The sequence below is a fragment of the Spirillospora sp. NPDC047279 genome, from assembly GCF_040643285.1.
In the GTDB taxonomy this organism is placed as follows: domain Bacteria; phylum Actinomycetota; class Actinomycetes; order Streptosporangiales; family Streptosporangiaceae; genus Spirillospora.
On record NZ_JBEYUA010000007.1, the window covers coordinates 449,827 to 507,497 of the forward strand.

Sequence of the window (57,671 nt, forward strand, 5' to 3'; positions counted from 1 at the left end):
CGCCCCAGCGGTGACAGCGACTCCGGCGAGTGCGGAGCCTCGCGCTTGCCGGTGATGAGCAGCGAACGGTCGCGCCAGTCGATCTCGGCGATGAGCACGGTCTCGCCGGTGGAACGGATGAGCTCCTCGGCGACGCCCTGCGTCAGGTGGGCCAGCGCGGTCGTCGCCGAGACGAGGCTGCCCAGTTCCAGGAGGCGGTTGCCCAGGACGTAGGCCCCGTCCTCCTCCTGCCGGAGGAACCCGCGCTCGACCAGCGTCACCGCGATGCGATGAGTGCTGGTCTTGGGCACCCCCGCGGCGTCGGCCAGCTCGGAGAGCTGCAGGCGCGGATGGGCCGCGCTGAAAGCGCTGAGCACGTCCAGCGCCCGGTCGACGGAGCGGACCCCGCGGCGGCGCGGCCCGTTCTGCGGAGCGGAACCGGAAGGAGGAGGGACGGGAGAGTCGGCCATGGGAACCTCACGAGCAGTAGGGTGGCGCCTTGCTCGCATTCTCCCTGGTCACAAGGGTCTCGGGGACCTTGGCGATCTTCTGGGCGCCGGGCGTGCCGCGCAGCAGGCCGACGACGTTGTCGATGGCCATCTCGCCGACGCTCCGGGGCGTGTTGCTGACCGTGACCGCGAACTCGCCGTTGGTGATCGCCTTGACCCCCGCGGCGCTGCCGCCATTGGTGAGGATCTTGATGTCGTCGCGTCCGGCGGCCTTGAACGCGGCCAGGACGCCGAAGGCCATGTCCTCGTTGTGCACGAAGACGTAGGAGACGCGAGGCCGTGCCTGGAGCATGTTCTCCGCGACGTCCTGGGCCTTGGCGCGCTGCCAGAGCGCGGGCTGGTCGAAGACGACCTTCGCGGAGCCGCCGAGGGCCTGCTTGAAGGCGTCGTTCATCAGGTCGGCCGCCGCGCCGGGGGCGCCGCCGACGATGCCGACCTCGACCGGCTTCCCGCCGCTGTCCTTCAGCAGCCAGCCGCCGAGCTCGCGGCCGACCTTCTGCACGTCGGTGACCACCGCTCCGAGGATCTTGCTCTGGTCGACCGAGGCGACCGAGGTGAGGAAGATCGGGATACGGGCGCGGTTGGCGCGGGTGATGCCGCCCTCCAGCGCGTCGATGTTGACCGTCTGCACGACGATCACGTCGACCCGCTTGACGATCATGTCGTCGATGTTGGACAGCTCCTTGGCCGGGTCCATCGCCGAGTTCGAGGTCAGGAGCGTGACCCCGGCGCCGGCGGCCCGCGCCTGCATGGACCGCTGGAGGCAGGTGTGGAACTCGATCGAGTTGCCGTTGACGAAGCCGACCGTCAGCTTCTTGCCGGACGGGGCGGGCGCGGCGGCCTTCCCTCCCTCGTCGACCGAGCAGCCCGTGAGGGCGAGGCCCGCGGCCAGGGTGAACGTGGTGAGCGCTATGACGCGCCTGCGGGGCGGGGCGTGGTTTGCGCCCGGAGTGGCGACCATGTCGGTCCTCCCGAATCGTTGCGGGGTGGTGGGGTGGGCTGCGGGGGGCGGGAAGGGCCGGTCAGTGGGAGCGGCCGCGCAGGTGGTTGGTGATGGCCGCGACGAGCAGCACCGTGCCGAGCGCCACGTTCTGGTAGTGGGAGTTGATCTGGAGCAGGTTGAGGGAGTTGGCGACCACGCCGAGGAGCACGACGCCCAGGACGGTGCCGGCGAGGGTGCCGCTGCCGCCGTGCAGGGCGGTGCCGCCGATGACGACCGCGGCGACCACGGTGAGCTCGAGGTGCAGGCCGCCGGTGCCGGGGCTGGCCGCGCCGAGCCGGGCCACGAGCATGACCCCGCCGAGCCCGGCGAGCATGCCGCCGAGGGTGTAGAGCAGCAGCTTGGTACGGACGACGGGGATCCCGGCGAGGCGGGCCGCGTCCTCGTTGCCGCCGATCGCGAAGGCGTTGCGGCCGAACGCCGTCCAGCGCAGCACCAGGGCCGCGGCCGCGCAGACGATCACGGCGACGATCACCAGGGCGGGCACGGTCCCCGCGACCTCGCCGAAGCCCAGCGGCATGAGGTGCTCGCCGATCGAGACGCTCTTGCCGTCGATGATGAGCAGGGCCGCCCCGTCGAGGACGGTGGCGGTGGCCAGCGTCGCCACGAACGGCACGACCTTCATGCGCGTCACCACCAGCCCGTTGACCAGGCCGATGGTGGCGCCGAGCGCCAGGGCCAGGACGACCGCCGTCCATTCGTTCAGGCCCGCGACGATGAGCTGGGCGACGACGCCGTGGGTGACGGCCGCGATCGCGCCGAGCGAGAAGTCGATGCCGCCCGCCGTCATGAGGAGGGTCAGGCCCGCGGCGAGGACGGCGATGACCGCGATCTGCTGCGAGACGTTGATCAGGTTCGGCCCGGTCAGGAACACGTCGCTCCTGGCCGCCGTGACGGTGCCGATGACGAGCAGCACCGTCAGCAGCCCGGCATGCCGGGAGACCCCGGCGGGCGGTGCGAACCGGCGTAGTCCTCGCGGCGCGGTGAGTGCGGTCATGTCTGGTCTCCTCCAGCGGTCAGCGTTACGAGGTCGTCCCGGGTCACCTGGTCGATGGGGGAGTCGGCGACGATCCGCCCGGAGCGGACGACGACGACGCGGTCGGCGAGCCGCAGGACCTCGTCCGGATCGCAGGAGCAGAGCAGGACGGCGGTGCCGCGGCCGGCGAGCCCGTCGACGATCCGGTGGATGTCGGCCTTGGCCGCGACGTCCACGCCGTTGGTCGGCTCCTCCAGGAGGCAGGCGGCCGGCTCGCCGTCGAGCCACGCCGACAGCAGCACCTTCTGCTGGTTGCCGCCCGACAGGGTGGAGACGGGCGGGTCGGCGTGGAGGGCGGTGACGCCGAAACGTTCCCGGGCCCGGCGGCCTTCGGCGTGGACGTCGCGCCAGCGCACGAGCCAGGGCCGCGACCGTCCCCTGCGGACGAGGTCGAGGTTCTCGTCGACGCTGAGGCCGGGCACCAGCCCGTAGGACAGCCGGTCGCCGGTCACGCACCGCAGGCCGGCGGCCAGGGCCGCGCGGACGTCGCCGGGCGCCACCCCGGCGCCGTTCACCGTGACGCGGCCGTCCGAGGCCCGGCGGAGGCCGGTGAGCAGGCGGAACAGTTCGGACTGGCCGTCACCGACCGGGCCGAGGACCGCCACGACCTCGCCGGCCCGGACCGTCAGGTCGAAGGCGCGAAGCCGTCCCCCGGCCAGCCCGGTCAGCTCCAGTACCGGTTCGCCCGCGCGGCGGCGCGCGTCCGGGCGTTCGTGCACGACCCGGTCTCCGACCATGGCGCGGATCAGGGCCGGCAGGTCCAGCCCGGCGGAGTGCGCGACGGTGGCGACGTGCCCGTCCCGCAGCACCGTGACGCGGTCGGCGAGGTCGAGGACCTCGTCGAGGTGATGGGAGATGTAGACGATCGCCACGCCGCGGTCGCGGAGCGTGCGGACCAGACGGTGGATCCGCTGGGCGTCCCGGCCGCCCAGCGAGGCCGTCGGCTCGTCCAGGATGAGCACGCGGCCGCCGAGGTGGACCTCGCGGGCGATCTCCACGAGGGTCTGCTCGGCGGGGCCGAGGGTCCCGGCGACCGTGTCCGGCGGCAGGTCGATGCCCAGGCCGGCCAGGGCCCGGGCCGCCTCCTCGCGCACCCGCCGCCACTGGACCCGCCCCGCCCGCGCCGGGAGGCGGCCGAGCAGGAGGTTCTCCGCGACCGTCAGGGTGTTCACCAGGGTGCGCCGCTGGTGCACGATGCTCACACCGGCTCCGTGGACGCGGCGCGGGGTGAGCGTGCCCTGGATCCGCCCGTCGATGAGGATGTCGCCCGCGTCGGGGGCGAACGAGCCGCAGATCAGCTCCACGAGCGTCGACTTGCCCGCGCCGTTCATCCCGACGACGGCGTGCACCTCGCCCGGCAGCAGCGTGAAGTCGACGCCGGCGAGAGCCTGGGCGCCGCCGAAGGCCTTGCGCACGCCGCGCAGTTCCAGCACCGGCGCCTGGGGGCGTTCGTCGAGGGCGGCCATGTCAGGCCCCGTCCGCGGACGGGTACATGTCCCGGTGGGCCACGCCGAGAACGACCATGAGGTTGCGGAGGGCGACGGGGTTCATCCCGTGGGCCAGCAGCCACTCCGCCTTCCTGCCGGTGACCGCGCGCCGTTCCTCGGGACTGAGCGGATAGCGCGCCAGCACCGGCTCGGGCGCGGCCTTGAAGTCCGCGAGCAGGCCGGGGGAGTGCTCCAGCTCCCGCGCGAGGCGGTTGAGGCCGACGATGCTCACGGCGTCACCTCGAAGGCGCTGATGCCGATGCCGACCGTCCAGGCGGGCATCGGCCGGTAGGCGTGCACGCGGGCGGGCCCGCCCGCCGCGCCCGCGGCGACCAGCCAGGTGCGGATCTCCAGCGCGCCGTTGCCGGCCTCGTCCAGGATCCGGTCGTCCTCCCAGGCCACGACGTCCTCCGCCCGGCCCTCCTCGAGGAGGGCGAGCAGCCGGGCGTCGAACTCCTCGTTGATCTCCCCGAAGCGCGGGAGCCCCACCCAGTGGGACAGGCCGCCGGTGCCGATGACGCCGATCCGCGGGCTGCCGGGAAGCGCCCGGACGGTCTCGCGCAGCGCGACGCCGAGATCGAGGCAGCGGCGCAGGGACGGCAGCGGCGCGGTGTTGCAGTTGACGAACAGCGGGACGATCCCGGCGGCCGCGGCCGCCGGCAGCTTGGCCAGCGGCACCATGAAGCTGTGGTCCAGCGCCATGGTGTGCGAGCGGGACAGATCGAACCCGCGGGCGGTGAGGCCGCCGAGCAGCGCCTCGGCCAGGCCGGGACGGCCCGGCACGGAGCCGCCGGGGTTGCCGAACTCCGCCCAGCCGTGGTGCTCGTCGGCGAGGCCGAGGCAGAAGGCCGGGTAGTTCTCCAGCCCGAACGTCTCGTAGTGGTCGGTCGCGACGAGGACGACGGCGTCGAGGCGGGCCTCGGCGATCTCGGCGTCGAGCCGCCGCCAGGCGTCGTGCAGCACCCCGGACACCTCCGGGTCGGCCTGCGCGTTCTTGACGATCGCGCCCACGTGGGACGTCGCCGCGGCCAGGGCGAGGTACCCCATCAGCCCTCCTCTCCGGCGTGCTCCCCGGTGCGGAGCCGGATGTCGTCGGGATGGCCGTCGCCCCGCCGGACGACGTCGGTCGCCTGGAGCCGCCCGCAGGCCGGGCAGGAGTAGCGGCGCAGCTCCAGATCCGGGTCCAGGCGGGTGGCGTGGCCGAACTCGTGCACGTCGTGGCCGGCCTCGACGGCGGCGTACGCCCGCCAGGGCTCGCCGGCCGGGGAGAGCACGCGTCCGCAGGCGCACGCGACCCACCGCCGCCCGTCCGCCTGGACGATCTCCAGGCCGTCGCCCATCGGGTGGATCCTGGTCCGCGGCCCCTCGGGTTCCTCGGGCAGCGGCCGTTCCGCGGGCAGGGCGAGCCGCGCGGCCCGCAGCCGGTCGCGAACGGCGGCGGTGGCTTCGGGATCGACGCGGCCGTCGGCCGACAGGGCCGCGCCGTAGAGGCGCACGGCCGCCTGCGGGGTGATCGCGCCGAAGTCCAGGTCGGCCTGGACCCGCTCGGCGGGCCGGTCCAGGGGGTCGCCCCACCCGCCGCCCGCCTGCGGGACCGTCGCCAGGACGTCGTCGTCGCCCATGGGGTAGAGCCCCTGCCTCCCGCGCATCACCGGCCGTTCCCCCGACAGGTCCTCCACGGCCGGGATGCGCCCGGCGGCCAGCCGCGCCTTGACGTCACTGCCGCGGACGACCGTGCGGGTGTTCTGGGCTCCCGGGTAGCCGCCGAAGATGCCGGTGGAGTTGGGCACCTCCCAGCCGTGCGCCGAGTTCAGCGCGGTGACGTCGCGGCCCCCGTGCACGGTGTAGACCGCGCCCATGCTCATGCCGCCGCGGTGCCGCCCGGCGCCGCCGGAGTCGGCGACCAGGCCCCGCCACAGGTACAGCAGCGGCGAGTCCATCTCGACGGCCTCGACGTTGGAGATGCGCTGCCGTTCGATGTTGTGCTGCCCCTGGGTCCAGGCGCCGTCGCGGTGGGCGTAGGCCGCGCCGCCCGTCGCCAGGCAGTCCATGATCACGTAGGTCTGCCGGGCGCCGTTCTCCCCGGCTCCGGTGAGCACGAACTTGTCCGGCCCGCCCGCCGGGCCCGCCTGCGCCTCGCGCAGCAGATCGTCCGAGCAGGCCGCCAGCTTGGACAGGCATTCCGTGGCCGTCATCTCGACCAGCCAGCCCGCCTCGAGCGCCCCGCCGCTGACCGCCGCGGGACGCGAGGCGTTGCAGATCAGCCCGTCGGGGCACGTCACCTCGACCGGTGTGAACAACCCCTCGTTCCACGGGGCGTCGAACGCGAGGGTGGGCAGCAGCGCGGCCGCGATCCCGGCCATCATCCCCGAGTAGGCGCAGTTGATGTAGCCCTTGGCCTGCGGCGACGAGCCGGAGAAGTCGAAGTGCAGGGTGTCGCCCCGCTTGGTCAGCACCAGGTCGACCTCGTACGTCGCGTTCTCGTCCGACAGGGCCAGGCCGCCGTCGTTGTCGAGGTAGGCGCGCGAGTGCAGCCGCGCGTCCGGCAGGAGGGCGAGCCGGTTGCGCAGGCGCCGCTCCGACAGGTCGATGAGGTTCTCCATCACCGTGCGGACGGTGCCGGCCCCGTACTTCCCGGCCAGCGCGGTCATCGCGCGGATCGCGGTGTTGTTCGCGCCGATGAGGGCGCGCAGGTCCAGGTTGACGGTCGGCGCCATCCGGGTGTGCGCGAGGATCAGGTTCCACACGTCGGTGCGGACCTTGCCGCCGTCGACCAGCTTGGTCGGCGGCATCTGCAGGCCCTCCTGGTAGGAGTCGGTCGCGTCGACGCAGAAGCTGCCGGGCGTCATGCCGCCGACGTCGACCATGTGGCACATGGCGCCGGTCCAGGCGAGGAGCTCGCCGTCGAAGAAGATCGGCGCGATGAGGCCGACGTCCTGGGCGTGGACGGTGCCCTTCCACGGGTCGTTGACGACGAACATGTCGCCGGGGGCGATGCCGGGGTCCTCGGCGCAGTCCTCGATGACCGACCGGGTGATGGCGGCCATGGACGAGGCGTGCGACAGGATCGTGCGGCCCATCGCCGCGACCGAGCCGTCCGGGAGGTAGAGCCCGACGTTGTAGTCGCTGGCCTCCACGACGTGGGTGGAGCCGGAGATCGCCGCCAGGGTGGCGCCCTGCTCGTCGGTGATCGCCAGCAGCCGGTGCCGGATGACCTCGAAGGTGATCGGGTCGATGGTGGCGTTGGTGGTCACGCCTCCCCCTTGCAGTCGATGACGAGGTTGCTGTGCGGGTCGACCAGGAGCGCCTGGGAGGGGCCGACGACCACGGTGGTGCCCGAGAACTCCAAGATCGCCGGACCGCGGAGGGCCGCGCCCGCGCCCAGCCCCTCGCCCCGGTACACGCGGGTGGTGATCCGGCCCGTCTCGGGGAAGTGCACGTCCCGCTCCCCGATGAGCGCCGCGTCGGGGTCGGCCGAGCCCGGGTAAGGGCCCTCCCGGACGTCGGTGACCTTCACCCGGCCTTCCACCCGCAGGGTGTGGATCTCGACGCCGGCGCCCAGCAGCGCCGTTCCGGCGCCGTAGATCCGCTCGTAGGCGTTCCGGAACTCCTGGATCAGCTCGCGCAGGACGCCGGTGGTCACCGGGCCGTCCGGGACGGGGAGCGGGAGTTCGTGGGACTGGCGGCGGAACTTCAGGTAGGCGACGCGGGACAGCCGGGCCCGCGGGTCGCCGTCCAGGTCGGCGCGGCACCGTTCGGCGAGCGCGGTGAACGTCGCGGTGATCTGTCCGGCGTCCAGATGCGCGGCCGGATCCTCGACGCCTGGCGGCGTGCGGTGGACCTCCGTCGTCTGCACCGCCCGGTACCGGTCCGCGGTCACCGTGCCGTAGGCGGAATGCACCGTCGAGGTCGGCGGGACGACGAGCGTCGCGATGCCCGCGGCCTCGGTGTAGGCGTAGGCGTGGGTCGGCCCGGCGCCGCCGTAGGCGTAGACGGCGAAGTCGCGGGGGTCGTGCCCCTGCTCGACCGTCACCTTCCGCAGCAGGTCGGCCATCTGGTTGTCGGCGACCTTGCGGATGCCGGCCGCGGCCTCCTCGACGCTCAGGCCGAGCGGGTCGGCGATGTGCGCCCGGATGGCCTTCTCCGCGAGGGAACGCTCCAACGGCATGCGGCCGCCCAGGAAACGGGCCGGGTCGATGATGCCCAGCACGACGTCGGCGTCGGTCACCGTCGGGCGGTCGCCGCCGCGCCCGTAGCAGGCCGGCCCCGGCACCGAACCGGCGCTCTCGGGCCCGACGACCAGCACGCCGGACTCGTCCACCGACGCCAGGGACCCGCCGCCGGCGCCGATCGCCGTCACCTTGATCCGCGGTAGCGCCAGGTGCAGGTCACCGACCTCGCTGATCCGCTCGACCAGCGGTTCCCCGTCGATGATCAGGCCGACGTCGAAGCTGGTGCCGCCCATGTCGGAGGTGATGACGTTCGGGTGGCCGAGCCGGGCCGCCAGCGCGGTCGAGGCCAGCACGCCGCCCGCCGGGCCCGAGGTGAGCATCGACGACGCGCGGCGCGCGGCGTCCTCGGCCCGCATCACCCCGCCGCCCGAGTCCATGATCGAGAAGTCGCCGGCGAAGCCGGTGGACCGCAGCCGTCCCTCCAGGCCCGCGATGTAGTCGCGGATGACCGGCCCCAGGTAGCTGTTGACGACGGTCGTGGCCGACCGCTCGTACTCCCCGATGACCGGCGCGACCTGGTGGGAGAGGGTCAGGTAGGCCTCGGGCCACTCCTCCTCGATGATCTGGGCGGCCCGTTCCTCGTGCGCGCCGTTGACGAACGACCACAGGAACGACACCGCCAGGGCCCGCACGCCCTCGTCCCGCAGCCGCCGCAGGGCGCCGCGCACCTCCGCCTCGTCCAGCACGACGATCTCGTCGCCCCGGGCGTCGGTGCGTTCGGTGATCTCCACGATGCGCGAGCGCGGCACGATCGGGTCGGGGTTGCGGCGGCGGCTGTAGTGACCGGTCGCCGCTCCCATCCCCACCCACGACGTCATCGACCGCTGGATGAGCATCGTGTCGCTGAAGCCCCGCGTGGTGAGCAGCGCGGTCACGGCGCCCTTGCGCTCGATCAGCGCGTTCGTCGCGGCCGTCGTGCCGTGCGCGAAGTAACCGATCGCGGCGCAGAACTCCGCCAGGTCCGTCCCGTAGGACTCCGCGGCCAGCTTCAGGGCGTCGACCACGCCCTCCGACCGGTCCCGCGGGGTCGTCGGCGACTTGAACAGCCGGGGCGGATGGCCGTCCCGCAGGACGACGAGGTCGGTGAACGTTCCTCCGACGTCGGTCCCCACGAAGAACCGCGGTACCGGATCCGATGTACTTTCCACGCTTTCCTCACCAGAGTTGACGCGAGATCGTCGGCGCGAACGGAGATATGTCACCGATGTGACGACCGTGTTGCGCTTGCGACACTCTGCGCGGCCACTCAGACCACCGGCAATGCCCCGGTCCGCACTGCGGACCGGGGCACCGGCGTCGTCGAAAACCCTTCGGGTGAGGTGGCTAGGCTCGGGTGGCCTCCGGGGTGAGGAAGTCCCGGACCGTCCGGTCGAACTCCTCGCGCTGCTCCCACTGCGGCCAGTGCCCGGCGTCCTCGATGAGCCGGAACTCGCCGCGCGGGATGCGGTCGGCCATCTCGGCCCCCGCGCCCGCCGGGCCGGACGGGTCGTGGCTGGTCCAGATCACCAGCGTGGGCGCCTTGATCCCGGCGAGGACCTCGGGGGTGAGCATGTTGCGGCGCCGGACCTCGGGGTCCTGGAGGCACAGCAGATGCCGCATCGACCGCGCGAAGCCCGGCCGGGCGTAGATCGCCCGGCGGACCTCGACGAGCTCGTCGGTGACCGACGCGGGATCGGCCATGAGCCACTCCAGCCGGGCGCGGATGCGCTCGGGGCTCGGGTCGTCGGCCGCGGCCTGGCTGAGCGTCCTGATGCGGTCCATGACCTGCGGGGTCGCCATGGAGCCGCCGGGCGTGTTCAGGACCATGCGGTCGACGCGTTCCGGGTGGGCCGCCGCGAAGGAGGCCGCGACCCAGCCGCCGAGCGACTCGCCGCTCAGGTGCACGCGGCCGAGGCCGAGCGCGTCGAGCAGCCCGAGGAGGTGCGCCTCGTAGTCGGCGATCTCCAGGTCGCGGGTGGCCGGCGTCGTGCGCCCGTGGCCGGGGAAGTCGTAGGCGATCACCCGGAAACGTTCGGCGAGCGCCGGGACGTTCCGCGCGAACGCCTCCAGGTGGCCGCCGGTCCCGTGCATGAGGACCAGCGGCGTGCCCGTTCCCGCCTCCAGCACGCGCGTCGACCACTCGCCGACCTCCACCGTGCGGACCGTGAAGGAGGTGGCGGCCAGGTCGGTCCAGAGCGTCATCTGCTCTCCCTTCTTCCGGTATGCCGCCTACGACGCCGACTTGACCTGGTACTGGCCGTTCACCTGCGGCGAGGACGGGATGAACGGGAAGTCGTCGGGCGGCGGGATCGGCGTGTGCCGGTCCGGCGTGTAGGTGAACTGCGTCTCGGTCAGCCAGTGCCCTTCGGGCATCTTCAGGTCGTAGAACGCCTTCACCAGCGACCCGGGCGTCTTGTCGAGCGCGCCCGGCCGGGCGCCCGCGGCGGCGAGCAGGCGGAGCTCGTCCCAGGCCAGCGACGGCGTCGACAGGCTGTTGGCGATGGGCTTGCCGCCGGAGTACCGCTTGTAGAAGTCCTTGAACGTCGGCGACTGCGAACTCTCGGGCACCGCCACCTCGACCTTGAACACCAGGATCTCCAGGTTGGTGTTGGCCTCGCGGGAGCCGTACTTGTACGGGCCGCCCGCGGTGAGCGACATGCCGATGCCGGCGGCCGTGGGGATGTTCGTCCCGCCCGCCTGCACGCGGGCCTGCATCAGCCGGACGGCGGCCTCACCGGTCGTGTCGAGGAAGACGAAGCCGGGGTCGGTGGCGAGCATGCGCCGGTACGAGACGGACAGGTCGACGTCGGTCGCCACGAACTCGAAGGCGTTCACCTTGATGTCGGAGCCGGCCATCTGCGCCTTGATCGCCTGGACGACGCCCTTGCCGTACTCGTCCTTGGAGACCAGGACGCCCAGGCTCTTGATCCCCTTCTTCTCCAGGAGCGGGCGCAGCCCGACGAGCTGCGCGGCGCTGCTGGGCGCGGTCTGGAAGTGGTACGGGTACTTCTTCGGGTCGTTGAGGAGCGGGCTGGCGCCGAAGCTCACCGACACGATCTTCTTGCGGGTGAGCAGCGGCACCAGGGCCAGCGCCTCGGCGCTCGACCCGCTCGGGATGACCGCGTCGGGCGGGTTCGACCCGGACAGCGACTCCTGGAGCAGGCTCACCGCGCGGGTGGGGTCGGCCTGCGAGTTCTTGAAGTGGAGCTTGATCCGGCGTCCGTTGACGCCGTTCGCCTCGTTGATCGACTGCGCGGCCGCCTCGAGCGCGCTGGTGGTCGCCTTGACCGTCGCGGCGGTGGGCCCGGTGATGCCGCCGATGAACAGGACGTCGAACTCCTTGTCGTCGCCCTCGGCGGCGGTGCCGCACGCCGAGAGCAGGAGCGCGAGGGAGAGGGCCGCACCGGCGGCCGAGCGGTGTCTGAAGGTGGCGCTGAGTGTCAGCATGGGGTGGGCTTCCTTCTTCCGAACCTGTTCTGGGCCTTTCCGCGGACGCGCGGGGCGCGTCACGAGAGCTCGCTCTCCTCGGCCATGTACGCGCGCTGGATCGCGTCGCGGAGGCCGGGGTCGTCGCTGCGAGCGGAGTAGACGGTGCGTCCCACGTTCAGGACCACGACCCGGTCCGCCGCGGCGAGCGCGAAGTCGACCGCCTGCTCCACCAGGAGCACGGCCAGCCCGTGCGCCCGGAGGTCCTTGATCACGTCGAGCACCTGGCCGACGATCGCGGGAGCCAGGCCCGCTGACGGCTCGTCGAGCATCAGGGCCACGGGGTCGGCGACCAGCGCCTGCGCGATGGCGAGCATCTGCTGCTGCCCGCCGCTGAGCGCCGCCGCGGGCTGCTTCCTGCGCTGGGCGAGCACGGGGAAGCGCTCGTACATCTCGGTGACGAGCGCGCGCCCGCGCGCCTGGTCCCGGCAGGCGTAGGTGCCGAGGGCGAGGTTGTCCTCGACCGTCCTCGACCGGAAGACCCGCTTGCCCTCCTGGACGTAGGCGATGCCCGCGCGGGCCCTGCGGTACGGCGGCATCCGGGAGAGGTCGGCGCCGTCGAGCGTCGCGCTCCCGGCGGTGATCTTGTTCAGGCCGGCGATGGCGCGCAGGGTGGTCGTCTTGCCGGCGCCGTTGCGTCCCAGGAGCGCGGTCACCGACCCGCTGTCCACGCGGAACGTGGCGTCGCCGACGACGCGCAGATCGCCGTAGCCGGTGGCGAGGCCCTCGACCTCCAGAACGGTCATGCCCGGTCCGCCTTCTCAGTGTCGAGCCGATCGGTGCCGGGCCGGTCGCGGTCCGGCGGGTCGCCGTCGAGCCGGTCGGCGAGGACCCGGGTGCCGGCGATGTCGCCGCCCTGGCCCAGATAGGTCTGGACGACCTCGGGATGGGACGCGATCTCGGCGGGGGTCCCGGTGGCGATCACCCGTCCCTCGGCGAGCACGACGATCGTGTCGGCGAGCGCGCGGACGAGCGCGAAGTTGTGCTCCACCAGGAGGATCGTGATGCCGGCGTCGCGCATGCTCGTCAGCACCCGGACCAGCCCGTGGACGTCGTCCTCGTCGAGCCCGGACGCCACCTCGTCGAGGAGGACCAGCGAGCTGCCGCCGGCGATGGCCCTGCCCAGTTCGAGCATGCGGCGGGTGCCGAGGGCGAGGTCGGCGGCCTGCGTGCCGGCCTGGCCCGCCAGCCCGAGGCTCTCCATGATCTGCGCACCGGTGGCGCGCTCGGCCTTCAGCGCCCTCCAGTGGCGCGGGAGGCGCAGGGCGCTCTCGGCGAGGGAGATCCGGTGCCGGGCGAACCGCCCGGTGACGATCGTGTCCATCACCGTGAGCCCCTGCGGGATCAGCGGCGTCTGGAAGGTGCGGCCGACGCCGCGGCGCGCGACCTTGTACGCGGGCAGGCCCGAGATCACCTGGTCGCCGAGCCTGATCGTCCCCCCGTCGAGGGCGTAGTAGCCGGAGACGAGGTTCATCAGCGTCGTCTTGCCGGACCCGTTGGGCCCGACCAGCGCCGTGATCTGGCCCGGCCGGGCCTCGAACGAGACGTCGTCCACGGCGAGGTTGCCGCCGAAGCTCTTGCTCACCCCCGCCACGGTGAGCGCCAGCCCGTCGACGACCGGGAAGCTCACGGCGGCCGCGCCGGCCGGCGCCGCGTCCGAGGGGCCGGCGGCCGGCGCGGGCCCGCGGCGTGACCGCACCGCCGCCTTCGCCTTGCGCCCGAGCCGTTCGGCCACGCCCGTCAGCCCGTTGCGGAGCAGCAGGCCGCCGGCGATCAGGAAGACGCCGTACACGACCATCGCGTACTTGTCGAAGACCGTGATCCGCAGCGGCCCGATCTCCATCAGCGCCGCGCCGACGATCGCGCCGTACACGCTCGTCGCCCCGCCGAGGACGGCGGCCGCCAGGACGACGATCGCCAGCTCCAGCCCGAACGACAGCGGGGACAGGTAGGAGTCCAGGTAGGCCATGAAACAGCCCGCGATCCCCGCCGGGACGGCGCTGAGCGCGTAGACGGTGACCTTGGTCGCGAAGGGGGACGTGCCGATCGCCGTGGCCAGCACCGGGCTCTGCTTGAGGACCAGGAACGAGGCCCCGTGCCGGGAGACGACGATGTTGCGGAAGACGGCGAACCAGGCGGCCGTGACCACGATGACGACGACGTAGAAGGCGTTGTCGTCGAGGTCGGCGCCGAAGAGCGTGGGGACCGGGATCCCGTTCAGCCCCTCGAGCCCGCCGAGCCGGTCGCCGAAGACGCTGATGACCGAGGGGATCAGCAGCACCACGAAGAACGAGGTGATCGCGAGCGTCCAGCCGCCGAGGCGCAGGCCGGGCAGCCCGGTGACCACGCCCAGCAGGAGGGCCACCGCGACCGCCGCGATCAGGCAGGCGAGCAGGTCGTCGATGACGTTGATCGCGAGATAGCCGGTGGTGTAGGCGCCCGCCGCGTACAGCGGCACCTGCCCCAGGGCGAGCTCGCCCGCGTAGCCCAGCGTGAGGTTCAGCCCGCTGACGACGAGGGAGAGGATCGCGATCAGCAGGACCAGGCGGAGCGTCGCGCTGCTCAGGCCCATCCAGGGCAGAGCGGCCACCAGCCCGACGGTGACGGGCCACCCCGCGAGGGCGAGCCTCCGCGCCGTGCTCGTCCCCGCGCCCGTTGCCGTGCCCGTTGCCGTGCTCGTTGTCGCGGCCGTGGTCATACGACCCTCTCCTTCCGGCCGCCCGCCAGCCCCTGCGGGAAGGTCAGGAGGGTCACCGCGAACACCGCGAACACGACGATGTCCCGGTACAGCGGCCCGATGTAGCGAGCGCCCAGCGCTTCGACGATCCCGATCGCGAACGCGGCGAGGAGCACGCCCCGATGGCTCCCGACTCCGCCCAGTACCAGCACGACGAATCCCTTCACGGCGAGGACGAGCGCCAGCGAGGGCGCCGCGAACGTCTTGGCGACCAGCAGCGGCCCCAGCAGGCCGCCGACCGCGGCGGCGAAGGCGAACCCCCACATCGACAGCGCGCTCACGTTGATCCCGCGCAGCTGGGCCGCCTCCCGGTCGTCGATCTGGGCGAGCGCGGCCAGCCCGATCCGGGTGTGCCGGGTGCCCGTGTGCAGCGCGAGCGCGAGCACGACGGCCGCGGCGATGATGATCAGGTCGATCGGCTGCGCCCGGGTGCCGAGCAGGACGAGCGTCTCGTCCGGCCCGAAGAACGGGACGCGCAGCGCGTCGGACCCGTACGTGAGCGAGATGATCCCGGTGATGACGGTCGCGACGCCGACCATGGTCACCAGCTCGGCGCTCCCGCCGGCCTTGCGGAGCGGCTGGATCGCCAGCCGTTCCTCCAGGAGCCCGGCGAGCCCGGCGAGCAGGAAGGCCGCCACGAACACCAGGGGCGTCGCCAGGTTGCCGGTGCTGTGGGCCCAGTAGGCCACGTACATCCCGAGGACCATCAGGTTCGCGTGCGCGAAGTTGAGCACGCCCGAGGCCAGATAGGTCAGGTTGTAGCCGAGCGCGACCATGGCGTAGACCGCCCCGGTCGCGAGCCCGGCGATGATGTCGGTCATGATCGGTCTCCCGGCTGTTCCGCGTCTCCGGCGGCTCCCGTGACGTTCGGGAACCGGCCCGTGGCGACGCCCGCCATGTATCCGCCGTCGACCCAGACCACCTGACCGGTGAGGTAGGAGGCCGCGGCGCTGTTGAGGAAGGCGAGCACCGCCGCCTGCTCGCCCGGCTCGGCCGTCCTGCCGAGCGGTCGCGGGATGGACTCGAGGAAGGCGGTCCCCCTGGACCGGCGGGACGCGTCGAGGATCGGCGTGTCGGTGAGCCCCGGGGCCACGCAGTTCATGCGGACGCCCCGTCCGGCCAGCTCGACCGCGCGCGTCATCGTGTACCAGACCAGGGCGTCCTTCGACACGGCGTAGCCGGTGCCGATCCGGGCCCGGTGCTCGCGGCACCAGCGCGCCGCCGCCGGGCGGTCGGCCGTGGCCAGCAGGCCGGCCACCAGCTCGCGCCGCCGCAGGTAGTGGGAGGCGGCGATCGAGGCGGTGTTCACGACCGCCGCGCCCGCGGGCATACGTTCCAGCAGCCGCTCGGTGAGCTCCCGCGTCCCGACGAAGTTGATCCCGATGATCTCCGCCGGGTCGGCGAGCCCGGAGACCCCCGCGACGTTGAAGAGGGCGTCGATCGGGCCGTCCAGGGCGCCGGCGGTCCGGGCGACGGACCCGGAGTCGGCGAGGTCGACGAGGTGGAAGGCGGCGACCGGTGCCGAGGTGGCCCGGCGGTCCAGGCCGATCACCTCGGCGCCCCGGCGGTGCAGGAGGTGGACGAGGCGCTCGCCGATGCCCGACGCGCATCCGGTGACCACGACCCGCTTGCCGGCGTACTCCTGCCGGTCCTGGCTCGCGGTCATGCGGTCCTCCGCCGTTCCGGGTCCTCCAGGCCGGAGGCGCCGTGGGCGCCGGCGCCGGGCCCGGTGTCCGTGGCGGCGCGGGCGTCGGCGATGTCGTTCGCGGCGACGTACCCGAACGTCATGGCCGGGCCGAGCGTCGCCCCCGCACCCGCGTAACTGCGGCCCATGACCGTCGCGGACGCGTTGCCGGTCGCGTACAGCCCGCCGATGGCCGAGCCGTCGGCCCGGAGCGCGCGAGCCCGCTCGTCGGTGCGGACCCCGCCGTTGGTCCCCAGGTCGGAGAGCACGAGGGCGAAGGCGTAGTACGGGCCCTCGCCCAGCGGCGCCAGGTTCGGGTGGGGCAGCGTGCGGTCGCTGTAGTACCGGTCGTAGACGCTGTCCCCGCGGTGGAAGTCCGGGTCCCGGCCCGTCCTGGCGGCCCGGTCGTACCGGTCGGCGGTGCGCCGCAGCCGGCCGGCCGGGACGCCGATGCGCTCGGCGATCTCGTCGAGCGTCCGCCCGGTGGCGACGGATCCCGACGCCTCCCAGGAGGCGGGCAGTCTCCGCCCGGTCGGGACGGGCGCGAACGGGATCCGGGGCAGCGGCAGGTGCCCGAAGATCACATAACGCCGCCAGCACCACTCGTTGGTGATCAGCCAGACCGGGACGTGCCGGACGCCCGCGGCCTCGCCGGAGATCATCGTGGCGCCGAAGTCCTGGTACGGGGCCGCCTCGTTGATGAAGCGGTCGCCGTCGCCGTTGACGATGAACTGCGCCGGCATCATGCGCTCGTTGAGGCTGAACTGCACCCGCCCGTCGCCCCAGGCCACGGCGGGGTACCACCAGGCGCCGTCCATGAGGGCGACGTCCGCGCCGGCCTCCTGGGCGGCGACGATGCCGTCACCGGTGTTGGACGTCGCGCCGAGGCTCAGCGCCGGGTCGGCGTGCGGCTGGTGGGCCCGGCGCAGCTCGGCGCCGTGGTCGAACCCGCCGGACGCGACGACGACGCCGCCGAGGGCCCGGACGCGCCGGACGGTCCCGCCCCGGCTGATCTCGGCGCCGGTCACCCGCCCCGCCGCATCGGTGATCAACGAGGTCATGGGGGAGTCGAGCCACAACTCCAGCCCGCGTTCGCGGAACGCCAGCATCAGCCGGGTCATGAGCGCCTGGCCCATCGTCACGACGCGCTCGCCGAGCAGCCGCGCCCGCACCATGCGCCACAGCAGCCGGAGGAAGAGGAGCTTGCCCTTCCACGTCTGGCGGAGCCGGTAGAAGTCGACGAGCTCGTTCGGGCCGATCCACAGGCCCGGGGGAGCGACGGCGTGCGGCGGGAGGAGGCGGTCGGCGTCCTCCCCGAGCCGGCGCAGGTCGATCGGCGGGATGTTGATGACGCTGCCCTCGGCGGAACCTCCCGGGACCTCCGGGTAGTAGTCGGGGTAGCCGGGCTTCCACACGAACTCGAGGTGCTCGCTCGCCTCCTCCAGGAAGGCCATCATCTTCGGAACGTGTTCGAGGTAGGCCTTCAGGCGGCCCTCGTCGACCGTCCCCTCCGTGATCTCGCGGAGGTAGCCGAGGACGTCCTCACGTTCCAGGCGCACGCCCGCGCGGACCTGCGGCGGAGCCCCGGGGGCCCAGATCCCGCCGCCGGACAGCGCGCTCGAACCGCCGAAACGGGCGGCCTTCTCCACGACGAGCGTGCTGAGCCCGCGCGCGTCCGCCGCGAGCGCCGCGGTGAGACCGCCCGCGCCGGACCCGATCACCAGGACGTCGACGGTGCGGTCGTGGTCCTGGTCGCTGCGATTGTCGGTCATTCTCCCTCCACCTCTTCCGGGATTGCGGTGGACCGGTTCAGGGCCAGGGCCGAGCCCAGCCGCCGGGACGTCGCCGACGCCCGCTGGGCGATCGAGGCGGCCGCGACGCATCGATCGGGGCGCAGGAAGACGACCGACTCGCGGTGCGCGTCGAACCAGGTCTTCAGCGGGCCGGGATCGCCGACGACGTGCACCTCGGGCGGGAAGGACTGGGCGCCGAGCTGCGCGGCCGGCACGACGGCGACGAGCCGCGCCCCGAGCCGCCGCCAGATCGCCAGCGCGTCGTCATCGAGGATCGCCGTCGGGTCGTTGTTCCAGCACAGGACGGCGAACCAGCCGCCGAGCGCGTCGTCGAGGAGCATCACGCCGTCCTCGGTCCGGACCTTCGGCTGGGGGAACAGCCGGCCGACCGGCGAGTCGGGGCCGGACGGCGGGACGATCGCCCCGGTCCGGTACCGCGGCATCGGCTTGAACCGCATCTCGACGACGTAGCGCTTCAGCGAGGGGAACGCCGAGGCGGCGGAGGCCACCCGGTCGCGCGCCCAGGCGAGCCGGCGGTCCCGGATCGAGATGATCCGCCCGACCGTGGTGGACAGGTCGATCATCGCGCGGGCGTGGTCGCGCCGTTCCTGGTCGTAGGTGGACAGCAGGTCCTCGCCGCTGAGGCCGAGAACGACGGCGGCGAGCTTCCAGCCGAGGTTCGCGGCGTCGCGGATCCCGCTGTTGTACCCCTGCCCCTGCCAGACCGGCATGAGGTGGGCGGCGTCGCCCGCGAGGAGCACACGGCCCTTGCGGAACGTTCCCGCCAGCCGGGAATGATGGGTGTAGACCCGGTGCCGGATGACCTGGACCTGTGCCGGATCCGGTACGAACGGCCGCAGCAGGCGGTGCAGGAACTCCGGTTTCTCCGCCTCGTCGTCCGCCTCGTCCGGCATCATCATGAACTCGAACCGCCGGATCCCGTGCGCGATCGAGATGGAGGCGAACGGCCGTTCCGGGTCCGCTCCGACGTAGCTGTTGGGGGAGCCCAGCGGGTCGTTCTCGATGTCGACGACGAGCCATCGGGTCGATGACGTCGTCCCCTCGAACGCCGTGCCGAGCAGGCGCCGGGTGAGGCTGCGGCCGCCGTCGCAGCCGACCAGGTAGCGCGCCCGGACCTCGCGGACGGAGCCCGTTTCGGAGCCCGTTTCGGAGCCCGCCTCGGAGCCGGCCCCGGAGCCCTCGGCGGAACGGATCCGGACGGTCACCCCGTCGCCGGTGTCGCGGAAGGTCTCCACCGGAGTCCGCCAGGCCACCTCGACCGAGGGATGCCGCGACAGTCCCGCCAGGAGTTCGGCGTCGACGAGCGGCTGCACGAATCCGTTGCGCTTGGGCCAGCCGTAGTCGGTGCCGCTCGGCGCGATCTCGGCGAGCACCCGGCCCTTGCCGTTGACGAAGCGCAGGATCTGGTTCGGGATCGTGTGCCGCTGCACCCGGTCGATGAGCCCGATCGCCTGGAACGTGCGCAGCGACTCGTCGTCCAGGCCGACGCCGCGCGGGTAGTCGATGAGCGCCGCGCGCTCCTCGGCCACGAGCACCGAGACACCGTGCGCGCCGAGGAGGTTCGCGAGCGTCAGCCCGACCGGACCGGCGCCCACGATCAACACGTCCACACGATCTCCGGACGCGGGGGGCGGCGCCGTGGGGCGGGGGCTGGAACCCATCGGTGATCCTTCACTGCCAGGGGGACAGCATGTGCAAATAACGCGCAAGCTGTTGCGATATTCACAACCTAGGTCAGCCACCTGCGGTTCGTCAACGGTTCACCCCTCGAACGCGAGCGAAGGTGTGAATATAATGAGCCTTGTGTTGTAAATATCGCTCAACTGGCCGTCCAGGTCACAGATGGGAGGCGCGAGCCATGACCGCGTGGGATCACGAGGTGGACGTCGTCGTCCTCGGCAGCGGCGGCGCGGGACTCACCGCGGCGCTCGCCGCCGCGTCGCACGGAGCGTCCGTCGCGGTGTACGAGAAGGCCGCGACCGTGGGCGGGACGACCGCGGTGTCGGGAGGAGTGGTGTGGGTGCCGGCGCACGACCGGGCACCCGGCGTCGACCTGCCCGTCGAGGACGCGCTGCGTTACCTCCGCGCCCAGTCCCTGGGCTCGATGCGGGACGACCTCGTCGAGACGTTCGTCCGCACCGCCCCCGGCATGATCGACTTCGTCGAGGCGCACAGCGAGGTGCGCTTCGACGTCGCCACCGGCTTCCCCGACTACAAGCCGGAGCTCCCCGGCGGGAAACCCTCGGGCGGCCGCTCGCTCAGCCCCGCCCCGTACGACGCGTCCCGCCTCGGCGCATGGCGCGAAAGGATCACCGCCTTCCCGGCGGACTGGAGCGACGTCGGATTCGACGCCGAGACCCGCGCCCGCCTCCACCCGTCGATCGGCGCCGCGCCCGGATCGACGTGCGTCGCGGGCACCGCCCTCGTCGCCGGCCTCCTCAAGGGCCTGCTGGACGCGGGCGTCGTGCCGCGGACGAACGCCCGCGCCGTCGAACTCCGGACCGGTGACGACGGCGCCGTCATGGGCGTGCGCATCGAGGCGGGCGGTGAGCGGATCGAGGTGCGTGCCCGCCGCGGCGTGATCCTGGCGACCGGCGGTTTCGAGTGGGACGACACGCTGGTCGGCGCGTTCCTCCGGGGCCCCATGCACGGCGCGGTGTCGCCGCCGAACAACACCGGGGACGGGCTGCGCATGGCCATGGCGCTCGGCGCGGAACTCGGCACCATGGGCGAGGCGTGGTGGGTGCCCATCGTCCGGATCCCGGGGGACACCATCGACGGCCGCCCGCGCAGCCGGAGCGTCAGGCTGGAGCGCACCCGCCCCCGCAGCATCATGGTCAACCGGGCCGGCCGCCGCTTCGTGAACGAGTCGTGCGACTACAACTCCATGGCCGGCGCCTTCCACTACCTCGACCCCCGCGACGGGTACGTCAACGACCGGGCGTGGATCGTCTTCGACTCCGTTCACCTCGCGCGCTACGGCTTCCTCGGCGTCGCCCCGGGGGAGCCGGTCCCGGACTGGTTCGCGGAGTCGGCCGACCTGGCGTCGCTCGCCTCGGCGACCGGCATCGACCCGGCCGGGCTGGCGCACACGATCGAGGAGTGGAACCGCGGCGTCCGGCGCGGCGAGGACCCGCGCTTCCAGCGCGGATCGAGCGCGTACGACGGCTGGTGGGGCGACGAGTCGGCGGCCACCGCCGCCGGGCGCACGCTCGGCCCGCTCGACACGCCGCCGTTCTACGCGGTGCCGGTCTCGGTCGGCGCGATGGGGACCAAGGGCGGCCCGCGCACCGACCACGACGGCCGCGTCCTGCACGTGTCCGGCACCGCGATCCCCGGCCTGTTCGCCGCGGGGAACGCCATGGCGGGCGTGACCGGGCGGGCCTACGGCGGCGCGGGCGGAACGATCGGCCCCGCGATGGTCTGGGGATACCGCGCCGGTCACCTCGCGGCGACGGGCAGGGCGGCGACGGGCAGGGCGGCCCCGGACCACGCGGCCCCGGACCACGCGACCGCGGACCACGCGGCACGGTAGCCCGGCCCCGCGCCCGGCCCCGCGGGCACACCCGCTGGGCCGGGCGACGGCGTCCTTCCTACCCGGCGAAGAAGTCCAGCAGCAGCTTGTTCATGATCTCGGGACGCTCGATCTGCGGGCAGTGGCCGGCCCCTTCGACCACCACGGAGGAGCCGCCCGGGATCCGGGCGGCGATCTCCGCCGCCCAGCCGGGCGGCTTCAGCTTGTCGTGCTCGCCCTCCACCACCAGCACCGGGACGGAGATCCGGTCGTACGCCGGTTCGCTCCGCGGGGCCGCCGGGCTCGCCACGGCGGCCGGGTCCTCGGACGCGGGGCGGCGGAAACGCGCCGCCGCGATCGACTCCCAGGCCCCCGGGGCGACGCTCGACTCGTACCGCCGCCGCACGTAGCCGTCATCGGCCGGATACGACGGATCGTGGAACAGCGCCTCGACGATCCGCCGCATCGCCGGCAGCGTCGCGTCGTACTCGTACAGCGCGTCCGAATGCGGGTTGCGCAGGATCTCGCCGCCCCCGCAGATGGTGACCATCCTGCTCACCGGCAGCGCCGGCGCGTCCGACACGGCGTCGGTGAGGAGCATGACGGCCCCCATCGAGTTCCCGGCGAAGCACGCGGACCCGATCCCCAGCGCCGCGCAGAAACGTGCGACATGCCGGATCCTCATCCCGCGCCCGTCGACGAAGTCCACCACCTTCGCGGACCGGCCGAAGCCCAGCAGATCCGGGGCCAGCACGCGATGACGCCCGGCCAGGGCGGCGATGGTGTTCTCCCAGGCGAACTCCGCCTCGGCGCCGAACTCGCCGCCGTGCAGCAGGACGACCGGGTCTCCCTCTCCCGCCTCGAGGAAGCCGGTGACGAGCCCGTCCACCACGATGGTCCGCCGGCTGACCGGCACCGCCGCCACGTCGTTCACGCCGCACCGTCCAGCGGGACCGCGGTGGTCGTCGCGAATCCGGCGAGCCACTCGGGGATCGCCCGGTAGTAGGAGGAGCGGACCGTGTACGGGCCCGCGGCCGCCAGCGCCGCGTACGCCGCGATCCAGGTCCGGACCTCGGGCGCGGAATGGCCGCCCTCGGCGACGAACCACTCGTTGTCGCGCTCGTCCACGGCCGCGAAGTCGCCCGCCGCGAGGGAGCGCAGCACCAGCGCGTCCCAGTCGGGGTTCAGCGGGCGGTAGCCCCCTCTGCCGTGCGTGAACTCGCTCGCGGCCTCCACCGTGCGGCCCTCCCTGAGCGCCCGCTGCTCCGGCGAGGGGTTCCGGCCGTGCTTCAGGCGTTCCGCGACCTCGGGCGGCGCTCCGTTCAGCCGCGGCACCGGCGGGTCGTGCGACAACCCTCCCGAACCGATCAGCAGGACGCGGCGGTCCATCCCCCGCACCGCCTCCCCGACCGCGGTGCCCAGGAGCCGGGCACGGATCGCGGGCCCCAGCGGCTCGGCGACGCAGTTGACGAAGACGGGGACGATCGGGATCGCCGCCGGCGCGCCGAACAGGAACGTCAGCGGCTGGACGAACCCGTGGTCGACCCGCATGTCCTCCGAGATCGCCACGTCGACGCCGCTCGCCAGGACCTTCTCCGCGATGGTGTAGGCGGCGTCCCGGTCCACGTCGAGCGGCCCGGCGGGCAGCCCGTAGTCCCCGACGGACGTGGCGGCGGCGCCGACGCAGAAGGACGGCATCATGTCGTACAGGAACCCGTTGTAGTGGTCGGGTGCGAAGATCACGGCCAGGTCGGGGGCGAAGTCCCCGACGAACGCCCGCGCCGCGGCGAGCTCGGCGTCGACCTCGGCCCTGACGCCCGGCTCTGGATCGTGCAGGCCGATGAGCGGTGAATGGGATGTCGCGCACAGGGCAACGGGCACGTCGGATCCTTTCTGAGGGCGCCACCGCCCGGCGCGCGTCGTTCGCACGCCGACCCTCGATGCTGTATCATTATTTACATACATGTGCTCTATATATGTGCAATGCTAAGGACTGCCCGGTGGGCCGTCAACGCCGTGGTCACGGCCGGGTGAGGGGATGCGTTCATGGCGGAATCCGCAACGGGGCGTACGCAGGTGGGCAGCCAGACGCTCGCGCGCGGCCTTCGCGCCTTGCTGATGGTCGTGGAGTCGAGCGGTGGCATGACCGTCCAGGAGCTCGCCCGCGAGCTCGGCGTCCACCGGTCCATCGCCTACCGGCTCCTGCAGACGCTCGCCGACTTCGGCTTCGTCGCCCACGGTGAGAACGGGACCTACCACCCGGGGGCCCGCCTGGCCACGCTCGCCGACACCTACCTGCCGGCGTTGCGCGAGGCGGCGATCCCGATCATGCGCGAGACGGCGGACGACCTGGGCTGCACCGTCGCGCTGTTCGTCGCCGAGGGCGACGAGGCCGTCGCGATCGTCCTCGTCGAGCCCACGACGACGTCCCACCACATCGCGTTCAAGGCCGGGATGCGCACGCCCATCGACCGCGGCGGCGCCGGTTACGCGCTCCTGGCCGCCGAGCCGCCCGTCCAGGGCGAGCCGGCGGCCGTGACCCGGGCCCGCGAGCGCGGCTACGCGACCAGCGAGGGCGAAATACTGGTCGGGGCCTACGCGATCGCGGCCTACATTCCCGGCACCCTTCCCCGCACCTGCCTCAACCTCATCACCCACCGGGAAGACCAGGCGAAGGCGGCCGAAGAGCACATCGTGCAGGCCGCGCAGCGAGTCGGCCGCGCCCTGCACCCGGCGCGGCCCGGCGATGCCGGCGGGACGGTCTGAGAGTCCGCGGACCAGCGATCAGGCCTGCGGCGGGCCGGTCGTCGCCCTAGCGCGCGGTGGCCGTTTTCAGGATGGCCGTGGCCTCCGGCAGGCCCATGTACCGCAGGCGCGCCTCGGCCATCTCGTCGGTCCATCGTTCGGCGATGTCGTAACGTTCGGTCGCGCCGGTCTCCAGCAGCTCGCGGCCGGGGAACACCTCATAGCCCTCGAGCAGGTCGGCATGGTCCCGCATGCCCTCCTGGAAGAGGTTCTCGCGGCGCAGCACGTACTTGAGGACGGGCACCTCGTCCCAGAGCCTGCGGCCCTCGGTCACGATCTCCATGGCCCGTGACCGGTAGCCCGGCTCGCGGATGAGGTGTTCGCGCACGATCGAGCTGCCGACGGTCAGGTGCCGGATCTCGTCGATTCCGGCGCCGTGGGCGATCTCGCCGGCCGCCGGGTCGAGGCGGTCCCACTTGCGTTCGCTCAGCTCCGCGGCGGGGGCCAGGACCCCCTCGACGACGATCGTGAACGCGGCCACGGCACCGACGAAGTCGCCCTCGTCGCGCACGGTGCGGACCACGAACTCCTCGATGGGCGTGAGCACGTCGGCCACGTAGTCGGCGGACAACTCCGCGATGGTCTCGTGCAGCCGTTCGGCGGGCACGCCGAGCTCGACGAGGTGGTCGCGGAACACCCTCGCGTGCCTGGCCTCGTCGAGCACCTGCGTCGCGAAGAACTCCATCTCCGGGACCCCCGGCGCCTCGGCGACGAAGTAGGACAGGGCCCGCGCGGCCCGGTCCTCGGCGACCGACCGCCAGCCCAGCTCCAGGATGAGCGCCTCGCGGAGGGGGCCGTCCTCGCGCATGAAATCGGGGGTGGCCGCGGTGGCCGAGTGCCCGGTCTCGGCCCGCCCGAGCAGGGTGCCCTGCGCGACGGCGGTCAGCCAGTACGCCAGGTCGCAGTCGCGGGTGGTCATGGTCAGGTTCATCGCGCCGTCGAGCAGGTCGGGCGCCAGGTCGAAGTCAGCTTCCCGTGGCACTGAACGCGTCATGCCGGCCTCCTCTGTGGTCGTTGCCGTCGCCGTTCCGGGTGTGGGTGGCCTCGCGGGGCAGGAGGCGGAGCATCCCGTCGTGCAGCCGCCCCGTGTAGTGCAGCAGGGGGCCGCCCTCGCCGTCGCGGGCGGTGACGACCTCGCCGATCAGGAGGTTGTGGTCGCCGGCCGGGACCGTCGCGGTGAGATGGCAGCCGAGCGACGCCAGCGATCCGCCGATCCACGGCGCTCCGCTGAACGCGTCGGGCTCCCACTCCAGATGGTCGAACTGGGCCGGCCCGCGCGGCCGGGCGGGGTCGGCGAACCAGCCGGCGAGCGCGGACTGCCGCGTGGACAGCACGTTCACCGCGAAGCGCCGGGCCTCGCCGATGAGCTCGGCGAGCCCCGACCCCTCGCGCAGGCACACGCCCACCAGCAGGGGGTCCCGCGAGATCGCGGCCACCGAGGAGACCGTGGTGCCGCGGACGTCGTCGCCCTGCCACACCGTCAGCACGGCCACGCCGGTCGCCAGGCGGCGGACCGCCCGGCGCAGCTCCACGTCCAGATCGGCCGCCGTCATTTGACGGGCACTCCGGCGGCGGGGGCCGGGACCCGCCCGTCCTCCGGCCGCCCGGTGGCGATCTCGTCGACCAGGCGGCGGTAGCCGGGCGCCTCGTGCGGCTCGAACGGCAGGCCGAACGGCTTGAGGAAGTTGCCCCAGATGCCGCGGTCGCCCCAGATGTGCCACGGGATCGCGAGCAGCGCCCACTCCCAGCCGATCGTCAGCCCCCAGGCCACGATGACCGCGCCCTGCGTGATCTGGCTGTGCAGGATGTTGTAGGCGATGTAGTAGTTCTTCGAGATCCAGCCGGTCGAGCTGCGCCGGAACGCGATCGCGCCGGGGAGGTAGCCGATGAGGTCGATGTAGGCGAACAGGACGAGCGCCGGCAGCCAGCGGATCTCGCTCCAGTTCATGACGAGCAGCACGTTCACGGCGATCCAGGCGGCCACGTACTCGGCGCGGTGCAGCCGGAACGTCGTCGGGCTCTCGAAGGGGTTCTTCACATCCATGGCCGGGTTCCTTCTCGAGGGTCAGGTCAGCCGCAGCGGCTGACCGGTGAGGTAGTCGACGAGGGCCTCCGCCATGGCGGTCCGCGACGGCGGGTGGTAGGCGAGCGGGCGGACGGCGGCGATCAGGTAGGCGATGTCCGGCGACCGGATGAACGCGATGCCGCCGAGCAGTTCGGCCGCCATGTCCGAGGCCTCCCTGAGGGCCTGCTGAACCGCGTACCTGGCCACCAGGACCGCCGACACGGCGGCGTCGCCGGTGAGCCCGTCGTCGAGGGCGCGGGCGGCGCCCTCGACCAGCGCGACGGCGGACTCCAGCTGGAGCGCCGCCTGCAGGCGGTCGGTCACGCTGCCCCGCCCCCTGGCCAGCGCCTGCTCCACCAGGGCGCTCGCGGCGCCCACGTAGACCGAGGTCGCCAGCATCTCGAACCAGGCGAAGCCGGTCGTCTGGAGGTCGTCGAGCCGGTCCGGGGAGTCCGGCTCGGTCCGGATGACCATGTCCGCCGGGACGAACACGTCGTTGAGCCTGACCTCGTGGCTCTCCGCCCCGGCCAGCACGTCGCTCAGCCAGAACCTGTGCACCGAGATGCCCGGCGAGCCGGCCGGGATGAGCAGCAGGGCGAGCGTGTGGGCCCCGTCCTCCGGCACCGCGACGCTGGCCGTGAGCAGGTCCATCGAGTGGGCGAGGCTGCACGGCTTCTTGCCGCCGTTGACCAGGTAGCCGCCCTCGGTGACGCGGGCGGTCGCCGCCGGGACGACGATGTTGGCCCCCGGCTTGCCCTCGGCCCACCCCGAGGCCACGAGCAGGTTGCCCGGCGCGATCTCGGCCAGGACGTCCAGCTGCGCCGGCGTCAGGCGGCCGGCGCTCCCGGCGAGCGAGAAGAGCGTCGCCGTCGTGTAGTGGTGCATGGTGGTGGCGGCGCCCAGCGAGGGCGAGTACGACGACATCGCCCGCATGACGCGCGCCGCGCTGAGCGCGTCCACCCCCATCCCCCCGTACTCGGCCGGAACCAGCAGCCCGGGTCCGCCGAACTTGCGGAACAGGCCGAGCACCGGCCCGCCCGGAGCCTCACGTTCGGCCAGGGAGACGTCCGAGAGAGCGCCGCACAGGCCGGGGTGATGGCGCTCGCACACCTCACGAGCCTCATCCAGGGAGCGCATCGATCAATCTCCGATCTGTTTCCGTATATCTCCCTGAAATGATTGCAGCCTGTTCTGACGCGCGGCTGACGCAAAGGGATCAGATCGTTCATGCATAAGGCGGCGAGAACGGTGTCAGTGAGATGTCAGTGCCGGGTCCGAGGCGACTGCGATGATGTGACGCACCGTCGAGTGGCGAGAGGTAAGGAGACCTATGTCCACCTCTGATGATTCTGCCGGGGTCGCAACCGAGATCGAGAGTACGCTGCGCCGTTATCCCGGCATCGCGCGCGCCCGCGTGCTCCGCGATGCCGACGACCGGCTGGTGGCAGAGGTGCTGCCATGGGGAACGCTCTCCGTGACCGCCGACAGCGGGGTCCTCGCCGAGCTGGCGAGCATGAACCTGACCGAGACGCGGTTCCTGCACGACGAGATCTTCGTCGACGAGGCCTATCTGCGCGGCGGAATCGTGCTCCGCGAGAACGCCGTGGTGTTCGACGTCGGCGCCAACATCGGAATGTTCAGCCTTTTCGTCGAGGCGCGCTGCCCGTCCGCGAAAGTGTTCGCGTTCGAGCCGGTCCCCGAAGTGTTCGCCGCGCTCCAGAAGAACATCGGCGAACGCGGCCTCGCCACGCGGGCGTTCAATTTCGGGTTGTCCGACCGCGAGCAGGAGGTCTCGTTCTATTACTACCCGGACGTGTCGATCATGTCGTGCCGGCACGACTACACGAACTGGGACAACGAGGTCGAGCTGATCAAGCTGTACGTCGCGAACGAGCGGCGCAACGGCCCGCCCGGCCGCGCCGAGCACCTGGCCGAGGTCGAGGGGCTGGCGGCCAGGGACTTCGAGTTCGTCGAGCGCCCGTGCCTGCTCCGCCCGATGTCGGCGGTGATCGATGAGGCCGGGCTCGGCACGATCGACTGGATCAAGATCGACGTCCAGCGTGCCGAGTACGACGTGCTCCAGGGCATCGAGGACCGGCACTGGCCGCTGATCCAGCAGATCAGCATGGAGGTGCACGACGAGGCCGGGTCGCCGACCGAGGGCCGGGTCGGGCGGGTCACGGCGCGGCTCGCCGAGCAGGGCTTCCGCGTCAGCGTGGAGGTCGAGGAGATGCTCCGCGACACCGGCCGCTACGCGGTCTACGCCATCCGGCCCGGCTACGACGCCGACCCGCGCCCGGTGGCGACGGCGCACGAGGTCGATCCCGGATCGGTCGCCGACTGGCTGTCCGACCGCCTGCCGGCCGACCTGCTGCCCGATCTGGTGGTCGTCGTCAACGACCTTCCCCGGTCGCCCGCCGACCTTCCCCGATCGCCTCAGGGGCAAGCCTCCTAGACCTCTGGGGCGGGCCGAGGGCCCGGCCGCCGGGTGAACCCCGCGGCCGGGCCCTCGTCTTGATGAACACCAGCGTCTGGGGGGCACCAGGGATCCGGTGCCCCCCACGGTCACCGCCGTACGGGCCCGGCGGGCACGTTCAGCGGCGGGGCGATCGTGTCGATCACCTCGTCGACCAGCTGCTTGGTGGTCTCCGGGTGGACGAAGCAGAGCCGTGCCACCGGCTCGCCGTCCCATTCCGTCGGCAGCACGTACGCGACCTGGTCGGCGAGGAGACGGTCCGACCACTTCCCGTAGTCGTCCCAGCCCCATCCGTCCCGCCGGAAGAGGACCACCGACAGCTCCGGCTCGCAGACCAGGGTGAGACCGTCGGTGCCGGCGACCCGGTCGGCCGCGTAGCGGGCCATGGTGAGCGAGTTCTCGACGGCGTCGCGGTAGGCGTCGGTGCCGTGGACCGCGAGCCCGAACCACAGGGGCAGGCCGCGGGCCCGGCGGGTCAGGTGATGGGCGTAGTCGCTCGGGTTCCAGACGCCCGCGTCGTCGTCGTGGATGGCGTCCAGGTAGGACGCCCGCTGGGTGTGCACCGCCTTCGCCCTCGGCGGGTCGCGGTAGAGGAGCGCCGCGCAGTCGAACGGCGAGAAGAGCCACTTGTGCGGGTCGATGACGACGGAGTCGGCCCGCTCGATGCCGTCGAAGAGCCCGCGCACCGTGGGGGCCAGCAGGCCGGCGCCGCCATAGGCGGCGTCGACGTGCAACCACAACCCCCGCTCCCGGGCCACCTCGGCCGCCCCGGCGAGGTCGTCGATCAGCCCGCCGTTCGTCGTGCCGGCGGTCGCGACCACCGCCACGACGTCGTCCCGGTCCGGATCGCGGGCCAGCACGTCCCGCAGCGCCGCGCCCGTCAGCCGATGGTCGCGGGTGGGCACCGGCAGCGGGTCCAGGCCCAGGACGTGCAGGGCCTTCCCGATCGAACTGTGCGCGTCCGCCGTGACCGCCACCCTCGGCCGCGCGATCCGCCCGCCGCGACGGCTCAGGCCGACGTCGCGGGCGACCAGGAGGGCCGACAGGTTGCCGCCGGAGCCGCCGGACACGAAGCACCCGCCGGCGCCGGCCGGCAGCCCGGCGGCGTCGGCCAGCACCCGCAGCGCCTGGTTCTCGGCCGCGACCGGCCCGGCGGCCTCCAGCCAGGAGATCCCGTGCAGCGTGAACGCGGAGACCATCAGGTCGAAGAGGATCGACGTCTTCGACGGCACGCACGACACGAACGCCATGAAGCGCGGGGTGTCGCACGCGAGGATGGCCGGGGCGACATCCCGGAGGAACGCCGACAGGACCGTCTCGGGATCGTTGCCGGACGGGCCGATGAGCCCGTCCAGCCTCTCGGTGAGCCGCTCCCTGTCACCGCCGGTCTTCAGCGGCACCTCGTCCAGGCCGAGCTGCCGAAGGCACTCGTCGAAGACGCGCCGTGCCAGCCTGTGGTCCAGGTCGTGCATGGAATTCCCGTTCACGCCTACCTCGCCGCGGTGACGATGTCCTTGAGCCATCCGGTGAACGCCCCCATCCCCTCGTCCAGCCTGGCGAGGGCGGCGGAGCCGATGATGACCCCCTCGCAGGCCCCGCTCGCGCGCAGCTCCTCGACGTCCTCGCCCCGGTTGATGCCGAACGCGGCGCAGACCGGCAGGTCCGGGCGTACGGACCGGATCTCCGCCCGCTTCCGCTGGAGGTCGGCGGGGGAGGCGGCCCGCTTTCCGGTCTCCGGCCCCAGGGACGCGTACACGAAACCGCCGCCGAGGGCGAGGACACGCCGGTCGGCCTCGGACAGGCCGGCCGCGGTGGCGTCCACCGCGGGGATGATGACCGCGCCGTCCTCGGCCGCCGCCAGCGCGTAGGGCGCGAGATCCGGTGGATCGCTCTCGAACAGGTACGCCGAGACGCCGGTGCGCAGGGGGAGCGGTGCCATCCAGGCGGCGGGCGACGGCCACGCGGACCCGTAGGCGACGGCCACCCGCACGGGGGCGCGCAGCAGCCACTCCGTCGCCTTGGCCTCGGAGTAGGGCTCGGCCGCACGCAGCGCCCGCACGAGCGTCGGGCCCGTCCTGGGGGACCACTGAGGCTCCGCCATCGCCGGGAACTCGATGAAGTCCACGCCCTGGCCGAGGCACAGGTCGAGCGCCTCCATGCTCGTGCTCCAGTCCGGGAAGCCCGGCACGAGATAGATCCCGACGGCGAGCCCGCCTCTCTTCGCGCGGCCGCCGATGACGTCCGCGAGCCGGGACGGGTTCATCGTCCGCCTCCGTGGGCCGCGGCGAGCCTGGTCAGGACGCGCAGCGCGCAGTACGACTCCCACAACGTGGCGTCGTCACGCGCGCCGAAGCCGCCGCCCGGCTTGCCCAGGCTCGCCACCGCGGGCCCGAGCCGGTCCGTCCAGACGGTGGTGTCCAGCACCTCGCCCGCGCGGAAGCCCCAGTAGGTGGCGGCGAGCGAGGGGGTCTCGTCCTGCGCGGTGAGCGTCGAGAGTCCGGACGGCGTGTCGAAGCGCGACCTGAGCCATGCCGCGGTCGCGCGGCTCTCGGCGGCGTCGAGAGGTTCCCCCAGGAGCGACAGACTGCAGACGGCGCAGTAGGTGTGCTCGGTGTCCGGCGGCAGGCCCGGCGTTCCCGCGTAGCCTCCGTCGCCGGCCCGGCAGCTCTGGAGGAAGTCGACGAGCGAGCGCGACACCTCGGGTCCGAGCAGGCCGAGCGCGTCCAGCTGCTCGAGCGCGCGCAGGACGTAGAACATCTCGTCGATGTCGAAGGTGGCGGGCAGGCCGGGCGTGGCCACCTCGCCGACGAACCAGCGGGGGAGGGGACCGGGGATCTCGTCCTGCCGGCCGGTGAGGGTGAACGCGCGCACCGCGTAGTAGCTCGCGGCGCGGGACGGCTCGGAGTCGGCCGCCGTCATCGCGAACGTGCCGCCCGCCCGGCGGCATTCGTCGATGAACGGGACGGGCGTGACCGGGTCACCGGACAGCAGCGCGGTGATCTCGGCGGCCCACCGCAGCGCCTCCAAGGTCGGCTCGTCCTCGCGGGCCTCCAGGTAGGCGCCCGGGCCCTGCCGGCGCGACGTCAGGAACCGCAACGTCGCACCGGCCGGAAGCAGGGTGGAAGAACTGGCCGGAAGTGTCATCGGGACGAACTCCTCACAGTTGTGGCAGAGGTCCGGGAATCAGCCGCTGACCGTGCCGAACACGTGGCTCTGCGGCGGGATCTCAAGGAAGTCGAGGTCGGCCAGGGCGCCGGGCGCCGGCAGGCTCTTGGGGGTCGGCTCGTCGAAGGGGAAACCGCTCCGTAGCTCGTCGCGGTGCCTGGACAGCTCGTAGGAGCGGAACAGCAGCCGCACCTGCTCGTGAACGTCCGCCAGCCGTTCCGTGTCGAGAAAGGTGCTCGCCTTCGCCAGGGCGCCCATCTCGCTGAGCGCGGCGATCGAGACGGTGAAGCTGAGGAGGTCGCTCGGCTCCACCGAGGACCGGTCGTGCGGGTGATACCGGTAGGGCTTGGGCAGCGCCTCGAGCAGATCTCCCGCATAGATGACGAAGTCCGCCGCGCGGTCCATCGTCTCCGGGCTCGTGATCATGTCCTGGGACATCACGTAGTTCACATAGCCGAACAGCCGGGGGTTCCGGCTGTAATAGAAGAGGGTGGCCGCGGGGTCCTGGCGCGAGTGCTCCACCAGGGCGCTGCGCCGCTGCTGGAGCTCGCTGATGCACGTCCCGTAACACCCCGAGTCGATCAGGGCGACGGCGGGTTTCCGGAGGACCGAGTTCGCCGTCACGGCGTCCAGCCTGGCGGCCCTCGACACGTGCGCCAGATGCAGGTCGAGGCCCTGCTCCAGAGCGGTCGCCGCGACGTAGAACGGCAGCGCGTCGCGGGCCAGGAAGACCAGCGTCCCGATCGAGTTCTGCCGGCACCAGCGCAGCGCCCAGTCGGTGAAGCTCAGCCAGACGGGCGTCCACGGCCTGATGAGGTTGAGGAACCGTTCGGTGGTGCCGCGCAGCCACGCCGGAAGGTCGTCCTCCAGGCCGAACGTCCGGTTGCACACCTGGTCGACCTGGACCTCGGAGAGGTCCTCCGCGGCCAGCATCGCCGCACGGAACTGGGCGCCGGCCTCCTCGACGGACGGGGCGGCGTCGCCCGGCCGCGCGGCCAGCCACTTCTCCAGGCAGTAGTCGACGACCGCGCGGGAGTAGTCCGCGGTGTACCGGTACTCGGTGGGCTTGGGCAGGTCCCGCAGCAGGGTCGTGAGCCACTGGTGGACACCGGCGACCGGTATTGAGGCCTCGTGTCCCCATGCCGCCCGGCCGGCCCCCAGGGCCGCAATATCGTCTGCGGTGGTTTCACCCACGGGTCCTCCTAGAAGGCACCCGCGGGCGCCGGTGGAATCGACGGTATAAAGCGACAAGCGGAAGAGGCACGAATGCTTCTTCTGCTTGTCCTTTGCGGAGAGGGCAGGATTCGAACCTGCGTAGGTGCCTGGACGACACCTTCCCGGCTTGCGCCGGGCCCCATTAGGCCACTTTGGGAACCTCTCCCAGCGGTGTTGCTCTTTTCTCGCTAAAGCCATCATGCCGGACGGTGCTGATCCGTGGCTGACTCTCCACTGACCTTTCCTGACCTTGATATTCGTGCACCTCTATGCAATAAATGGGGCGAGTATCAAGCCATTTCCGTGTCAGGAATGGAGTAACGACGATGACGGAGACGCTCGCGCTGCCGGACCTCGCCCTGGACGCCATCCGGCGATATCCGGACGCGGACAATCCCAGCTCGTTCCTCGCGGTCAACGAGGGCAACGCCCACCTGCGGCTGCCGGACACGCCGGGCGTGATCGTCTACCGCCCGGCCGGGCGCTATCTGGTGCAGTTCGGCGGCCCGTTCGCGCCGGCGGAGGCGCGGCCCCGGCTGCTGCGCGCCTTCCTCGACCTGGCCGCCGAACAGCGCCGGGAGATCGTCGCCATCCAGCTCCAGGGAGCCGACGCGGCCGGGTATCTGGACGAGGGGTTCACGGTCAACCAGATAGGCGGCTCGTACGCCCTTCGGCTGGACGACTTCAGCCTGCGCGGCACGGCGTTCATGCAGCTGCGCAACAAGATCGCGCGAGCCGTGCGGAGCGGAATGACGATCAGCGAGGCCCCGCTCGACGCCTGGCACGACAGGATGCGGACGCTCGACACGGCCTGGCTGGGCTCCAAGGGCGGCGCCAGGCCGCTGGAGTTCCTCGTCGGCGAGTACGGGGGGCCGTACCAGCACCTGCGCCGGCTCTTCGTCGGCGTGCACGGCGACCAGCTGACCGGCTACATCTCCTACTCCCCGGTCTACGGCTCACGGCCCGGCTGGATGCACGACCTCAGCCGCCGCCGGCCGGACTCCCCGCCCGGGGTGATGGAGGCGATCAACAAGGCGGCCATCGAGACGTTCCAGGCCGAGGGGGCGGAGTGGCTGCACTTCGGCTACACGCCCTTCTCGGGCCTCTCCGCCGAGCACGAGCTGCCCGGTCACAGCCGCGCCTTCCAGTGGTTCATGAAGGAGCTCTGGACCAACGGCGGGCACATCTACCCGGCGCAGACCCAGTACGCCTACAAGGAGAAGTGGAAGCAGGACGTCGTCCTGCCCGAGTACATCGCGTTCCAGGGCGAGGCCAGCATCCCGGCCCTGGTGCACGTCTTCCGGGCGTGCAACGCCGTCTGAGGACCCCACGACGGGACGAGAGGAGAAGCCATGGACGCCATGACGGAGGAGCCCGGCGAGATCGCCGCGGCCGGAGCCAAGGTCGTCGAGATGCTCGGCGCGTGCGCGGCGGCCCCTGACGACGTGGAGATCGGGAGGGCCGCCGACGAGGCGCTGAGAGAGCTCGAACGGCTCCTCACGCCCGGCGCCCCCTAGCCCGTCCCCGACGGGGCGATCCACACGCAGATCCGCCACCGCCCGTTCTGATCGGCTTGGTGCCGTTGACAGAACGGGCGGTGGCCTTTTCTCGTTGCGCGGCTAGCGAGCGGTCGTCGCGCTCACCATGTCGGAGTTTCCGAAGTTCGCCGGGCACTCCTCCAGCGGCCACGGCACCGGGGTCAGCGGCTTCCCGGCATCGAGGGAGTTCTGCCGCCACACGTCGATGGCCGGGCAGTCGGCCGTGCGCGCCACGTCGGTCCAGGCGCCGGCCCCGTAGCGGCGGGTCGCGATGGCGGAGACGGAGTAGCCGAGGAACTCCGGGTAGTGCCAGGTGGTGTAGCTGGTGCCCCGCGCGTCGCCGGTGGGCCCGGTGTAATCGGTCTTCCAGCCGCCCGGCTCACCGCGCCGGCCGATCGCCGCCGACCGCAGAACCCCGCGGAACAGCCGCGGATCCGCCGTCGTCGGCCTGAACGGCGAGGTGTAGGCGTTGTAGGTCAGGTACACGCGGGAGGCGTCCGGCGCGATGGCGACGGCGGTGTACAGGACCCGATCGCCCGGCAGCGACGCCTTCGCCGGCGCGGACCACGTCCTGCCGCGGTCCTTCGAGTACGAGAGGAGGGCCGCCTCCTTGTTCTGGCCGAACCGGCCGTCGGCCCACGCGAGGACGATCTCGTTCGTGGCGTCTGCCCCGGTGGGCGCGCCGTTGGCGATGCCGACGCTGGGCCCGGGCTCGTTCGCGGTCCCCGCCGGCCCCGCCTCGGTGCAGCGGTTGCCGAGTTTGTCCACGTAGAAGCAGCCGGAGTTCATCGCAAGGAAGTCGACAGGCTTCGTCCACGTGGCGCCGCCGTCGAACGACTTGACGATGGTCTGCTGCGCGGACGGCTCGAACGAGGGGAACTGCGTGGCGAAGTGGTTGACGAACGCGTACACCACGCCGTGGCTGTCCGTACGGACCGTGCACGACATGCGGTAGCCCTCGGTCGGCGAGTTCACCGGCGGGGCGAGGCCGCGGGTCTTCCACGTCCGGCCACCGTCGCTGGAGAAGCCCACCGTGGGCTGGATGGGGCCGGCGCCGTTGAGCCCCTCGATCTGGAAGTCGTTCCAGCACGTGTAGACGTGGCCGAAGTACCGGCTGCTGGCGGCGTTGTCGGCCCAGATCTGGCCCTGGGTCGGATTCGAGATGGCGGGCGTGCGCTCCGGCACGATGACCGGGGCCGACCAGTTCGACTGGACGGCGGCCCGGGCCGGCGTCGGATCGTCGATGTGCGACACCATCAGGGCCCGCCTGCTGTCGATGCGACCGGGCTCGATCGGCGTGTTGGCCAAGGTCGCGCCCTGCGAGGACAGGTACAGCCGCGAGCCGTTCGCCCAGGAGAACCTGCCGTTCCGCAACACCGGGCCGAAGGCCACGGAGCTCCCGCCGCGGGCCGCGAGGCCTTTCTCGTAGTAGTTGGGGACCGTGTGGATCGGTCCCGGCTCAGGTGTGCACGGCTCCACCTCCGGGTCGCATCCGGCCGCCGTCAGCCCCTGATAGGTGGGCTGGCTCCATCGGCGGCCGCTGTCGTAGGAGAGGTACACCCCGCTGAACCCCACGCCGCGGTTGAAGCCGCCGCCTAGTCCCGTGGTGCTGGCGGGAAGGCTGCACGCCGCTCCCAGGGTGGCGGCCTCCTTCGAGCACCGCTGCAGGTCGATCAGGTCGTTCCCGGTCGCCACCACGACGTTCGGGCGGACCGGGTCGACCGCCATCGTCGGCATGTCCTGCACGTTCCGTGGGAACTGCGTGACCGGGTCGGCCACGTTCATCAGGGCGGCCCTGGCCCCGCCCCGGTCTCCCGCCCCCGTGGCGGAGGCCGTCGGCGACCCCGCCGCCAGCGCGATCGCCATTCCGCCGGCCGCGGCCAGCGCCGCCAGCATCCGAATTCTGTGCACGGGCATTCTCCCCTTCGAAATTGCGTACCGAAATTGCGACCATTGTCGCAATGAGTGCTGACGTGAAGCTGACGGTGCGGGCTGTGAAAGGCGGGCCCGTACGAGAGTCCGGTGGCCGTCCGGGTGACGCTTCAGCCAGGCGGTTTCGCGAATTCGGTCGGCAGATCCCTGCTGCGCTTGATCGGGCCGACGAATATCCAGACGTCGGTGATGACATTCGCGCCGGCGAGGAGGAAAAGCGCCGTCCGGACGTCCAGGACGCTGCCCAGCACACCGCCGAGGAGACTGCCGAGGGGCCAGACGCCGAAAAAGGTGAAACGCATGGTCATGGCGGCCCGGGCGCGCATTTCAGGCGGGCAGTAGGCCTGCCGGAAAGCGCCGCCCGTCACGTTCCTGACGACGATGCCCGTGGCCCACACCAGGGTCCCGGCGAGCGCCACCACCAGCAGCGGGCCGTGGCCGGCGAGCGGGAACAGCAGCAGGAAGCAGTCGGTCACCGGGGCCGTGAGCAGGGTCCTGGCGGTTCCGAGGCGGCCGGTGACCTTGGGCGCGATGAAGGCGCCGAGCATTCCGCCGACGCTGATGGTGACCGTGGTGGCGCCGACCGCCCAGGGGCTGAGCCCGGAGTCCCGGACCAGGAACACCACGACCAGCGCCTGGATACCGGCCATGAGCAGGTTCGTGGTGGTGCTGCTCGCGGTGATGATCCGCAGATAGGGATCCCGTGCCACGAACCTGACCGCCGCCCAGATGTCGGCCCGGAACGTGGTCCGCGCCCGCTCGGCCCCGCCGCCCTGGCGATCCGACGGTTCCCTCGCCCGGATGGACCACAGGCAGACGGCGCTGACCACGAAGCTGAACGCGTCGACGGCCAGCCCGAGAACGGCCGAGAAGACCTGGGTGATCAGGACGCCGATGCCGGGGCCGGCGATGTTGGCGGCCTGCTCGCTGCCCATCAGGCGCGAGTTCGCGGCCATGAGCTCGCTCCGGCCGACCAGGAACGGCACGTACGCGTTGTACGCCGCGGTGAAGAGGACGGTCGAGCACCCGGACGCGAACGCGATCACGAGGAGGTACCCCATGGTCAGGGTGCCGAGCCAGGCCAGCACCGGGACGCTCACGATCAGGAGCGCCGAGGCGATCTGACAGCCGATCATCAGCGGCCGCTGGTTACGGCGATCCGCCCATACCCCCGCCTGCAGCCCGACCAGCAGCCACGGCAGCCAGATCATGGCGTTCAGCACACCCATCATCAGGGTGGTCGCGCCCAGCGTCTGCAGCGCTACCAGGGGCAGCGCGAACGTCGTCACGGCGGTGCCCGTCTTGCTGACGGTCTCCGCCGTCCACAACAGCCGGAAGTCGCGTCCCCGCAGCGCGCCGCCCGCGGTGGTGCCGGCGGGAGCGGTGCCCGTGGCCATCAGGCCGCCATCCTGGACGCGAGCAGCGCTCCGATCTCCGCCGCCGGCCCGGGCTTCATCATCTCGAAGTGCTCGCAGCCGATGGTGCGGTGGTCGATGGTCCCGTTGACGTACGGCCGCCACAGTTCTGTCGCGTCGGTGTCGCCGAGACGGGTGCCCGCGGCCTTGAGGAAGACCAGATCGCCGTGGAAGACCTCGTGCTCGTCGCCCTGGGCTATCCGGATGAGGTTCCCCGCCGCGTGCGGGAGGTCGGCCAGGATCTCCTCCGGGAGGCCGAAGCCCCTGGCGACCGCCTGCCTCATCCGCTGCCGCGATCGTGGATCGTCCATGGTCTCGACGTCCAGGCCGAGATCCTGGGCCATCGTGACCAGGATCGCCGACTCGACCTCGCCGCGCATGGCGGCCGGCTCCATGCCCAGGAGCCAGGGATTGGTGGGGTAGGAGTCCAGGAGGGCCAGGAACTCCACCCGCTCGCCCTCGCGCTGGAGCCGGCCGGCGACCGCGTGCGCGATGGTCCCGCCCAGCGACCAGCCGAGGAGGCGGTAGGGGCCTTCCGGCTGAACCTCACGTATCCGGGCGGCGTAGCTCGCGGTGAGCTCCTGGAGGTCCCGCGGACGCGCCGACTCGCCGGCCATCTCCAGCTGAAGGCCATAGATGGGGAGGTCGGCGGGCAGGTGCCGCTGGAGGCCGGAGTAACACCAGGCCACTCCGGACACCGGATGCACGCAGAACAGGGGAGGCCGGCCGCCGGACGTCCGGATCGGCACCACCGGGTCGATCCGGGCCTGCGCGGCCGGGTCCGCCGCGAGGGACTCGATGACCCCGGCCACGGTGGGCGCCTGGAGGAACAGCCGCACCGACAGGTCCGTTCCCAGCGCCGCCCGGATCCGGCTCACCAGCCGGGTGGCCAGGAGCGAGTGCCCCCCGAGCGCGAAGAAGTTGTCGTCGGCGCCCACCGAGTCCAGGCCGAGCACCTCGGCGAACAGGCAGCACAGCGCCTCCTCGCGGGCGGTACGAGCGGCGTGGTCGCCGGAGGCCGGCGCCGCGTAGTCGGGGTCGGGGAGGGCGCGGCGGTCGAGTTTGCCGTGGGGGGTCAGCGGCAGGGCGTCGAGGGTGACGAACGCCGAGGGGACCATGTAGTCGGGGAGCCTGGCCATGGCGTGCCGGCGCAGTTCGCCGGTGCGGCCGTCGTCCTCCGCGGCGTCGTCTGCGGCGTCGTCTGCGGCGTCGTCTGCGGCGTCGTCTGCGGTGCCGGCATCGGCGGAGCCGCCGGCGGGCACCACGTAGGCGACCAGCCTCTCCTCCCTGGCCACCACCGCGGCCTGGCCGACCAGCGGGCTCTCGGCCAGGACGTTGGCGATCTCGCGGGGCTCGATCCGGAACCCGCGTATCTTCACCTGGTCGTCGGCCCGGCCGAGGTATTCCAGGGCGCCGTCGTGCGTCCAGCGCGCCAGGTCGCCGGTGCGGTACATCCGTTCGCCGGGAGCGCCGAACATGTCGGCCACGAATCGTTCGGCGGTCAGCCCGGGACGGGCCCAGTACCCCCGGGACACCTGCGCCCCGGCCAGGTACAGCGCGCCCGGCACCCCGGCCGGGACCGGCCGCAACCACTCGTCCAGCACGTACACCCGGGTGCCCGGCATCGGGTGGCCGATCACCGGACGGTCACCGCTCACCCGGGCGGCCACCGAGTCCACCGTGCCTTCGGTCAGGCCGTAGAAGTTCCAGCCCGCCACGCCCTCGGCCCGGCCGACCCGCTCCCACAGCCCGGCCCCCACCGCCTCGGCGCCCAGGATCAGCACCGACGCCCCGCCCTGCCCGAGCAGCCCCTCCGCCACGAGCTGCTCGGCATAGGAGGGCGTGACCTCCAGTACGTCCACACCGTGCTCGCGCACGTAGCCGACCAGCGCGCGGGGGTCGCGGCGGACGTCGTCGTCCAGCACGTGCAGCTCATGGCCGGCCAGCAGCCACACCACCATGACCCACACGGCGTCGAACGACAGCGCGGTCACCAGGCCCGCCCGCAGCCGCCGCCCGGCCTCCCGTTCCGCCGGCTCGATCACCTCGCCGCGCAGGGACGCGTACAGGTTCGCCAGGCCCTCATGGGTGGCGACCACGCCCTTGGGCCGGCCCGTCGACCCGGAGGTGTAGGTCAGGTGCGCCGGGTCCGACGGCGACAACGTCCCGCGGCGCTCGGCCGCGCCGACCGGGCCGTCCGCCAGCCCGGCCAGCTCGGCCTCCGCCGCCGCCGAGCCCAGCGGCAGCACCGGGACACCGGGCCCCGCCGGGACGGCCGCCGGCCCGGCCGTCGTGATCACCGCGCGCGGCGCCACGTCCGCCAGCATGAACCGCACCCGGTCCGCCGGGTAGGACAGATCCACCGGCACGTACATCGCCCCGGCGGCCAGCACCCCCAGCATCGCCGCGACCGAGTCCGCCGACCGCGGCAACGCCACCACCACCGGGTCCCCGGGGCCGGCGCCCGCCGCGATCAGCCATCGGGCCAGCCGGTTCACCCGTCCGGCCAGCTCGCCGAACGACATCTCGGCGTCCCCGCACACCACGGCGGTCAGCCCCGGCTCCACCGCCGCCGCCCGTGCCGCGAACAGGTCCGGGACCAGGCCGGGGCCGGTCGAGGCCGGCGCGCCCCGCCCGAGCTCCAGCAGTGTCCGTCGCTCCTCGGCGGTCAGCGTCTCCATCCGGCTCACCGCGACCTCCGGCGCCGCCGCGGCGGCCTCCAGCACCCGCACCAGGCCCTCCGCCAGCGCCTCGGCGCTCTCCCGATCGAACAGATCGAGGGCGTAGGTGAGGTCGACTCCCATCCCGGCCGGCCGGCCGTCGAGGTCCGAGTGCACCGTCAACGTGAAGAGGAGGTCGACCTTGGCGGTCGGCGTGCGCACCGGCTCCATCTCCGCGGACAGCCCCGGCAGCAGGTCCGCGGCCGCCGGCATGACCAGGACGTTCAACATCACCTGGAAGAGGGGGTTGCGGGCCGGTGACCGCTCCGGGTTGAGGTGTTCGACCACCATCTCGAACGGCGCGTCCTGGTTGTCCATCACCGTCAGGGCCGTCTCGCGCACCCGGCCGAGCAGCTCGGTGAAGGTGGGGTCCCCGGACAGGTCCGTGCGCATGACCACCGTGTTGATGAAGAGCCCGACCAGATCGTGCAGCGCCTTGTCGGTGCGTCCGGCCAGCGGTGACCCGACCGGGACGTCCTGACCGGCGCCCCATCTGCTCAGCAGTACGGCCAGCGCGGCGTGCAGCACCATGAACACCGTCGCCTCGTTCGCCTGCGCCAGGCCGGCGAGACGGGCGTGCAGGTCCGCGCCCACCCGCAGGGAGACGGTGTCGCCGCGATGGCCGGCGAACGCGGGACGCGGCCGGTCGGTGGGCAGCGGCAGGCACTCCGGCGAGTCCGCCAGCTCCTTCGCCCAGAAGGCCAGCTGGCCCGCCAGGACGCTGCTGGGGTCATCGGCCTCCCCGAGCAGCTCGGACTGCCACAACGTGTAGTCCAGGTAGCGGACGGGCAGCGGCTCCCAGCCCGGCTCCCGCCCCTCGCATCGTGCCCGGTAGGCCTGCCCCAGATCGCGCAGCAGCGGAGCCGTCGACCAGCCGTCCCCGGCGACGTGGTGCATCGTGATCATCAGTACGTGCTCGTCCGGCCCGACGACGAACAACGTCGCGCGGAGCGGCGGCCGGGGGGCGGCCAGGTCGAACACATGGCTCGCCGCCTCGCGCATCGCCGCCGGCAGGTCACCGGGACCGGGCTCGACGACCTCCAGATCCAGGCGTGCCCGCTCGATCTCCAGGACCTGCTGGTACGGCTCCCCCTTGACGTCCGGGAACACCGTCCGCAGAGGCTCGTGCCTGCGGACGACGTCGCTCAACGCGGCGGCCAGCGCCGGGCGGTCCAGCGGCCCCCGCAGCCGCAGCGCTCCCGGGATGTTGTAGGTCGCGCTGGGCCCCTCCAGCTTGTTCAGGTACCACAGCCGTCGCTGCGCGAACGACAACGGAATCATCGTCTCTCCTCAGGTCATCGCCGGGTCGGTCATCGGGCGTAGCGCGGGCCGCGCGGGCCTGGCTTCGGCGAGCTCGGCGCTGAGCCCGGCCACGGTCGGTGCCTGGAACACCGCCCGGACGGAGAGCTCGGCGCCCAGGTCGCTCCGGATCTGGTTGACCAGCTTGGTGACCAGCAACGAGTGACCGCCGAGCGCGAAGAAGTTGTCGTCGATCCCGATCGGCTCGCGGCCCAGCAACTCCGCGAACAGGCCGCACAACACCTCCTCCCGGTGGTCGCGCGGGCCCCGGCCGGCGGGGACGTGCGACGTGGCGGGGTCGGGGAGGGCATCGCGGTCGAGCTTGCCGTTGGGCGTGAGCGGAAGGGCGTCGAGCGGCACGAACGCCGACGGGATCATGTAGTCGGGCAGCTCGTTCATCGCGTGGCGGCGCACCTCGTCGGTGCCGGCGGTGCCAGCGGTGCCGTCGGCGAGGACCAGGTAGGCCACCAGGGCGCCGTCGCGTACGAGCACCGCCGCGGTCCTGACCAGCGGGCTCTCGCCCAGGATCGCGGCGATCTCACCGGGCTCGATCCGGAACCCGCGCACCTTCACCTGGTCGTCGGCCCGGCCGAAGAACTCCAGCACGCCGTCGCGAGTCCAGCGGGCGAGGTCGCCGGTGCGGTACATGCGTTCGCCGGGAGCGCCGAACGGGTCGGCGACGAACCGTCCGGCGGTCAGATCCGGGCGGTGCCGGTAGCCGCGCGCCACCTGCGCACCGGCCACGTACAGCGCGCCCGGGACACCGAGGGGGACCGGGCGGAGCCACTCGTCCAGCACGTAGGTCCGGGTGCCCGGCAGCGGGCGTCCGAGGATCGGCCGGGCGCCGCCGATCCGGGCGGTCACCGAGTCGACGGTGCATTCGGTGGGGCCGTAGAAGTTCCAGGCCGTGAGGCCGCCGGTCCCGGCGACCCGTTCCCACAGCCCGGCTCCCACCGCCTCGCCGCCCAGGATCAGCACTGATGGCCGGTCCGGCCCGTCGAGGAGGCCCTCCTCGGCGAGCTGCTCGGCGTACGAGGGGGTCACGTTGACGACGTCCGCTCGGCGCCGGCGGACGTAGCCGACGAGCGCGCGTGCGTCGCGGCGGACGTCGTCGTCCAGTACGTGCAGTTCGTGACCCGCCGGCAGGCTCAGGACCATGTCCCAGGAGGCGTCGAACGACAGCGCGGTCACCAGGGTCGCCCTGAGCCGCCGTCCGGCCTCCCGGGCCGCGGGCTCGAAGATCTCGCCGTGCAGGAACGCGTAGAGGTTCGCCAGGCCCTGATGAGTGGCGACCACGCCCTTGGGGCGGCCCGTCGAGCCGGAGGTGTAGATCATGTACGCCGGGTCCGCCGGCGTGAGCGGGCCGCGGCGCTCGGCCGCGCCGACCGGGCCGTCCGCCGACCCCGCCAGCTCGGCCTCCGCGTCCGCCGAGCCCAGCGCCAGCCGCCGGACGCCGACGTCGGCCTGTTCCGCGAGCCCGGCCGTGGTGATCACCAGCATCGGCGCCGCGTCCGCCATCATGGACCGCACCCGCTCCGGGGGAGAGGACGCGTCCACCGGCACGTACATCGCTCCGGCCGTCAGCACGGCCAGCAGCGCGACCACGGAGTCCGCCGATCGCGGCAACAACACCGCCACGGGGTCCCCGGGCCCGGCGCCCGCCGCGATCAGCCATCGGGCCAGCCGGTTCACCCGTCCGGCCAGCTCGCCGAACGAGAGCTCGACGTCCCCGCACACCAGGGCGGTCAGTTCCGGCTCCGCCGCCGCTCGCGCGGCGAACAGCTCCGGCACCAGGTCGGGCCCGGTCGTCGCCGGCCCGCCCCGCCCCAGGTCCAGCAGCGTCCGCCGTTCCCCGGCCGTCAGCACGTCGAGCCGGCCGACCGGAACGTCCGGCGCCGCCACGGCCGCCGCCAGCACCCGTACCAGCCCTCCGGCCAGCGCTTCGGCGCTCTCCCGGTCGAACAGGTCGAGCGCGTACTCGAGGTCGCCGGTCAGGCCGGCGGGCAGGCCGCCGGGACCGTGCTCCTCGGTCAGGGTGAAGGAGAGGTCGACCTTGGCGGTCGGCGTGCGCACCGCCTCCAGTTCCGCGTCCAGCCCGGGGATCAGGTCCGCCGCGCGCGGCGCGTTCTGCAACGTCAGCATGACCTGGAAGAGGGGGTTGCGGGCCGGTGACCGCTCCGGGTTGAGGTGTTCGACCACCATCTCGAACGGCGCGTCCTGGTTCTCCAGGGCCGCCAGCGCCCGCTCGCGGACCCGGCCCAGCACCTCCGCGAAACCCGGGTCGCCGGAGAGGTCCGTGCGCACGACCACCGTGTTGATGAAGAACCCGACCAGATCGTCCAGGGCCTCGTCGGTGCGCCCGGCCAGCGGTGACCCGACCGGGACGTCCCGACCGGCGCCCCATCTGCTCAGCAGTACGGCCAGCGCGGCGTGCAGCACCATGAACATCGTCGCCTCGTTCGCCTGCGCCAGGCCGGCGAGACCGGCGTGCAGGTCGGCGCCCACCGTCAGCGGCGCGATACCGCCGCGGTACGTGGCGGCCGGGGGCCTGGGCCGGTCGGCGGGCAGGGCGAGGCACTCGGGCGCGCCTTCCAGTTCCCCGGCCCAGAACGCGAGCTGCTCGGCGAGCACGCTGCCGGGGTCGTCGGCCCGGCCGAGGAACTCGGCCTGCCACAACGAGTAGTCCACGTAGTCGACGGGGAGCGGCTCCCAGCCCGGCTCCCGCCCCTCGCATCGCGCCTGGTAGGCGCGTCCGACGTCACGCAGCAGCGGACCCGTCGACCAGCCGTCCCCGGCGATGTGATGAGCCACGAGCATCAGCACGTGCTCGTCCGGCCCGGCGACGAGCAACGTCGCTCGGAACGGCGGCCGGTCGGTGGTGAGGTCGAAGACGTGGTTCGCCGCCCGGTGCATCGCCTCCGCCAGGCCATCGGGCCCGGGCTCGGCGATCTCCAGGCGCGGGCCGGCGCGGTCGATGTCCAGGACCTGCTGGTACGGCTCCCCCTCGACGTTCGGGAACACCGTGCGCAGGGGCTCGTGCCGGCCGATGACGTCCCTGATGGCCGCCGCCATCGCCGCGCGGTCCAGAGGGCCCCGCAGCCGCAGCGCTCCGGCCATGTTGTAGGTCGTGCCGGAGCCTTCCAACCTGTTCAGGAACCACAGCCGGCGCTGCGCGAAGGACAGCGGGATCATCGTGTCTCCTCAAGTCCTCGCCGGACGGCTCATCCGGCGTAGCGCCGGACGGGCGGGCCGGGCGTCCGCGAGCCTGGCGCTGAGCTCGGCCACGGTCGGTGCCTGGAACACCGCCCGGACGGAGAGCTCGGCCCCGAGCTCGGTCCGGATCCGGTTGGTCAGCCGCGTGGCCAGCAGCGAGTGGCCGCCGAGCGCGAAGAAGTCGTCGTCGATCCCGACCGGCTCGCGGCCGAGCAACTCCGCGTACAGGCCGCACAGCACCTCTTCCTGCCTGGTACGCGGAGGCCGGCCGTCCGGGACACGCGAGGCGCCGGGGTCGGGGAGCGCGTCGCGGTCGAGCTTGCCGTTGGGCGTGAGCGGCAGGGCGTCGAGAGTCACGAACGCCGACGGGATCATGTGGTCGGGAAGCCTGGTCAGGGCGTGTCGGCGAAGCTCGCCATCAACGGCGCCGGCATCGAGGTCGCCGCCATCGACGGCGTCGGCGTCGGCGAGCACCAGGTAGGCCACCAGGCCGTCCCCGGGCACCACCGCGGCCTGGCCGACCAGCGGGCTCTCGGTGAGGACGGCGGCTATCTCGCCGGGCTCGATCCGGAATCCGCGCACCTTCACCTGGTCGTCGGCCCGGCCGAGGAATTCCAGGACGCCGTCGCGAGTCCAGCGGGCGAGGTCGCCGGTGCGGTACATCCGCCCGCCCTCCGCCTGGAAGGGGTCGGCCACGAAACGTTCGGCCGTCAGGCCCGCCTTGCCCCAGTACCCGCGGGCCACCTGCGGGCCGGCCAGGTACAGCGCGCCCGGGACCCCTGCCGGGACGGGGCGCAGCCACTCGTCCAGGACGTACACCTGCGTGCCCGGCACCGGACGGCCGATCACCGGCCGGTCACCGCTCACGCGGGCGACCACCGAGTCCACCGTGCATTCGGTGGGGCCGTAGAAGTTCCAGCCCGTCAGGTCCTCGGCGCGGGCGACCCGCTCCCACAGCCCGGCCTCCACCGCCTCACCGCCCAGGACCAGCACGGACGGCCCGCCCTGCGCGAGCAGCCCCTCCGCGATGAGCTGCTCGGCATAGGAGGGGGTGACCTCGACGACGTCGATCCGGTGTTCGCGGACATGGCCGACCAGGGCGTGCGCGTCGCGGCGGACGTCGTCGTCCAGCACGTGCAGCTCATGGCCGGCCAGCAGCCACAACACCATGTCCCAGGAGGCGTCGAACGACAGCGCGGCGACCAGGCTCGCCCGCAGCCGCCGTCCGGCCCGCCGCGCCGCCGGCTCGATCACCTCGCCGCACGCGAACGCGAACAGGTTCGCCAGGCCCTGGTGAGTGACGACCACGCCCTTCGGCCGCCCCGTCGATCCGGAGGTGTAGATCATGTACGCCGGGTCCGCCGGCGTGAGCGGGCCGCGGCGCTCCGCCGCGCCGACCGGCCCGTCCGGCACGCCCGCCGGTTCGGCCGCGGCTCCGGGAGCGTCCAGCACCAGCGGCCGCGCACCGGCCGCCCGTCCCGCAGCCGCCGCCCGCTCCGCGGTCGTGATCACCACGTGCGGTGCCGAGTCGGCCAGCATGAACCGCACCCGCTCAGCCGGATAGGACACGTCCACCGGCACGTACATCGCCCCGGCCGCCAGCACCCCCAGCATCGCCACCACCGAGTCGGCCGATCGCGGCAACAACACCGCCACCGGGTCGCCGGGGCCCACGCCCGCGGCGATCAGCCGGCGGGCCGCCCGGTTCACCCGTCCGGCCAGCTCGCCGAACGACACCTCCACGTCGCCGCAGACCACGGCGGTCAGCCCCGGGTCCACCGTCGCCGCCCGCGCCGCGAACAGGTCCGGCAGCAGGTCCGGCCCGGCCATCGCCGGCCTGGCCCGGCCCAGGTCGAGCAACGCCCGCCGTTCCTCGGCGGCCAGCACCTGGACCCGGCTCACCGGGACGTCAGGCGCCGCCGCCACCGCTTCCAGAACCCGCACCAGCCGCGCCGCCAGTTCCTCCGCGCGCTCCCGATCGAACAGGGCGGGCCGGTGCTCGACGTCCATGTCGATCACGTCGCCCGACGCCTGCACGGCGATGCTCAGCGTGTAGTCGGTCCTGACGTCGGTCCGCACGTCGGACATCGGGAAACCGCCCGTCGTGCCGGCCCCGGGGAAGTTCTGGAACGACAGGTGGGCGTCGTACAGCTCCGGCCGTCCCACCGCACGCCGGATGTCGACGAGGCCGAGGTGGTGGTGGGGGATCAGCCGTGCCTGCTCGGCCTGGATCCGCGCCAGCATGGCGGCGACCGTCTCGGACCGGGTCAGGTCCTGGCGGACCCGGACCGGCACCGTGTTGAGGAACATCCCCGCCATGTTCTGGATGCCCGGCACCTCCGGGGAACGGCCGGTGACCGTTCCTCCGAACACGACGTCGCTCTGGCCGGTGGCGGTGCCCAGGGCGAGCCCCATCGCCGTCTGGAAGACGGTGTTCATCGTCAGGCCGCGGCCGCGGGTGAGGGCCTGCAGCTTCGTGACCAGGCCGGCGGGAATCCGGACGCCGAACCGTTCGCTGTCGGCCAGCCATCGTTCGGGCCCGGACGGCGCCAGCATGGTCGGGCCCGCCAGACCGGCGAGCGAGATCCGCCACGCCTCCTCCGCCGCGGCGCGGTCCTGCTTCGCGAGCCATCGGTAGTAGTCCTCGTAGGGCGGCGGCTCCGGCAGGCCGGAGGCGTCCCCGCCCTGTTCGTAGAGCCGCGCCAGCTCGCCCAGCAGCAGCCAGGAGGACCATCCGTCCAGCACGGCGTGATAGGTGCAGAGGATGAAGCGGTGCCGGTCCGGCGCCAGCCGCACCAGCACGAAACGGGTCAGCGGCGGCTTCGCGAGGTCGAACCGCTCCGACCGGGTCTCCCGTTCCAGCCGTTCCAGCCGCTCGGCGCGTTCGGGCTCGGGAAGGCCGGACAGGTCGACCTGCCGCCAGAGCAGCGGCACCTCCCGGAGGACGACCTGGACGGTCTGGCCGTTGCGGTCCCGGCGGAAGCAGGCTCGCATGCACTGGTGCCTGGCCAGCAACCGCGCACAGGCGGACCGCAGCGCCGTGACGTCCAGCGGCCCGGACAACAGGGCCGACAGGTACATGTTGTAGAGACCCGGGCCGGCCTCGTCGAACTCGGCGTGGAACAGCTGCCCTTCCTGCAGGGGAGTCAGCGGCAGGACGCACTCGATGCCGGAGCGGCTCACGTGATCGTCTCCCATTCGGCTTCGGTGCCGGCGCCGTCCTGACCGGCGTCGACGGCCTCGAACTCGCCGAACTCGTCGTCCGCGAAGTCCACCAGCGGCGAATCCGGGAGGCCGGCCGGATCGCCGCTCGCCTCGGTGGCACCGGCGCCGGCCGCGTCCGGGGGAAGGGCGCCGATCACGACGGCGAGCGCCGCGGGGGTCTGGTGGTCGAACAGGTCGCGCACGGTGAGGTCGAGGCCGGCCTCGCGGACGCGCGCCACGACCTGGACCGCCAGCACGCTGTCCCCGCCCGCCTCGAAGAAGCCGTCCTCCGGGCCGACACGATCCACACCGAGGACGTCGGTGATGATCCGGCACAACGTCGCCTCGGCGGCGGCGGTGACGTCGATCATGACGCGTCCGCCGGATGGGGGAGCGGGACGCCGGGCGTGATGTCCGTCCAGTTCGTCGTCACGTAGGCCAGGCACTCGTCCCGCCGGCCGGCGCCGAACACCACCCGCCAGCCGGCCGGCACGTCGATCGCCTCCGGCCACAACGAATGCTGGCCCAGGTGATTGACCAGAACGAGATAGTCCGCTTCCTCGATTTCAAAAGGATCAGCCACGACCGCGCTCCAGAATGGTTGCCTTCGCCTTTGCGGAATACTCGCAGAGGCCTCTGATCACCGGCTGACGTCGTTCTGACGAATGCCCCGCACGGGTGATGTCAGCCGGGCAGCAGCCGCACATCAGCGTCGCCTGGGACATTGGCTTCCATGACGATCCAGGCTGAACTTGAGGCGGCACGTGAGATCATTCGCGAGCACGAGTCGCGGATACGCCGGCTGACGGCCGAGAGGACCGAGCCCATCGCGATCGTGGGTGCCGGCCTCCGCGTGCCGGGAGGCGGCACGACCCTCGGCGGCTTCGCCGAGTACCTCGGCTCGGGGCGGTCGGCGATCGGCCCCATCCCGCCGGACCGGTGGCAGGCCGCCGCGTTCGCCGATGCCGCCGAAGGCGAGGGCCGGGGCCGCATAAGCTCGGCCAGCGGGGGATTCCTGGCGGACGTCGACCTGTTCGACGCCCCGTTCTTCAACATCTCCCCGAAGGAGGCGCGCTGCATTGATCCGCAACAGCGGATCGCCTTGGAAACGTCGTGGGAAGCGTTGGAGAACGCCAATATCGACCCCGCCCGGCTACGCCGGGGAAATGTCGGCGTCTATTTCGGTGCGAGCTCGGCCGACTTCGCCTGGGAGATCGGCGCGCGCGCCACCGAGGACATGGACGGCTACCTCGCGGGCGGGCTGCTGAACGCGGCGGTGGCGGGACGGGTGTCGTACTTCCTGGGCGCGCGCGGCCCGTGCATGTCGGTGGACACCGCCTGCTCGTCGTCGCTGGTCGCCCTGCACCTCGCGGTCAAGGGCCTGCGCGGGCGGGAGTGCGAGATCGCCCTGTGCGGCGGCGTCGGCGTCATTCACCACCCGTACAGCAGCATGCTGCTCTCCGACATGCAGGCGCTGTCGGCCGACGGGCGGTGCAAGACGTTCGACGAGTCCGCCGACGGCTACGGCCGCGCCGAAGGGTGCGGCGTGATCGTGCTCAAGCGGCTGAGCGACGCGCGCCGGGACGGCGACACGATCCTCGCGCTGGTGCGCGGCACCGCGGTGCGGCAGGACGGCGAGAGCGCCGGGTTCACCGCCCCCAACGGCCTCGCGCAGGAGGCGCTCATGCGCGCCGCGCTGGCCGACGCGACGCTCGAACCGGGAGACGTCCAGTACGTGGAGGCCCACGGGACCGGCACGCCGCTCGGCGACCCGATCGAGATGGGCTCGATCGCCGAGGTGTTCGGGGCGTCCCACGACGCTCAGGACCCGCTCCTGGTCGCCTCGCTCAAGACCAACATCGGGCACATGGAGGCCGCGGCCGGCATCGGCGGCGTGCTCAAGACCCTGCTGCAACTGCGCCACGGCACCGTGTACCCGCACCTCAACTTCGACAAGCCCTCCAGCCGCATCGCCTGGGAGACCTGGCCGGTCCGCGTTCCGACGCGGGAGGAGCCGTGGCGGGCCGACGTGCGCCGCGGGCTGGTCAACTCGTTCGGCTTCACCGGAACGATCGCCTCGGCCGTTCTGGAGGAGGCGCCGGAGCCTTCGGCGGCCGAGGCTCCCGGCACCACCGAGGCGTCCGAGGCGGGGGAGGGGCACGTGCTGACCCTCTCCGCCAAGTCGGTCCCGGCGCTCGCCGGACAGATCAGGCGCTACCGGCAGATGCTGGACGGCGAACCCGGCATCGACGTCGCCGGCCTGTGCCACACCGCCAACGTCGGCCGGGCGCACTTCCGGCATCGGGCGTCCGGCGTGGTGACCGGCCACGACGACCTCACCGTCCGGCTCGAGGAACTGCTCGCCACCGTCGAACGGGGCGAACTGCCGGGGCCGGCGTCCCGCAAGGTCGGGTTCCTCTTCTCGGGCCTGGGCGCCCTGCGCCCCGGCATCGGCGCCGCGCTCTACCGGCGGCACGAGGTGTTCGCCGCGGAGCTGGACGCCTGCGACGAGGTCCTGACGCCGCGCGTCGGCCGTCCGGTGAAGGAGATGGTGCTGGGGACGTGCGGAACGGAGGACGCCGAGGCGCTCGGCCTCGCCCGGTACGGGCAGCCCGTGCAGTTCGCCATCGAGTACGCGCTGGCCCGCCTCTGGATGTCGTGGGGCGTCCGGCCGTCCGCCGTCGCGGGCCACAGCATGGGCGAGGTCGCCGCGGGCGCCGTGGCCGGGCTGTTCGGCCTCGCGGACGCCGCCACGCTGATCTCGGCGCGGGCCCGCCTGATGGACTCCGTCCGCACCCCCGGCTGCATGGTGTCCGTGGGCGCCGGCGCGGACGCGGTCGCTCCGCTGCTGGCCGGCCGTCCGGACGTCGCCGTCGCGGCGATCAACGCGCCGCAGCAGTGCGTGATCTCCGGCGGCCGCACGTCCATCGAGGCCGTCACCGCCGACCTGGCCGCCCGGGACATCGACTTCACGCTGCTCGCGGTCTCGCAGGCCTCCCACTCGCCCCTGATGGCCGAGGTGGCCGAGGAGCTGCGGGAGGAGCTCGCCGGCGTCCGGCACCACGAGCCCGAGATCACGCTCGTCTCGACGGTGTCCGGCGAGGTCGCCCGGCAGAACGACTTCGGCGCCGACTACTGGGTGCGGCAGTTCACCGGGCCGGTGAACTTCATGGCCGCCATGCGGGCGCTGGACCGGCGGGGCAAGCACCTGTTCATCGAGGTCAGCCCGTTCGCGACGCTCACCTCGCTGGGCAGGCGCTGCGTTCCGGCCGGACGGCACCTCTGGATGGCCAGCATGCACCCGTCCGACGAGGACGGCCGGGTCATCCTCGAATCGGTCGCCAAGGCCTACGCGGCCGGCCAGCCGATCTCGTGGACCGACTTCCACCGCGGTCGCCGCGGACGGAAGATCGAGCTTCCGACGTACGCGTTCGACCGCAGGCCCTACGGGCTGCCGGGCGGCCCGGCACGGACATCGCCGGCCGGTGGGGCGACGGTCGGCGGGGTGACGGCAGACCGGCCCGTTCCGAACGGCCAGGCGGCCGGCCCGGCCCCGGCCCCGGCCCCGGCCCCGGCAGACGGCGCAGACGGCGCGGACGGCGCGGCCCGTGCGGACGGCACGGTCGTGGAGCCGGCGCCGGCCGCACCGGAGGGCGCCGACCGCGACACGACGATCACCGACGTGATCCGGCGGAAGGTCGCCGCGGTCCTGGAGTTCTCCGATCTCGCCGACGTCGGGGCCGACGTCGACTTCACCGAGCTGGGGATGGACTCGCTGCTCGCGGTCAGGCTGCGCAAGGAGATCTGCGCGGCCCTCTCGGTCTCGTTCGCCACCCCGGAACTCTTCAACAACCCGACGCCCCGGGCGCTCGCCGAATTCCTCGACGAGCAGCACGAGAAGGTGGGATGACGATGGACACGACGACCAACCCGGCGGGCAGGCCCGCCACCACCGCAGGGCGGTGGTTCAGTCCCGCACAGCCGCCGGAGGAGGCCCGGATCCGCCTGTTCCTGATGCCTCACGCCGGCAGCGGAGCGGCCGCCTACCGCGGCTGGAGCCGCTTGCTGCCCGCGGAGATCGGCGCGCAGGCGCTGACACTGCCGGGACGGCAGAGCCGGCGCGCCGAGCCGCTGCCCGCCGACTGGGAGGCGCTCCTCGACGACCTCCACGAGGCGGTGCTGGACACACTGGACGACGACCGTCCGTACGCGTTCTTCGGGCACTGCATCGGTGCCATGTTCGCGTACCGGCTGGCCGTCCGGCTCGAGGCCGACGGCGATCCGCCGCCCTCGCTGCTCGGCATGTCGGGCTGGTCGCCGAAGGGGTTCTTCCAGGCGCCGCCCGGGCACGAGAAGCTCTCGATGGAGGAGTTCAGCGGGCTGTTCCAGGACCTCGGCGCCTTCCCCGAGGAGCTCTGGAACGACCCGGACATGCTGGATCTGGTGATGCCGCCGGTGATCGCGGATTTCCGGATCGCGGTGCAGTACGAGGACGACGGGGCGGTGGTGGAATCCCCGCTGGTGTCGTACGCGGGCCGGTCGGATCCGCTGCTGGTCGAGCCGGGCGCGATGACGGCCTGGACCGGGCGCAGCCGCCGCTATCTGGGGCATCAGGAGTATCCCGGCGACCACTTCTACGTCGGCGAGCACTCCGCGGCCGTCATGTCGGACTTCGCCCGGCGCCTGATGCGGATCATCGACGAGGGCTAGGACCGACGGGAGCCGGAGGGCGGGAGCCGGACGAGCCGTCGTACCCGGTCACGATCGCGCCGGCGGGGGTTCCGGGACAGCTGATCATGACCGGGTACGACGATCGCACCGTGAACCGGCTCAGGCGCGCAGCACCGCGTGATCGGCGCCGAGCCGGAGCGCCGGATCGTGGTTGAGGATCGCGTTGAGGAGATTGCGCAAGGTGATGGTCGGCTCGACTCCGAGCTCGGCGTCGAGCCGTTCGCGCATCCGGCTGTACGAGCTCAGGGCCAGCGCCTGCTGGCCGGACCGGTAGAGCGCGATCATCAGCTGCTCGCAGAAACGTTCGTTCAACGTCGGTGCCTCGACCAGTTCCGACAACATCGGGATGATGTCGGTGTGCCGCCCGCTCCGCAGTTCGAGGTCGAACAACGTTTCCAGGGCCACCAGCCGGGCGGTCTCGTAACGCTGGGCGACCGTCCGGCACAACGATCCCTGGGTCACCAGGCCGAAGGCCCTTCCGCGCCACAACGACAGCGCTTCGCGCAGCGCCTCGGCGGCGGCTCTCGGATCGGTGGTGCCCAGCAGCCGGGCATAGTCGAACTTGCGCATGAACACCTTCGCGTCCACGGTGTCGTCGTCGGTCCGCAGGCAATATCCGGAGTGCTCGACGACGAGCCGGGCGGACCGGCCGCCGCCGGCGACGGTGTCGATTCTCCTGCGCAATCTGCTGATGTGCGCCTGCAGTGCGTTCTCCCAGTGTGGCGGAGGTGAGTCTCCCCACAGTTCCGCGACCAGCGAGTCGGCCGAGACCGGAGTCCCTTCAGCCGCCAGCAATGTCGCGAGCAGCGCTCGTTGAAGTGTCCCGGCTATATTCACAGGACGGTTTGCCGATCGGCATTCCAGCGGCCCGAGGACAAAGAATTCCGTCATGTGAAGCACCCCCTCTGATGTTCGTCGAACGTCCATCACGACAACGGTCATGACGGAAAAACCCCGTTTTCGTGCAGCCGGATCCGGCGACCCGGCCGTGCTCTCTCATCACGCGTCCGCGCGCAACATCCGGCGCAGGACCTTGCCGGTCGGATTGCGGGGGAGGTCGTCCACGAAGTGGAACTGGGTGGGAATCTTGAAGTCGGCGATCCTGCCGCGCAGGAACACCATGAGGTCGCGCGCGGTCGCCCGCCGGTCCCCGTCGAACACGATCACGGCCTTGACCGCCTGTCCCCAGCGCTGGTCGGGCACGCCCACCACCGCGGATTCGGCGACCGCCGGGTGCTCGGCCAGCGCCGCCTCGACCTCGGCCGGGTAGATGTTCTGGCCGGCGACGATGATGGCGTCGTCCAGCCGGTCCAGGACGAACAGGTAGCCCTCGTCGTCCAGGTAACCCGCGTCCGGCATGCACAACCAGCCGTCCACCAGCGCCTTCCTGGTCGCCTCCGGCTGGTTCCAGTACTCGATGAAGTTGCCGGGGTTCCTGGCGTGGATCTGGCCGACCTGGCCCGCCGGGAGGGCCTCCCCGGCGGAGTCCACGATCCTCACCTCGTTGCCCGGGCAGGGCAGCCCGACCGAGCTCAGCCGGGGATTGCCCGGCCGGTGCTCCGCCGGCGGCAGGCACGTCACCCCGCTGCCCGACTCCGCCGCCGCGTACATCTGCGCGAGATCGCAGTCCAGCCGCTCCATGCACTGGGCGAGCAGCGACGGCGCGATCGCCGACCCTCCGTAGGTCACCTTGCGCAGTGACCTGAACGCCTCCCTCGTGGCGTCCGGCTCGGCCAGCATCATCCGCAACATCGCCGGGGCGGCGAACACGATGGTGACCCCGTCCTCGCGGATGCGCTCCACCGCCTCCTCGGCGACGAACATCCGCATGACCACGTTCGTGCAGCCGGCGGCGAACCCGAACATGAACCAGCCCATGCCCGCCGAGTGCAGGCCGGAGAAGCAGCTCATGGACCGGTCCCCGGGGTAGTAGTCGAACCAGTCGACCCCCGCCCGTTCCATCTCCTCGACGAGGGTGAAGTACGCGCGGTGCGCGAGCACGACGCCCTTGGGCAGGCCCGTCGTCCCGCTCGTGTACATCTGCACCACGGCGTCGTCACGGCCGGTGCCGGGGTCGAGGTCGGCGTCGGGATGACCGGCCCGCCACTCCAGGAAGCCGCCCGCCGGCGACTCGGGCGTGTCCATCTCGACGACCGTTCCCGGCAGGACCGCCTGGAGCCGGTCCGCGACGGGCCGGAACCCGCGCTCGATGAACAGCAGTTCGGCCTTCGAGTCGCGCAGCACGTGATCGACCTCGCGCGCGGTCAGCCGCCAGTTGATCGGTACGAGCACGGTCCCGCTCTTGGCGCAGCCGAGCGCGATCTCGAAATAGTGTTCTGACTCGCGGCCGAGGTAGGCGACCCGGGCTCCCGCGCGGAGCCCCTCGGCCAGCAGGGCGTGCGCGGTCTGGTTGCTGCGGCGATGCAGCTCGGCATAGGTCACTTCACGGCCTTCGCACACGATGGCCAGGTGGTCGGGCCGCCGCCGGGCATGCTCGGCGGAGCGGGCGGTGAGCGTCTGCGCGTTGTTCATGGCCTGGCGTCCCTTTCATCCGCCGCAGCGGTTCGTCGGAGCACAACTGTTCGGGAAGGGGCCATGTGCTGCTCCTCAGTCTGTCGGCACTGACAGAGAGCCGAAGAGGTCGGCCAGAACCTCGTCGGCCAGATAGGAAATGAGGCGTTCCATGGTCGGGCTGTTGAAGAACACATTGGTGCTGACCCGGCAGCCGAGCTGCGCTTCGAGGCGTTCCTTGATCTCGGTGAGCCGCAGCGAGGTGAAGCCGAGCTCGAAGTAGCTCATATCGAACGGCAGGTCCTCGTCGTCCGCGATCATCAGGGTCGTCCTGAACTCCGTGACGACGATTTCCTCGAGCCCCTCGCGTCGTTCGGACAGGGGCAGCTCGTGCAGCCGCTCGATCGCCAGCATATTCTCTACCGATTTCCTTCTCGCGCACGGGAAACTGCTGAGCATATGCTCGGTTGCCAGGCGGGGGAGCGAGCAGCCCCGTAGGGCCAGGTCGCCATCTAGATGAAATTTAACCTGAGTTGCTGACACTGTCCTGACGTCGCATTGAGTCCTCCTCCCGCAATGGTGGAACGTGCCGAATCGGACCGATCGATGAATGGCATTCCAGATGGGCGTGCCGATGGCACGCGTGAACGGCTGAAGGCTTTGTTCGCGCGTCGCGGGGCGCGGGGTGGTGCGAGGCTGCCCTTAGTGACAGTCCGTCCTGTGTGACCCCTCCGTCTTATCCGCGACTACTCATCGCCCCACCTCTGGTGCGGCCTTCCAGAACGCCGGCCCGGCCCGTTCGATCCGGCGATGCGAAGATCGTTGACGATCCCGCAGGCGGCAGGGCGACGGCTTCTCATGTAGTCGCTCACGGACGCCGTCCTTGTTCGGTTCGACGCCGGCTTCTCTGTGGCCGATTACGGCCGCCCCGGTCTGACTCGGCCACCGCCCCCGGATGTCCCCGTGGTTGATGTTCATGGGAAAGATTCGCCTGGCGTCCATGTCCGGATGAAACAACTTCCCGAACGTTCACCACCAGGACCAAATCCGCGCCCGCACAACGCAGAACCGCCCTCCGACAGGGCGGACGATCGGCCTGTCGGAGGGCGGCGGGAAGGGCTCGGAGGGCTCAGAGGGCGCTGCGGGCGGCGCCGCGCAGCGCGTGGTTGCCGTCGCAGAACGGCTTGAGGGCGGACAGGCCGCACCTGCAGAGCGCGATGGTCTCCCGTCCGGGGTCGATCTCCTCGCGGTCCTTGTCCTGGAGCCTGTAGGCGCCCCGGATGACGGCCGGTCCGTTCTCGTAGACGGTGATCTCGACCGGCGGCTGCTCGTCCGACATGATCTGCTCCTTCTCTCTCAGACCGTGGCGAGCGCGCGCAGCGACGTGCCCTCGGCCGCCCACGCCTCGACGATCGAGCCCGCGAACAGGCCCCGGATGTTGAGCGTGGCCAGCGCGCCGATGACGAGGCGCTCCCATTCGGCCGGGTAGTCGGCCACGAACGCGCCGCACATGTCGTGGGCGGCCAGCTGCTCGTGCACGGCGTCGGCGAGGATGTGCTCGTCGTAGAACCAGCGCGCCTTCTTCGACCCGCCGACCCGGGCCAGGCCTTCGCTGAAGCGGCGGTTGATGAACGACGAGCCGATCTCGGTCGCCGCGAGGTTGCCGAGAATCCCCCCGCGCCAGCGGTGGTGCAGGCCGAACATCGACCTGAGGGTGTGGATGCTGAGCGAGGCGGCCGGGATCTGGTCGATGTAGGCCCCGTACTCCGGGTCGAGGTCCAGCTCGGTCATCAGGATCGCGTACAAATCGGAATGGCTGCGGCCCGGCATCCCGCCGCCGTACTCGTCGGCCTGGATCTCGATCAGCGCGCTCTTGGCGCGGCCGGTCACCCGCGGGATGGCCCACGTGTGGGCGTCGGCCTCGT

45 protein-coding genes and 1 tRNA gene (2 of these 46 only partly in view) are annotated in these 57,671 nt (G+C 72.3%); 7 read left to right on the top strand and 39 right to left on the bottom strand.

What is annotated here, in order from left to right; genetic code table 11:
• The 16 genes from ABZ810_RS20860 to ABZ810_RS20935 form a co-directional block, all read right to left on the bottom strand.
• Positions 1-449: the 5' portion of an IclR family transcriptional regulator gene (locus tag ABZ810_RS20860; RefSeq protein WP_358405322.1), read on the bottom strand. Its footprint begins 379 nt before the window's first position; the window shows 449 of its 828 coding nt (coding positions 1-449); the start codon lies at positions 447-449; its stop codon lies beyond the left edge, outside the window.
• A gap of 7 nt (positions 450-456) precedes the next feature.
• Positions 457-1,449, bottom strand: coding sequence for a sugar ABC transporter substrate-binding protein (locus tag ABZ810_RS20865; protein ID WP_358405324.1), 993 nt, complete (start codon positions 1,447-1,449; stop codon positions 457-459).
• A 61-nt stretch (positions 1,450-1,510) separates the two neighbouring features.
• A complete protein-coding gene (locus ABZ810_RS20870; RefSeq protein ID WP_358405326.1) occupies positions 1,511-2,485 on the bottom strand; it encodes an ABC transporter permease in 975 nt (324 codons plus the stop codon).
• Positions 2,482-3,990 carry a sugar ABC transporter ATP-binding protein gene (locus ABZ810_RS20875; RefSeq protein ID WP_358405329.1) on the bottom strand — a complete coding sequence of 503 codons (1,509 nt, stop codon included), beginning with the start codon at positions 3,988-3,990 and terminating at the stop codon, positions 2,482-2,484. Before ABZ810_RS20875 ends, ABZ810_RS20870 begins: the two co-directional genes overlap by 4 nt.
• A 1-nt stretch (position 3,991) precedes the next feature.
• Positions 3,992-4,243: a hypothetical protein gene (locus ABZ810_RS20880; RefSeq protein WP_358405331.1), complete on the bottom strand. Its 252-nt coding sequence runs from the start codon at positions 4,241-4,243 to the stop codon at positions 3,992-3,994.
• The gene (locus ABZ810_RS20885) at positions 4,240-5,058 is read right to left on the bottom strand and encodes a hypothetical protein (RefSeq protein ID WP_358405333.1); all 819 of its coding nucleotides are present in this window, start codon (positions 5,056-5,058) and stop codon (positions 4,240-4,242) included. The genes ABZ810_RS20880 and ABZ810_RS20885 overlap by 4 nt, the downstream gene beginning before the upstream one ends.
• Positions 5,058-7,265, bottom strand: coding sequence for a hydantoinase B/oxoprolinase family protein (locus ABZ810_RS20890; protein ID WP_358405335.1), 2,208 nt, complete (start codon positions 7,263-7,265; stop codon positions 5,058-5,060). Before ABZ810_RS20890 ends, ABZ810_RS20885 begins: the two co-directional genes overlap by 1 nt.
• Complete coding sequence (locus ABZ810_RS20895; RefSeq protein WP_358405337.1) at positions 7,262-9,355, bottom strand: hydantoinase/oxoprolinase family protein; 2,094 nt, start codon at positions 9,353-9,355, stop codon at positions 7,262-7,264. The genes ABZ810_RS20890 and ABZ810_RS20895 overlap by 4 nt, the downstream gene beginning before the upstream one ends.
• Before the next feature lie 211 nt (positions 9,356-9,566).
• Positions 9,567-10,424 carry an alpha/beta fold hydrolase gene (locus tag ABZ810_RS20900; protein ID WP_358405340.1) on the bottom strand — a complete coding sequence of 286 codons (858 nt, stop codon included), beginning with the start codon at positions 10,422-10,424 and terminating at the stop codon, positions 9,567-9,569.
• Positions 10,425-10,451: 27 nt separating this feature from the next.
• Positions 10,452-11,669: an ABC transporter substrate-binding protein gene (locus tag ABZ810_RS20905; protein ID WP_358405342.1), complete on the bottom strand. Its 1,218-nt coding sequence runs from the start codon at positions 11,667-11,669 to the stop codon at positions 10,452-10,454.
• Between the two features lie 59 nt (positions 11,670-11,728).
• Positions 11,729-12,454 carry an ABC transporter ATP-binding protein gene (locus ABZ810_RS20910; protein WP_358405345.1) on the bottom strand — a complete coding sequence of 242 codons (726 nt, stop codon included), beginning with the start codon at positions 12,452-12,454 and terminating at the stop codon, positions 11,729-11,731.
• Positions 12,451-14,406, bottom strand: coding sequence for a branched-chain amino acid ABC transporter ATP-binding protein/permease (locus tag ABZ810_RS20915; protein ID WP_358405347.1), 1,956 nt, complete (start codon positions 14,404-14,406; stop codon positions 12,451-12,453). Before ABZ810_RS20915 ends, ABZ810_RS20910 begins: the two co-directional genes overlap by 4 nt.
• Entirely contained in the window at positions 14,403-15,266 is an 864-nt protein-coding gene (locus ABZ810_RS20920) for a branched-chain amino acid ABC transporter permease (RefSeq protein WP_358405348.1), read from the bottom strand. The genes ABZ810_RS20915 and ABZ810_RS20920 overlap by 4 nt, the downstream gene beginning before the upstream one ends.
• Positions 15,263-16,111: a coniferyl-alcohol dehydrogenase gene (locus ABZ810_RS20925; protein ID WP_358405349.1), complete on the bottom strand. Its 849-nt coding sequence runs from the start codon at positions 16,109-16,111 to the stop codon at positions 15,263-15,265. Before ABZ810_RS20925 ends, ABZ810_RS20920 begins: the two co-directional genes overlap by 4 nt.
• Positions 16,108-17,901 (bottom strand): FAD-binding protein, encoded by a 1,794-nt coding sequence (locus tag ABZ810_RS20930; RefSeq protein WP_358405350.1) that lies wholly within the window; start codon positions 17,899-17,901, stop codon positions 16,108-16,110. The genes ABZ810_RS20925 and ABZ810_RS20930 overlap by 4 nt, the downstream gene beginning before the upstream one ends.
• Positions 17,898-19,604, bottom strand: a complete 1,707-nt coding sequence (locus ABZ810_RS20935; protein WP_358405353.1) for a bifunctional 3-(3-hydroxy-phenyl)propionate/3-hydroxycinnamic acid hydroxylase — start codon at positions 19,602-19,604, stop codon at positions 17,898-17,900. The genes ABZ810_RS20930 and ABZ810_RS20935 overlap by 4 nt, the downstream gene beginning before the upstream one ends.
• Positions 19,605-19,801: 197 nt before the next feature.
• On the opposite strand from ABZ810_RS20935, the gene ABZ810_RS20940 reads away from it, so the two are divergent.
• Positions 19,802-21,478, top strand: a complete 1,677-nt coding sequence (locus ABZ810_RS20940; protein ID WP_358405357.1) for an FAD-dependent oxidoreductase — start codon at positions 19,802-19,804, stop codon at positions 21,476-21,478.
• A 58-nt stretch (positions 21,479-21,536) separates the two neighbouring features.
• Here ABZ810_RS20940 and ABZ810_RS20945 read toward each other — a convergent pair whose 3' ends face one another.
• Both ABZ810_RS20945 and ABZ810_RS20950 read right to left on the bottom strand, forming a co-directional pair.
• Positions 21,537-22,391, bottom strand: coding sequence for an alpha/beta hydrolase (locus ABZ810_RS20945; RefSeq protein ID WP_358405358.1), 855 nt, complete (start codon positions 22,389-22,391; stop codon positions 21,537-21,539).
• A complete protein-coding gene (locus tag ABZ810_RS20950) occupies positions 22,388-23,338 on the bottom strand; it encodes a 3-carboxyethylcatechol 2,3-dioxygenase (RefSeq protein ID WP_358405361.1) in 951 nt (316 codons plus the stop codon). The genes ABZ810_RS20945 and ABZ810_RS20950 overlap by 4 nt, the downstream gene beginning before the upstream one ends.
• 165 nt (positions 23,339-23,503) lie before the next feature.
• On the opposite strand from ABZ810_RS20950, the gene ABZ810_RS20955 reads away from it, so the two are divergent.
• Positions 23,504-24,223, top strand: a complete 720-nt coding sequence (locus ABZ810_RS20955; protein WP_358405364.1) for a helix-turn-helix domain-containing protein — start codon at positions 23,504-23,506, stop codon at positions 24,221-24,223.
• Between the two features lie 46 nt (positions 24,224-24,269).
• Here ABZ810_RS20955 and ABZ810_RS20960 read toward each other — a convergent pair whose 3' ends face one another.
• From ABZ810_RS20960 to ABZ810_RS20975, 4 genes are read right to left on the bottom strand one after another with little or no spacing between them, the layout of a single operon-like run.
• On the bottom strand, positions 24,270-25,256 hold the full coding sequence (locus ABZ810_RS20960) for a hypothetical protein (RefSeq protein WP_358405367.1): 987 nt from the start codon (positions 25,254-25,256) through the stop codon (positions 24,270-24,272).
• Positions 25,228-25,815, bottom strand: coding sequence for a flavin reductase family protein (locus ABZ810_RS20965; RefSeq protein WP_358405369.1), 588 nt, complete (start codon positions 25,813-25,815; stop codon positions 25,228-25,230). The genes ABZ810_RS20960 and ABZ810_RS20965 overlap by 29 nt, the downstream gene beginning before the upstream one ends.
• On the bottom strand, positions 25,812-26,306 hold the full coding sequence (locus tag ABZ810_RS20970; protein ID WP_358405372.1) for a hypothetical protein: 495 nt from the start codon (positions 26,304-26,306) through the stop codon (positions 25,812-25,814). Before ABZ810_RS20970 ends, ABZ810_RS20965 begins: the two co-directional genes overlap by 4 nt.
• Positions 26,307-26,327: 21 nt before the next feature.
• Positions 26,328-27,464 (bottom strand): acyl-CoA dehydrogenase family protein, encoded by a 1,137-nt coding sequence (locus tag ABZ810_RS20975; RefSeq protein ID WP_358405374.1) that lies wholly within the window; start codon positions 27,462-27,464, stop codon positions 26,328-26,330.
• A 193-nt stretch (positions 27,465-27,657) separates the two neighbouring features.
• Between ABZ810_RS20975 and ABZ810_RS20980 the strand changes: the two genes are divergently transcribed.
• Positions 27,658-28,782, top strand: coding sequence for an FkbM family methyltransferase (locus ABZ810_RS20980; RefSeq protein WP_358405376.1), 1,125 nt, complete (start codon positions 27,658-27,660; stop codon positions 28,780-28,782).
• Between the two features lie 110 nt (positions 28,783-28,892).
• On the opposite strand, the gene ABZ810_RS20985 is transcribed toward ABZ810_RS20980, so the two are convergent.
• The 5 genes from ABZ810_RS20985 to ABZ810_RS21005 all read right to left on the bottom strand — a co-directional run bounded on the left by ABZ810_RS20985 (position 28,893) and on the right by ABZ810_RS21005 (position 33,349).
• Complete coding sequence (locus ABZ810_RS20985; protein WP_358405378.1) at positions 28,893-30,275, bottom strand: pyridoxal-dependent decarboxylase; 1,383 nt, start codon at positions 30,273-30,275, stop codon at positions 28,893-28,895.
• Positions 30,276-30,292: 17 nt separating this feature from the next.
• Positions 30,293-31,066, bottom strand: coding sequence for a tryptophan synthase subunit alpha (locus ABZ810_RS20990; RefSeq protein ID WP_358405380.1), 774 nt, complete (start codon positions 31,064-31,066; stop codon positions 30,293-30,295).
• Positions 31,063-31,947, bottom strand: a complete 885-nt coding sequence (locus ABZ810_RS20995) for a prenyltransferase/squalene oxidase repeat-containing protein (RefSeq protein ID WP_358405381.1) — start codon at positions 31,945-31,947, stop codon at positions 31,063-31,065. Before ABZ810_RS20995 ends, ABZ810_RS20990 begins: the two co-directional genes overlap by 4 nt.
• A gap of 39 nt (positions 31,948-31,986) precedes the next feature.
• Positions 31,987-33,162: a hypothetical protein gene (locus ABZ810_RS21000; protein WP_358405384.1), complete on the bottom strand. Its 1,176-nt coding sequence runs from the start codon at positions 33,160-33,162 to the stop codon at positions 31,987-31,989.
• A gap of 95 nt (positions 33,163-33,257) precedes the next feature.
• Positions 33,258-33,349, bottom strand: a tRNA-Cys gene (locus ABZ810_RS21005).
• A 160-nt stretch (positions 33,350-33,509) separates the two neighbouring features.
• Here ABZ810_RS21005 and ABZ810_RS21010 point away from each other — a divergent pair.
• Both ABZ810_RS21010 and ABZ810_RS21015 read left to right on the top strand, forming a co-directional pair.
• Positions 33,510-34,505: a DUF2156 domain-containing protein gene (locus tag ABZ810_RS21010; protein WP_358405385.1), complete on the top strand. Its 996-nt coding sequence runs from the start codon at positions 33,510-33,512 to the stop codon at positions 34,503-34,505.
• Between the two features lie 30 nt (positions 34,506-34,535).
• Entirely contained in the window at positions 34,536-34,700 is a 165-nt protein-coding gene (locus ABZ810_RS21015) for a hypothetical protein (protein ID WP_358405387.1), read from the top strand.
• A 102-nt stretch (positions 34,701-34,802) separates the two neighbouring features.
• On the opposite strand, the gene ABZ810_RS21020 is transcribed toward ABZ810_RS21015, so the two are convergent.
• The 7 genes from ABZ810_RS21020 to ABZ810_RS21050 all read right to left on the bottom strand — a co-directional run bounded on the left by ABZ810_RS21020 (position 34,803) and on the right by ABZ810_RS21050 (position 49,087).
• A complete protein-coding gene (locus ABZ810_RS21020) occupies positions 34,803-36,632 on the bottom strand; it encodes a sialidase family protein (RefSeq protein WP_358405388.1) in 1,830 nt (609 codons plus the stop codon).
• A 131-nt stretch (positions 36,633-36,763) separates the two neighbouring features.
• Positions 36,764-38,050 carry an MFS transporter gene (locus ABZ810_RS21025; RefSeq protein WP_358405390.1) on the bottom strand — a complete coding sequence of 429 codons (1,287 nt, stop codon included), beginning with the start codon at positions 38,048-38,050 and terminating at the stop codon, positions 36,764-36,766.
• Positions 38,050-42,069, bottom strand: coding sequence for an amino acid adenylation domain-containing protein (locus ABZ810_RS21030; RefSeq protein WP_358405393.1), 4,020 nt, complete (start codon positions 42,067-42,069; stop codon positions 38,050-38,052). Before ABZ810_RS21030 ends, ABZ810_RS21025 begins: the two co-directional genes overlap by 1 nt.
• A 9-nt stretch (positions 42,070-42,078) precedes the next feature.
• A complete protein-coding gene (locus ABZ810_RS21035; RefSeq protein ID WP_358405395.1) occupies positions 42,079-45,279 on the bottom strand; it encodes an amino acid adenylation domain-containing protein in 3,201 nt (1,066 codons plus the stop codon).
• Positions 45,280-45,288: 9 nt separating this feature from the next.
• Positions 45,289-48,483, bottom strand: coding sequence for an amino acid adenylation domain-containing protein (locus tag ABZ810_RS21040; protein ID WP_358405396.1), 3,195 nt, complete (start codon positions 48,481-48,483; stop codon positions 45,289-45,291).
• Positions 48,480-48,875 carry a phosphopantetheine-binding protein gene (locus ABZ810_RS21045; RefSeq protein WP_358405399.1) on the bottom strand — a complete coding sequence of 132 codons (396 nt, stop codon included), beginning with the start codon at positions 48,873-48,875 and terminating at the stop codon, positions 48,480-48,482. Before ABZ810_RS21045 ends, ABZ810_RS21040 begins: the two co-directional genes overlap by 4 nt.
• Positions 48,872-49,087 (bottom strand): MbtH family protein, encoded by a 216-nt coding sequence (locus ABZ810_RS21050; RefSeq protein WP_358405400.1) that lies wholly within the window; start codon positions 49,085-49,087, stop codon positions 48,872-48,874. Before ABZ810_RS21050 ends, ABZ810_RS21045 begins: the two co-directional genes overlap by 4 nt.
• Before the next feature lie 150 nt (positions 49,088-49,237).
• Between ABZ810_RS21050 and ABZ810_RS21055 the strand changes: the two genes are divergently transcribed.
• Positions 49,238-52,414, top strand: coding sequence for a beta-ketoacyl synthase N-terminal-like domain-containing protein (locus tag ABZ810_RS21055; protein ID WP_358405402.1), 3,177 nt, complete (start codon positions 49,238-49,240; stop codon positions 52,412-52,414).
• 2 nt (positions 52,415-52,416) lie between these two features.
• The gene (locus tag ABZ810_RS21060) at positions 52,417-53,214 is read left to right on the top strand and encodes a thioesterase domain-containing protein (protein ID WP_358405403.1); all 798 of its coding nucleotides are present in this window, start codon (positions 52,417-52,419) and stop codon (positions 53,212-53,214) included.
• A gap of 120 nt (positions 53,215-53,334) precedes the next feature.
• Here the strand turns inward: ABZ810_RS21060 and ABZ810_RS21065 are convergent, their stop codons facing one another.
• The 5 genes from ABZ810_RS21065 to ABZ810_RS21085 form a co-directional block, all read right to left on the bottom strand.
• The gene (locus ABZ810_RS21065) at positions 53,335-54,177 is read right to left on the bottom strand and encodes a BTAD domain-containing putative transcriptional regulator (protein ID WP_358405405.1); all 843 of its coding nucleotides are present in this window, start codon (positions 54,175-54,177) and stop codon (positions 53,335-53,337) included.
• Positions 54,178-54,234: 57 nt separating this feature from the next.
• Positions 54,235-55,767 (bottom strand): long-chain-fatty-acid--CoA ligase, encoded by a 1,533-nt coding sequence (locus tag ABZ810_RS21070; protein WP_358405408.1) that lies wholly within the window; start codon positions 55,765-55,767, stop codon positions 54,235-54,237.
• Between the two features lie 75 nt (positions 55,768-55,842).
• Positions 55,843-56,160, bottom strand: coding sequence for an acyl carrier protein (locus ABZ810_RS21075; RefSeq protein WP_358405409.1), 318 nt, complete (start codon positions 56,158-56,160; stop codon positions 55,843-55,845).
• A gap of 715 nt (positions 56,161-56,875) precedes the next feature.
• Positions 56,876-57,085, bottom strand: coding sequence for a CDGSH iron-sulfur domain-containing protein (locus ABZ810_RS21080; protein ID WP_358405411.1), 210 nt, complete (start codon positions 57,083-57,085; stop codon positions 56,876-56,878).
• A 17-nt stretch (positions 57,086-57,102) separates the two neighbouring features.
• Positions 57,103-57,671, bottom strand: the 3' portion of a protein-coding gene (locus ABZ810_RS21085; protein WP_358405412.1) for an iron-containing redox enzyme family protein. Its footprint extends 445 nt past the window's final position; 569 of the gene's 1,014 nt are visible here — the last part of the coding sequence; its start codon lies beyond the right edge, outside the window; its stop codon occupies positions 57,103-57,105.

What these genes read in the sequence shown, in the direction of transcription:
- ABZ810_RS20865 (WP_358405324.1), bottom strand. Translation starts at nt 1,449, where the DNA reads ATGGTCGCCACTCCGGGCGCAAACCACGCCCCGCCCCGCAGGCGCGTC.
- ABZ810_RS20870 (WP_358405326.1), bottom strand. Translation starts at nt 2,485, where the DNA reads ATGACCGCACTCACCGCGCCGCGAGGACTACGCCGGTTCGCACCGCCC.
- ABZ810_RS20875 (WP_358405329.1), bottom strand. Translation starts at nt 3,990, where the DNA reads ATGGCCGCCCTCGACGAACGCCCCCAGGCGCCGGTGCTGGAACTGCGC.
- ABZ810_RS20885 (WP_358405333.1), bottom strand. Translation starts at nt 5,058, where the DNA reads ATGGGGTACCTCGCCCTGGCCGCGGCGACGTCCCACGTGGGCGCGATC.
- ABZ810_RS20900 (WP_358405340.1), bottom strand. Translation starts at nt 10,424, where the DNA reads ATGACGCTCTGGACCGACCTGGCCGCCACCTCCTTCACGGTCCGCACG.
- ABZ810_RS20905 (WP_358405342.1), bottom strand. Translation starts at nt 11,669, where the DNA reads ATGCTGACACTCAGCGCCACCTTCAGACACCGCTCGGCCGCCGGTGCG.
- ABZ810_RS20910 (WP_358405345.1), bottom strand. Translation starts at nt 12,454, where the DNA reads ATGACCGTTCTGGAGGTCGAGGGCCTCGCCACCGGCTACGGCGATCTG.
- ABZ810_RS20915 (WP_358405347.1), bottom strand. Translation starts at nt 14,406, where the DNA reads ATGACCACGGCCGCGACAACGAGCACGGCAACGGGCACGGCAACGGGC.
- ABZ810_RS20920 (WP_358405348.1), bottom strand. Translation starts at nt 15,266, where the DNA reads ATGACCGACATCATCGCCGGGCTCGCGACCGGGGCGGTCTACGCCATG.
- ABZ810_RS20925 (WP_358405349.1), bottom strand. Translation starts at nt 16,111, where the DNA reads ATGACCGCGAGCCAGGACCGGCAGGAGTACGCCGGCAAGCGGGTCGTG.
- ABZ810_RS20930 (WP_358405350.1), bottom strand. Translation starts at nt 17,901, where the DNA reads ATGACCGACAATCGCAGCGACCAGGACCACGACCGCACCGTCGACGTC.
- ABZ810_RS20935 (WP_358405353.1), bottom strand. Translation starts at nt 19,604, where the DNA reads ATGGGTTCCAGCCCCCGCCCCACGGCGCCGCCCCCCGCGTCCGGAGAT.
- ABZ810_RS20940 (WP_358405357.1), top strand. Translation starts at nt 19,802, where the DNA reads ATGACCGCGTGGGATCACGAGGTGGACGTCGTCGTCCTCGGCAGCGGC.
- ABZ810_RS20955 (WP_358405364.1), top strand. Translation starts at nt 23,504, where the DNA reads ATGGCGGAATCCGCAACGGGGCGTACGCAGGTGGGCAGCCAGACGCTC.
- ABZ810_RS20960 (WP_358405367.1), bottom strand. Translation starts at nt 25,256, where the DNA reads ATGACGCGTTCAGTGCCACGGGAAGCTGACTTCGACCTGGCGCCCGAC.
- ABZ810_RS20965 (WP_358405369.1), bottom strand. Translation starts at nt 25,815, where the DNA reads ATGACGGCGGCCGATCTGGACGTGGAGCTGCGCCGGGCGGTCCGCCGC.
- ABZ810_RS20970 (WP_358405372.1), bottom strand. Translation starts at nt 26,306, where the DNA reads ATGGATGTGAAGAACCCCTTCGAGAGCCCGACGACGTTCCGGCTGCAC.
- ABZ810_RS20975 (WP_358405374.1), bottom strand. Translation starts at nt 27,464, where the DNA reads ATGCGCTCCCTGGATGAGGCTCGTGAGGTGTGCGAGCGCCATCACCCC.
- ABZ810_RS20980 (WP_358405376.1), top strand. Translation starts at nt 27,658, where the DNA reads ATGTCCACCTCTGATGATTCTGCCGGGGTCGCAACCGAGATCGAGAGT.
- ABZ810_RS20985 (WP_358405378.1), bottom strand. Translation starts at nt 30,275, where the DNA reads ATGCACGACCTGGACCACAGGCTGGCACGGCGCGTCTTCGACGAGTGC.
- ABZ810_RS20990 (WP_358405380.1), bottom strand. Translation starts at nt 31,066, where the DNA reads ATGAACCCGTCCCGGCTCGCGGACGTCATCGGCGGCCGCGCGAAGAGA.
- ABZ810_RS20995 (WP_358405381.1), bottom strand. Translation starts at nt 31,947, where the DNA reads ATGACACTTCCGGCCAGTTCTTCCACCCTGCTTCCGGCCGGTGCGACG.
- ABZ810_RS21010 (WP_358405385.1), top strand. Translation starts at nt 33,510, where the DNA reads ATGACGGAGACGCTCGCGCTGCCGGACCTCGCCCTGGACGCCATCCGG.
- ABZ810_RS21015 (WP_358405387.1), top strand. Translation starts at nt 34,536, where the DNA reads ATGGACGCCATGACGGAGGAGCCCGGCGAGATCGCCGCGGCCGGAGCC.
- ABZ810_RS21025 (WP_358405390.1), bottom strand. Translation starts at nt 38,050, where the DNA reads ATGGCCACGGGCACCGCTCCCGCCGGCACCACCGCGGGCGGCGCGCTG.
- ABZ810_RS21030 (WP_358405393.1), bottom strand. Translation starts at nt 42,069, where the DNA reads ATGATTCCGTTGTCGTTCGCGCAGCGACGGCTGTGGTACCTGAACAAG.
- ABZ810_RS21035 (WP_358405395.1), bottom strand. Translation starts at nt 45,279, where the DNA reads ATGATCCCGCTGTCCTTCGCGCAGCGCCGGCTGTGGTTCCTGAACAGG.
- ABZ810_RS21045 (WP_358405399.1), bottom strand. Translation starts at nt 48,875, where the DNA reads ATGATCGACGTCACCGCCGCCGCCGAGGCGACGTTGTGCCGGATCATC.
- ABZ810_RS21055 (WP_358405402.1), top strand. Translation starts at nt 49,238, where the DNA reads ATGACGATCCAGGCTGAACTTGAGGCGGCACGTGAGATCATTCGCGAG.
- ABZ810_RS21060 (WP_358405403.1), top strand. Translation starts at nt 52,417, where the DNA reads ATGGACACGACGACCAACCCGGCGGGCAGGCCCGCCACCACCGCAGGG.
- ABZ810_RS21065 (WP_358405405.1), bottom strand. Translation starts at nt 54,177, where the DNA reads ATGACCGTTGTCGTGATGGACGTTCGACGAACATCAGAGGGGGTGCTT.
- ABZ810_RS21070 (WP_358405408.1), bottom strand. Translation starts at nt 55,767, where the DNA reads ATGAACAACGCGCAGACGCTCACCGCCCGCTCCGCCGAGCATGCCCGG.
- ABZ810_RS21075 (WP_358405409.1), bottom strand. Translation starts at nt 56,160, where the DNA reads ATGCTGGCGATCGAGCGGCTGCACGAGCTGCCCCTGTCCGAACGACGC.
- ABZ810_RS21080 (WP_358405411.1), bottom strand. Translation starts at nt 57,085, where the DNA reads ATGTCGGACGAGCAGCCGCCGGTCGAGATCACCGTCTACGAGAACGGA.